The sequence below is a fragment of the Nocardia transvalensis NBRC 15921 genome (genome assembly GCF_000308875.1).
GTDB lineage: Bacteria > Actinomycetota > Actinomycetes > Mycobacteriales > Mycobacteriaceae > Nocardia > Nocardia transvalensis.
Window position 1 is genome coordinate 1 of sequence record NZ_BAGL01000076.1, and the last position, 56,143, is coordinate 56,143.

Below are 56,143 nucleotides of genomic sequence, written 5' to 3' on the forward strand. Positions count from 1 at the left end.
GTCCGCGACGTAGCCGACGATCAGGTCGCCCTCGCCCGAATCCGTCCACAGCTTCTTCTCGCGGCGGCCCTCGTTCTTGGAGATCAGCGAGTTGGCGGCGGAGAGGATGTGCTGGGTGGAGCGGTAGTTCTGTTCCAGCAGAATCGTTTCCGCGTCGGGGAAATCGCGCTCGAACTCCTCGATATTGCGGATGGTGGCGCCGCGGAAGGCGTAGATGGACTGGTCGGCGTCGCCCACCACGCACAGTTCGCTGGGCGGTACCGCGTCCTCGCGGCGGACCGGCGCGAATTCCGGATCGGCGGCCGAGGCGCCCGCGTCGGCATCGTCCAGATCGGCGGCGACGTGGTGGCCGACCAGCTCCCGGATCAGCACGTACTGCGCGTGGTTGGTGTCCTGGTACTCGTCCACCAGGACGTGCCGGAACCGGCGGCGGTAGTACTCGGCGACCTGCGGGTGATGTTGCAGCAGCGCCACCGTCTCGCCGATCAGATCGTCGAAGTCCATGGCGTTGGCGGCGCGCAGCCGGCGCTGGTACTCGGTGTACACCTGCGCGACGATGCCGGGCAGTTCGCTCTCGTCGGATTCCGCGTCGGCCGCGGCCGTTTCGGGGTCGGTGAGCTCGTTCTTGAGCGTGGAGATGGCGGTGGCCAGCAGGCGCGGGGAGTACTTCTTCGCGTCCAGGTCCATATCGCGGATGATCATCGCCAGCAGGCGGCGGGAATCGTCGGCGTCGTAGATGGAGAAGTTCGAGTTCAGGCCCGGCAGCAGCGCGGCCTGGGTGCGCAGGATGCGCACGCAGCTCGAGTGGAACGTCGACACCCACATACTGGCCGCGCGCGGGCCGATCAGCCCGGCAACGCGCTCGCGCATCTCGGCGGCGGCCTTGTTGGTGAAGGTGATGGCCAGCACCTGGCCCGGCGTGACGCCGCGGGCGTCCAGCAGGTAGGCGATGCGGCGGGTGAGCACGGCCGTCTTGCCCGATCCCGCGCCGGCGACGATGAGCAGCGGCGACCCGGTGTGCACCACAGCAGCCCGCTGCTGCGGATTCAACCCCTCGAGTAGGTGATCGGCCCGATTCTGCCTGTCCCCCCGGATCTGCTCGGGGAGTTGCGAACCTGCCGGTTCCGAAGCGGAACGTGTCGTGTCAGCCACCGTCGTCTCCATCGTCCATCCACGCTACCGGCGGGCACCGACAACCTGTAGTCCGGCGGCCGTGTCCGCGCCACTGGGAAGGATCGTTTGGCACACTTTCGGGCCCGTGGCAGACTGGCCACATGACCAGCGCTCCCGCCTGCTCTGCTACCCCGCGGATCACTGGCTATCGTGGTCACCGACCGTGCACCTGAGCGCGTATGTTCGACGGGGGGACAATGAAAGGCCCACCGGGCTTGTTTCACGGTGGAAGAACCGATTGGTAACGGGGTGGGGCCGCCAGCCGATCGAAGTTCTGACACGAGGAGAAGAAGTATGAGTACCTCTACTACCGAGACCGGGTCGGACGCCGCACTGCCCAGCAGCGAGGCGGAGATCGAGAAGCTCCGCAAGGAGATCGACCGGCTCGACGCCGAGATCCTTGCCGCCATCAAGCGCCGTACCGAGGTCTCGCGCATCATCGGCCGCACGCGGATGGCCAACGGCGGCCCGCGGCTCGTGCACTCCCGGGAGATGAAGGTGCTCGAGAGATTCAGCGAACTCGGCCAGGAGGGTCACACCCTCGCCATGCTGCTGCTGCGCCTGGGACGCGGCCGGCTCGGCCACTGAGACCACACGCGGCAGCTCGCCCGCCGCTTCCCTGAAACCGCCCCGGTGACGTTGTCCCGGGGCGGTTGTCTTTTCGGTCCCTTCGATTCTTACGGAAGGGCGATGTACTTCGTGGACAGGTACTCGTCGATGCCCTCGAAACCGCCCTCGCGGCCGAATCCGGAGGCCTTGACGCCGCCGAAGGGGGCGGCGGGGTCGGAGATGACGCCGCGGTTGATGCCGACCATGCCGGATTCCAGGCCCTCGGCGATGCGCAGGGCGCGATCGAGATCGCGGGTGTAGGCGTAGGCGACCAGGCCGAATTCGGTGTCGTTGGCGGCGGCCAGCCCCTCCTCCTCGGTATCGAAGCCGATGATCGGGGCGACCGGGCCGAACACCTCCTCGCGCAGGATGCGCGCGGCCTCGGGAACGTCGGACAGGATCGTCGCCGGGTAGTAGTACCCCTGCCCGCCGGGGGCCTTACCGCCGATGCGGACCTCGGCGCCCTTGGCCACCGCGTCGTCGACCAGCTCGGTGACGGTGTCGAGCTGGTCCTGGTTGATCAGCGGGCCCAGCGTGCTGGACGGATCGCTACCGGGACCGAGCTTGACCTCCTGCATGGCCGCGACGAATTTGTCGGTGAACTCCGCGCGCACGGAGTTGTGCACGTGGAACCGGTTGGCCGCGGTGCACGCCTCGCCGCCGTTGCGCAGCTTGGCCAGCATGGCGCCGGAGACCGCGGCATCGACGTCGGCGTCCTCGAACACCACGAAGGGCGCGTTGCCGCCCAGTTCCATCGAGGTGCGCAGCAGGCCGTGCGCGGACTTCTCCACCAGCGTCTTCCCGACCTCGGTGGAACCGGTGAAGGTCAGCTTGCGCAGCCGGGGGTCGGTGAGCAGGGGTTCGGTCACCGCGCCGGAGTGGCTGCTGGTGATGACCGACAGCACGCCCTCGGGCAGGCCCGCCTCGGCGCACAGCCGGGCCAGCAGCAGCATGGTCAGCGGGGTCGCGGAGGCCGGTTTCACGATCATGGTGCAGCCCGCCGCCAGCGCGGGGCCGATCTTGCGCGTACCCATGGCGAGCGGGAAGTTCCACGGCGTGATCGCCAGGCAGGGACCGACCGGCTGCTTGTGCACCACGATGCGGCCGGTCCCCGTGGGCGCGGTCTGGTAGCGGCCGTGGATGCGGGCGGCCTCCTCGCTGAACCAGCGGAAGAACTCCGCGCCGTAGCGGACCTCGTTGCGGCTCTCCTGCAGGGCCTTGCCCATCTCCAGGGTCATCAGCAGGGCGAAATCTTCGGTGCGTTCGACGATGCGGTCGTACACCGCCCGCAGGATCTCCGCGCGCTCGCGGGCGGCGGTGGCGGCCCACTCGTCCTGGACCGCGACCGCGGCGTCCAGGGCGCGCAGGGCGTCCGCCGGGGCGGCGTCGGCGACGTGGGTCAGCGGCTCGCCCGTGGCCGGATTCTCGACCGGGAACGTCGCGCCGCCGGTGGCATCCACCGGCCCGCCGATCCAGAGCTGTGTGGGTACGGACTCAAGGAGTTCACGTTCGGACACCATGGACCCAAGCCTATGCCTGCCCGCGCGGGGCTACCTGCGAGTCGGCGCGGCGGCAAGTAACCTCGGCGAGTGTGAGCAGCGACATCACCGCGACGGCGGCCTGGCGGAAACTGCGCGATCACCATTCGGCCGTCGCCGACCGGCATCTGCGTGACCTCTTCGCCGACGACCCGGAGCGCGGGCGGGAGCTGACCGTCGAGGTCGGCGATCTGCACATCGACTACAGCAAGCACCGCGTGACGCGCGAAACCCTCGACCTGCTGGTCGAATTGGCCGAGGCGGCCGGGGTGCCGCAGCGGCGCGACGCGATGTTCCGCGGCGACCACATCAACACCTCCGAGGACCGCGCGGTCGGGCATGTCGCGCTGCGGCTGCCGGAGGGCGCGTCGATGACCATCGACGGCGCGGACGCGGGCGCCGAGGTGCACGAGGTGCTGCGCCGGATGGGCGAGTTCAGCGACGCGCTGCGCTCCGGGCAGTGGCGCGGCGCCACCGGCGAGAGCATCGCGACGGTGGTGAACATCGGGATCGGCGGTTCCGATCTGGGGCCGGTCATGGTGCACCAGGCGCTGCGGCACTACGCCGACGCCGGGATCTCCGCCCGGTTCGTCTCCAATATCGATCCGGCCGACCTGACCGCGAAACTCGACGGCCTCGATCCGGCGACCACGCTGTTCATCGTGGCGTCCAAGACGTTCTCCACGCTGGAGACGCTGACCAACGCGACCGCCGCGCGCCGCTGGCTGGTCGCGGCCCTGGGCGAGGACGCGGTCGCCAAGCATTTCGTCGCGGTGTCCACCAATGCCGAGCGGGTCTCGGCGTTCGGTATCGACACCGCGAACATGTTCGGCTTCTGGGACTGGGTCGGCGGGCGTTATTCGGTCGATTCGGCGATCGGGCTGTCGGTGATGGCGACCGTCGGCAAGGAACGGTTCGCCGAATTTCTCGCCGGTATGCACAGCGTCGACGAGCACTTCCGGACCGCTCCCCTGGCGGCCAACGCGCCGGTGCTGCTCGGCCTGATCGGGGTCTGGTACTCGAACTTCTTCGGCGCGGAATCCCGTGCGGTGCTGCCGTATTCGAACGATCTGAGTCGCTTCCCCGCCTATCTGCAGCAGCTGACGATGGAGTCCAACGGGAAGTCGGTGCGCGCCGACGGCACCCCCGTCTCCACCTCCACCGGCGAGATCTTCTGGGGCGAGCCCGGCACCAACGGTCAGCACGCCTTCTATCAGCTGCTGCATCAGGGCACCCGGCTGATACCCGCCGATTTCATCGGATTCGCCCGGCCCACCGACGATCTGCCGACCCGCGACGGCACCGGCAGCATGCACGACATCCTGATGAGCAACCTGTTCGCGCAGACCAAGGTGCTCGCCTTCGGCAAATCCGCCGAGGAGATCGCCGCCGAGGGCACGGACCCGAATCTGGTGCCGCACAAGGTGATGCCGGGTAACCGGCCCACCACCGCCATCCTCGCGCCGCGGCTCACCCCCTCGGTGGTCGGGCAGCTCATCGCCCTGTACGAACACCAGGTCTTCGTCGAGGGCGCCGTCTGGGGCATCGACAGCTTCGACCAGTGGGGCGTGGAACTCGGCAAGCAGCAGGCTCTGGCGGTGGAGCCGCTGCTCACCGCCGCCGAAGACCCAGCGCCGCAGTCGGATTCGTCGACCGACGCCCTGATCAGGTGGTATCGAGCACAACGGTAGAAACGGCACCTGGTTCCCCGGCGTAGCACGAGGTTCCGGCAGGACACCCGGTCCCCGGCGTAGCACCGAGTTCCCCGGTGGGGGAATTAGGGGCATGCATGGTCCCTTCCCGCGGCGTAGACACGTACGCGGGAGGAATTCTCATCGGGAGGGACCATGTCCATCGTCTTTCGTGCCGCCGCGCCCGAATCCGCCTCGCTCACCGATCTGGGACCGTTGCAGAACCTGCCCGGGACCTGGATGGGAACCGGGTTCAGCCTCGCCGAACTGCCCGACCACGAGGGTGGCGCGCCGTTCCGGCTCCGGCTCGACGCCACCCACGAGACGCTGACGTTCACCGAGATCGGCGCACCCATCCTGAACCGCGGAAACGTCCAGGACGACATCGTCTTTCGCGGGGTGCGCTATCTACAGCAGATCTCCTCGGCCCAGACCGCGGAGTCGCTGCACGTGGAGAACGGCATGTGGCTGTTCGTGCCGCCGACCTCGGCGCCCCAGGCGGGCCCGACCGTCGTGCGCATGGGCACCATCCCGCACGGCGATTCGTTCCTGGCGCAGGGCGCACCCGTGGCCGATGTGCCGGGCGCGCCGGAGATTCCGCCGCTGGAATCCACGCCGCCCGGATTCCCGTTCGGCGAAGGGTATTTCCCGCCGCCCGGAACCGTGCTGCCGCCGGGCATTCCGGACGAGGCGCTGCGCAATCCGGCCGCCCTGCTCCGCCAGGTGCTCAAGGAGCAGACCGTCGTGCACACTACGACGCTGAGCGTGCGGACCGGCCCCGGCGACATCCGCAACATCGGCTTCGTCACGGCCAACGCGAACGCGACCACCCTGCGCGCCATCCTGTGGATCGAGACGATCCAGCGCCCGGACGGCACCGAAACCCTGCAATTGCAGTACAGCCAGCACTCGATCCTGCGCTTTCCGGCGGGACCGAACCCCGACCCGGCGGTGCCGATCGACTGGCCCCATATCCAGGTCGGGACGCTCGTCAAGCAATAGCGCGTCGTCAGACGTAGGCACGCTCCAGGATGGCGTCGGTGTCGACGCCGGTGGGCAGGGTACCGAAGGCGATACCCCAGTCGCCCCCGAACCTGGTGGCGCAGAAGGCATCCGCCACGGCGGCGTGGCCGTGGCGGACCAGTTGCGCGCCTTGCAGCACCAGCGCCATCAACTCGACGACGCGCCGGCCCCGGTACTCGATATCGGACAGGTCGGTGAGTTCCTTGCCGATGCGGTCGATCGCGTCGTCGAGGTGGTGGTTTCCACCGCGAGCGAGGGACACCTCGGTGAAGTAGGCCTCGACGGTCTCGGGCTGACGGCCCATGGCGCGCAACGCGTCCAGCGCCGCCACATTGCCGGAGCCCTCCCAGATCGACATCAGCGGGGCCTCGCGATACAGCCGGGGCATGCCCGACTCCTCGACATATCCGTTGCCGCCCAGGCATTCCAGCGCCTCGGCGGCGTGCACGGGCGCCCGCTTGCAGACCCAGTACTTGGTGACCGCCAGCGCGATGCGCCGCAGCGCCGCCTCCGCCGGATCGGACGTGGCGCGGTCGGTGGCCCCGGCCAGCCGCATCATCACGGTGGTCGCCGCGTCGGACTCGATGGTCAGGTCGGCGAGCACATTGCGCATGGCGGGCTGGTCGATCAGCTTGGCGCCGAACACCTCTCGATACCGGGCATGGTGCACGGCATGGACGAGACCGGCGCGCATACCGGTGGCCGAGCCGATCACGCAGTCCAAGCGGGTCATGTTCACCATCTCGATGATGGTCTTCACCCCGGCGCCCTCCGCGCCGACCAGCCAGCCCACCGCGTTCTCGTATTCGATCTCCGAGGAGGCGTTGGACTTGTTGCCGAGTTTGTCCTTGAGCCGCTGCAGCCGTAGCGGATTGCGGGTGCCGTCGGGCAGGACGCGCGGCAGCAGGAAGCAGGACAGCCCGCCGGGCGCCTGGGCGAGGGTGAGGAACATATCCGACATCGGCGCCGAGGTGAACCACTTGTGGCCGACGATGCGGTAGGTGCCGTCGGATTGCGGTGTGGCCGTGGTGGTATTGGCCCGCACATCGGAGCCGCCCTGCTTCTCGGTCATCGACATGCCGGCGATCAGGCCCGCCTTGGTGGATGGTTCGCGCAGGCCGAAATCGTAGGCGCGCGAACCGAGGAGCGGTTCGAACCGGGCGGCCAGCTCGCGGTTGTGGCGCAGCGCGGGGACCACCGCGTAGGTCATCGAGATCGGGCACATGTGGCCCGCGTCGGCCATGCCCCAGGTGTAGAACTTCGCCGCGCGGGCGGTGTGCGCGCCCGGCCGCTCGTCGAGCCAGGGCGCGCCGTGCAGGCCGTGCGCGACCGCGACCTTCATCAGCTCGTGCCAGTAGGGATGGAATTCGACCTCGTCGACGCGGTGGCCGTAGCGGTCGTGGGTGTGCAGCACCGGCGGGTTGTCGTTGGCGAGGCGGCCCCATTCCTGCGCCTCGGCGCCGCCCGCCAGCGCGCCCAGCTCCCGCACCTCGGCCTCCGCCCAGCCCGCGCCCTCGCGGTGCAGACCCTCGAGCAGGGCCGGATTGCGGGAGAAGTCGAACGGGACGATGTTCGGAACCTGGTTGAACACTTCGTGAGTGGGCATGCGGGACTCTCCTATTCGTGCAGACCCAGGGCGCGCAGGGCGAAGGTGACGAGTTCGGGTACCACCGACTCGCTCTGCAGCGCCTCGGCGAGCGGCCCGACCAGGACCTCACCGATGGCGCCGACCAGAGCGGCGGCGCTGATACGCGGATTCTGCGGCGGCAGTTGACCGTTGGCGACGCCCTCGGCGACCGCCGATTCGAAGGTGTCGGCGAAGGCGCGGCGGAATCGCAGCCGCTCGGTGTCCACGGCCGCGTCGACCGGTTCCGCGAGCAGCACGTAGGCCAGTTTCGGATTCTTCAGCGCGCGACCGGCGAAGGTCTCCACCGCGGCGGTCACGCGCTGCACGGCGCTGCCCTCGGCGCCTGCCGCGGCCACCGCCGCCACTTCCCGGGTGACGACATCCCGGAAGACGGCCGTGACCAGCTCGGCCTTACCGCTGAAGGTCTTGTAGACGGTGCCGGTGGCCACGCCCGCCTCGGCGGCGACCACCGCCATGGACAGGCCCGCGAAACCCCGCTCGGACAGCACCCGGGCGGCGGCGTGCACGATCGCGCCGGCCTGCGCGTCGAGGCGGGCCTGCACGGCCGGCGTTCTGCGGTAGGCCATGCAAGAAGTGAATCACGGATTCATTTCTTGACGCAAGGGGACCGCGCCTGCTCGAATCGGGGCAAGCGAACAGCGAAAGACGGAGGCCCGATCGTGACCGTGCGCATCGAACGCAGCGGCCAGGTATTCACCGTGATTCTGGACCGGCCGGAGGCCCGCAACGCGGTCGACGGGCCGACCGCCCAGGCCCTGGCGGAGGCGTTCCGGGAGTTCGACGCCGATCCGGATGCCGCCGCGGCCGTGCTGTGGGGTGCGGGCGGCACGTTCTGCGCCGGAGCGGACCTGAAATCGCTCGGGACCGAGCGCTCCAACCGCGTCGACACCGATGGCGACGGCCCGATGGGCCCGACCCGGATGCGGCTGTCCAAGCCGGTGATCGCGGCGGTCGCCGGGTACGCGGTGGCCGGCGGGCTGGAGCTGGCGCTGTGGGCCGACCTGCGAATCGCCGAGCAGGACAGCACCTTCGGGGTGTTCTGCCGCCGCTGGGGCGTTCCGCTCATCGACGGCGGCACGGTGCGGCTGCCGCGCATCGTCGGCGACGGGCGGGCGATGGACATGATCCTCACCGGCCGCGCGGTGGGCGCCACCGAGGCGTTGCAGATGGGGCTGGTGAACCGGGTCGTGCCGACCGGCGAATCCCGCCGCGCCGCGGAGCAGCTGGCCGCGGAGCTGGCGGCCCTGCCGCAGACCTGCCTGCGGTCGGACCGGATGTCGGCGCTGGAGCAGTGGGGCCTGGACGAGGAGGCCGCCGTCGCCAACGAGTTCCGCCATGGCCTGACCGCGCTGTCGGATGCCGAAGGAGCACTCGCGGGGGCGCAGCGATTCGCTTCGGGCGCGGGGCGGCACGGGAGCCCGGAGTAACGGCGCGATGAACCGGCTCAGCGTGGTCGACGAGATCTTCCTGCGCACCCACCGCGGCATGGGGACTCCCATTGCGCTGCAAGGGTTGTGGCGGACGGCCGATCGGGTGCGGCCGGAGCTGCTCGCGGAGGTGCACGCGGCGCTGCGGGACGGGCCGCTGGGGCGGCGGGTGGTCAGGTCGCGGGTCCCGGGGGCGCGGCCGTGCTGGCGGGCGACCAGGTCGGCGCATCCGCTGCGGATCGCCGAACGCCCGATCCCCGCCGCGGAGCTGCTGAACTGGGCGGACGGGCAGGGTTTCGACCTCGACCCGGAGTTCGGGCCGGGCTGGCGGCTGGCGGCCGCCCCGCTGGACGACGGCGGGTCGGTGATCTCCCTGACGTGCTCGCACGCCCTCGCCGACGGACGCGGGCTGACGATCGCGATCGACCACGCGCTGTCGGGCACCGCCGCCTCCGAAGACCCTGCGCCGCAATCGGATTGGGGTGATGCGCGCAAGCAGTGGGCGACGGTGCTGGGCGGGACCGCGCGCGCGTTGCGGCACGGCGTCCCCGCGCGCCCGGCGGTGCCCGATACGCGCGCTCCCGTCACCGCCGAGCGTGCGACCTGTGGTGCGGTGCTGCAGATTCCCGCGGCCGACTGGGACCTGGTCGGCGCCGGGCACGGCGGCACCGCCAACAGCCTGTTCGTCCATCTGACCGCGAAGATGCTGTGGGACAGTGGTTTCCCGGGCGAGACCCTCACTGCCAGCGTCCCCGTCGATACGCGCGCCGAACCGCGGGTGGACAACGATATGGCGATGACGGAGGTCGTCGTCACCCGCGCCGACACCCCCGCCACCCTGCGCGAGAAATGCCGCGCCGCCTACGAACACCGCATGTCCGCCCCGGCCGGAATGCCCGAGGAACTACTCCAGGTCCTTCCCACCCGCCTCGCCCACCGCCTCTCCCGAGGCGCGGGCGAACGAGACATCCTGTGCTCCAACATCGGGCCCCTCCCCCCATCCCTGGCCCACCTCGGCCCCCACACCTGCACCGGAGTCGCCGCCCGAGCCATCCACCCCGGCCTACTCCCCACCCACCTCCCCCGAACCCACCTCTCCGCCTACCTCTCCCGCACCCCCCACACCTACACCCTCGCCCTCATCTCCCTAACCCCCGACCACCTCCCCACCCGCCAATCCCTCACCGACCTCGCCTCCACCACCCTCAACACTTTGGACCTCCCCCACACCGCTTGGTAGTGGTCTAGGGAGTAGCGGGAACCGGGGCATCGACGCGAGAACTGACGTGGGCTGGGATGTCGATGCCGGGGGCGAGGTCGTGGGAGGGGATGGGGGCGTCGAAGATCTGGCGGACGGGGAGGACGCCCGCCCATGCCTGGCTGGTCATATCCTCGGCGTCGTCGGAGGGGTGGCCGGAGCGGGTCTTGACGGAGGCTTCGGTGAGGTCGAGGGCGAGGACCGTGGTGGCGGCCAGTTCCTTTTTCGTCGGGGGACGGACGTGGTCCCAGGAGCCGGGGGCGGCGTGTTCGACCACGGCACGCAGGCCGTGCAGGCGCTCCTCGTGGTCGGTGACCTCGACCGCACGGCCGTGGATCACCGCCGAGCGGTAGTTCATCGAGAAATGCATGGCCGACCGGGCGTAGACGATGCCGTCGAGGTGCGTGACGGCCACCGAGACGCCCGCCGCGAGCGCGGCCCGCAGATTGCCGGCGCCGGTGGATCCGTGCAGGTAGAGGGTGTCGCCGTCGCGGCCGTAGGTGGTGGGCAGGACCACCGGCGCGCCGTGCAGCAGCACGCCGAGGTGGCACACCAGACCGGCGTCGAGGATCGCGTCCAGGGCGGCGCGGTCGGTGGCGGCGCGGTCCCGGTAGCGGGTGAGGGCGCTGCGCGACGTCGGCGAGAGCGGGGTCCGGGCGGAGGCTGACTCGGTCATAGCACCAGCATGTCCCGGTCAATGGCATTATGAAATGGCCAATTCGCCGCAAGAACGGAATACCACTTTGATGACCGATCCGGACGAGCTGCCGCTCGCCATCGACCGCGACGCGCCCCGCCCGCTGGCCGTCCAGGTCGCCGACGAGCTGCGCGCCGCGGCCACCGACGGGCGGCTGCGCGGCGGTGACCGGCTGCCGTCCTCCCGCGCGCTCGCGATCCGCCTCGGGGTCAGCCGCACGGTCGTCACCGCCGCCTACGACCAGCTGCACGCCGAGGGCTGGCTGACCGGCAGGCACGGCTCGGGCACCTTCCTCACGGCCTCACCCGCCTCCGCGCCGGAACACTCCACCGCCATCGCGGACAGCGAAATAAGCTCTCCCCATTACGATCTCGCGCCCGGCGCACCCTGCACGGAGGCGATAGACCGGGCGGCGTGGCGGCGGGCGTGGCGGTCGGCCTCCGATCGAATTCCCCTGGTGCGCAAGGACAGGCGCGGCGACGCCGACTACCGGACCGTGGTCGCCGAGCATCTGCTGCGGCACCGCGGCCTCGCCGCCACGAGCGATACCGTGGTGCTCGCGACCTCGGGAACCAGCTCCGCCGTAGGCGAACTCGCCGCCGCGCTGCTGCGCCCCGGCGATGTGGTGGCGATGGAGGACCCCTGCTACCAGCGCGCGGTGGGCGCGTTCCGGGCGGCGGGCGTGCGGCTGCTGCCGGTGCCCGTCGATGCCCAGGGATTGCGGGTGGACCTGATACCGCCCGACGTCCGCGCGGTGTATTGCACTCCCGCACACCAGTTTCCGCTCGGCGCCCGGATGCCCGCGAGCAGGCGGGTGGAGCTGATCGAATTCGCCCGCCGCACCGGAACCCTCGTCCTGGAGGACGACTACGACGGCGAACTGCGGTACGACACGGCTCCCCTGCCCCTGCTGGCCGCCCTCGCCCCGGATGTCGTGGTGCATCTGGGCACCACGTCGAAGATCCTCACCCCGACGCTCGGCGCCGGCTGGCTGGTCGCGGTGCCCGAGATCGCGCACGCGGTGACGGCGGTGCGCGAGTCGACCGGCACCGGACCCGCCCCCGCCGGGCAGCAGGTCGTCGTCGAGCTGGCGCGGCACGGCGATCTGGCCCGCCACCTGCGCCGGCTGCGCCGCGAGATGGCGGATCGGCGGTCGCTGGTCGTCGCGGAGCTGTCCGGGCGGGGGCTCGAGGTGCGGGGCGACGACGCCGGATCCCATGTCCTGGTGCCCCTGCCGTCGGCGGCCGAGGAGGACGCGGTGATCGCCGAAGCCCACCGCCGCGGCGTCCTCCTCGACGCCCTGGGCCGCCACTACCTCGGCGAACGCCACCATTTCGGCATACCGCTCGGATATTCCGCGCCGCCCCGGGCCGATCTGGCGGATGCCGTCCGCATCGCCGGCGAATGCATGACGGGGAACGACCGGGCCCGGTGAGGATTGCGGGCGGGCTGCCGCCGGACCGTCGTAGCATGGGACCCATGACCGAACAGGACATCCTCGCGCGCATCAAGGACCTGGTGGATCGTGAGCATCAGCTGCGCTCGAAGGCCACGAGCGGGGCGCTCGATCCGGAGCACGAGCGCGCCCAGCTGGCCGATCTCGAGGTGATGCTGGACCAGTGCTGGGACCTGCTGCGGCAGCGGCGGGCCAGTGCCGACCGCGGTGACAATCCGGACGAGGCGCAGGCCAACTCCGCCAAGCAGGTCGAGGGTTACCTGCAGTAACGGCTACCATCCATGGATGGTGGCAACGATCGACATCACGACCGCCGACGGCATCGTCCGCGGTCGTCGTGGCCGCCGCGTTCTGCGCTGGCGGTCCATTCCCTACGCCGCTCCCCCGGTCGGGGACCTGCGATTCCGCGCACCACAACCGGTGCGACCCTGGCCCGGCGTGCGCGAAGCCACCGATTTCGGACTCGCCGCCATGCAGCATCGGGACGGAGCGCGCATCGGCCCCCGGCAGTCGCAGGCGACCGGCGAGGACTGCCTGACGCTGAACGTCACGGCCCCGGCCGCGCCGTCGTCGGCGCCGCGGCCGGTCATGGTGTTCATCCACGGCGGCGGGTACGTCCTGGGCACCTCCGCCCTCGGGCTGTACTCCGGGGCCCGGCTCGCGGTGCGTGGCGACGTGATCGTGGTGTCGATGAACTACCGGCTGGGCGCATTCGGGTACGTCGACTTCAGTGAATTCTCCACTCCGGAAAGACCTTTCGACTCCAACCTCGGTCTGCGTGATCAGGTCGCGGCGCTGGAGTGGGTGCGGCGCAATATCGGGGCGTTCGGCGGAGATCCCGGCAACGTCACCATTTTCGGCGAATCGGCGGGCGCGCACGCGGTGGTGAGCCTGCTGGCGACACCCGCCGCGGCGGGGCTGTTCCATCGAGGCATCGCGCAGAGCGCGCCCGCGGACTGGTCCATGACCACCGCGGAGGCGCGTTACTTCGCCCGCAGCTGCCTGGAGAAGCTCGATATCGCGCCGGAGGACGCCCCGGCCGCGCTGACCACATTGAGCGCCAACGATATTCGCAAGAGTGTCGACCGCACGATCGGCACGGTGCTGTGGGAGCAGCCGGGAAGCTTCCCGGCCGCCCCGGTCGTCGACGGCGACTACCTGCCGAAGGCGCCCATCGAGGCATTCGCGGACGGCAGCGCCCACGCGGTGCCGCTGATCATCGGCACCAATCGCGACGAGGGCACGCTGTTCCAGCGCTTCGACCGGACGCTGCCGACGACCCCGGACCAGTTGCACGCCGCGCTGGCCCGCTGCGGTGGCGAGGATCTCGAAAAGCGTGTCATCGCAGCCTATCCCGGCTATCCGGCGAAGAAGACGGCGGTGCGGATGGGCGGTGATTTCGTCTTCTGGCGGCCGACCGTCGCGGTGCTGGAGGGGCACAGCAGGCATGCGTCCTGCTACGCCTATCGCTACGACTTCGCCCCGCGCGCGGCGCAACTGGCCGGGTTCGGGGCGACGCACGCACTCGACCTGATCCCGGTGTTCGGCGGTGTGGACACGCCGGTGGGCAGGGTCATCACAGCGGCGGGCGGATATCGCGGATTCCGCGCGGTGCAGGACGAATTCCAGGAGAACTGGCTCGCCTTCGCCCGCACCGGACGACCGCTCGACTCCTGGCCGGAGTACACCGAGCAGCGGCGCAGCACCCGGATCATCGACAGCCCCGCGCGGGTGGAGGTGGATCCGGAGAAGGCGAAACGCCTTGCCTGGGAAGGGGTTCGGGTCCCCGCCCTGCAATGAGCGGCCGAAACTACTTCAGCAGGCGGGACATCCGGCGGTCGGCGAGGATCTTGCCGCCGGTCTGGCAGGTGGGGCAGTACTGGAAGGACTTGTCGGCGTAGGCGACCTCGCGCACGGTGTCGCCGCAGACGGGGCACGGGAGGCCGGTCCGCGCGTGCACCCGCATCCCCGAGCGCTTCTCGCCCTTGAGGCGGGCGGCGTCCTGGCCGACGGACCGCTGCACCGCGTCGGTGAGAACGGCGCGCAGGGCCTCGTAGAGCTGCGCGACCTTGTCCGGGGCGAGGGTGCCCGCGGTGGCGAACGGGGACAGCTTGGCCACGTGCAGGATCTCGTCGGAATAGGCGTTGCCGATACCGGCGAGCAGCGACTGGTCGGCGAGCGCCGTCTTCAGCCGCTGCGAGGTGCCGCCCAGAATGTCGGCGAACTGCTGCTCGGTGATCTCCAGGGCATCCGGCCCCAGCCGCGCGATACCCGGCACCGCGTTCGGATCTTCCACGACCCAGACCGCCAGCCGTTTCTTGGTCCCCGCCTCGGTGAGGTCGAAGGCCGGGGTGGCGCCCTCCGGGGTGAAGAAGTGCACGCGCAGGGCGAGCGGGCCCTTGCCCGGTTTGGGCGGGTTGGGGCTGGGTTCGTCGAGCCAGCGCAGCCAGCCGCCCCTCGACAGATGGGTGATCAGCCACAGGCCGTCGCAGTTCAGCCCCAGATGCTTACCCCAGTGCCCCGCCCCGGTGACGTCACGACCGGACAGCGCGGTCACCGGCGGGTCGAATGTCTTCAGCACGCTCAGCGCGGCGACATCCACCCGCCCGACAACCGCGCCCACCGCATGCTCGGCCAGGAACCGCTCGAGCGCCACGATCTCCGGTAACTCGGGCACTCCCGCAGCCTACCGTCCCCCACCGACATCCTCGCGGATCGAGAACTGCCGACGGCTGAACCGGTCGAGGGACGGTCAGGCGCGACGCAGCAGGTAGATGTCCATGATCCAGCCCTTTCGCGCGCGAAGGTCGTCGCGGCACCGGATGATTCGATCCTCCACCGCGCGCAGCGGGCCCTCGATCAGCGTCTCGTCCGGCATGCCCAGGTAGGCGCCCCACCAGATGTGCAGATCGTTGCCGGGGACCGTGCCGAACGATGCCTCGCCGTCCAGCATGACCAGCGTGGACTCCCCCGGGGCGACGCCTTCCTCCCGCAGGCGGCGGCCGGTGGTGATGTGGACGGGCTCGCCGATGTCGTGCAGGACGATGCGATGCCGCGCGGCCAGCGCCTGCGCGCTCGTGACCCCGGGGATCACGGTGTAGTCGAACCGCTGGGCGCCGCGCGCGATCACCCGCTCCACCATCCGCAGGGTGCTGTCGTACAGCGACGGATCGCCCCAGACCAGGATGCCGCCGACGCCCTCGGTCCCGGCGAACGCCTCCTCCAGCAGCGCGGCGCGGCGCTCGTGCCAGTCCTCGACGACGCCGCGATACGTCGCGTCGCCGACGACGCGGTCGCGGGGCGGGTCCGGGATCTCCACCGTCCGGTACGGCCGGTCCACGTGCGCGGCGAGGATGGCCGTACGCACCTCGACCAGCTCCTGTTTCGCGTCTCCCTTGCCGATGACGAAGAAGACGTCGACCCGGCGCATGGCCTCGATGGCCTGCACCGTCACCTGGGCCGGATCCCCCGCCCCGATTCCGATCACATAGAGCTGCCGCACGTCGCCCAGCTTGCCAGCAGCCCATGTCCCGCAGGGTGCCGGTCCGGGCGACCGGCCCGTCGGTAGACTCGATGGGCATGGACTCCCACCGGGCCGACACGCAGTACGAAGACCTGCTGCGGCAGGTACTGGACGCCGGAACGCCCAAGGCGGACCGCACGGGCACCGGTACCCGCAGCATCTTCGGCCACCAGCTGCGCTACGACCTGTCGGCCGGTTTTCCGCTGGTCACCACCAAACGAGTGCACCTGAAATCGATCGTCTACGAGTTGCTGTGGTTCCTGCGCGGCGACTCCAACGTCGAGTGGCTGCGCGAGAACGGCGTCACGATCTGGGACGAATGGGCCGGGCCGACCGGCGAACTCGGACCGGTGTACGGCGTGCAGTGGCGCTCCTGGCCGACGCCCGACGGCGCGCACATCGACCAGATCTCGCAGATCCTGTCCACGCTGCGCACCGATCCGGATTCGCGGCGGATGATCGTCTCGGCCTGGAACGTGGGCGAGCTGGACAAGATGGCGCTCGCGCCGTGCCACGCGCTGTTCCAGTTCTACGTCGCCGGCGGCCGCCTCTCGTGCCAGCTGTACCAGCGCAGCGCCGACCTGTTCCTGGGCGTGCCGTTCAATATCGCCAGCTACGCGCTGCTCACCCACATGGTCGCGCAGCAGGCCGGACTGGAACCCGGCGACTTCGTCTGGACCGGCGGCGACTGCCACATCTACGACAACCACCTCGACCAGGTCCGCGAGCAGCTGAGCCGGGAGCCCTACCCGTTCCCCGAACTGCGCCTGCGCCGGGCGTCGTCGCTGTTCGACTACGCCTTCGAGGATGTGGAAGTCGTCGGCTACCAACATCATCCGACCATCAAGGCGCCGGTCGCGGTATGAGCCCCACCAGCATCGGGCTCATCTGGGCACAGACGCCGGACGGTGTCATCGGCGCGGACAACGCGATCCCGTGGCGGGTGCCCGAGGATCTGGCGTACTTCAAGACGGTGACCGCGGGACATCCGGTGATCATGGGTCGCCGCACCTGGGACTCGCTGCCCGCCCGCTTCCGCCCGCTGCCGGAACGGCGCAATATCGTCGTCACCCGGCAGTTCGACTGGTCGGCCCCGGGCGCCGAACGCGCCGGATCGCTGGACGAGGCGCTGAAACTCACCGCCGCCGACACCGCCTGGGTGATGGGTGGCGGCGAAATCTACCGGGCCGCAATGGATCACGCGACCGAACTGGCCGTGACCGAGGTGGACACCAGGGTCGCGGGCGACGCCTACGCGCCGGCCGTCGGCCCCGAGTGGCGCGTCGACAGCGACAGCGGCTGGCGCGAATCGACCTCCGGATTGCGTTACCGCTGGCTGCGGTACGTGCGCTGAGCGGCCCACCGCATCCCACACCGAATCGCAACCGCGAAACACCCGAGCCCGCGATGCCCGTCCGGCATACTCACGGATATTCAGCCCGCGACCACAGCCCGCTCTCGGCTGACCCGTGAAGGAAGCCCATGGACAAGAAATCGCTGACCGCGGTGGCCCGCCAGCAACTGAAGCTGGCCGCGACCGCCACGAGCGGACGCAGTTCCCAGACCCTGTACGGCGGCCACACGCACTCCCTCCGCCAGACCGTGATCGCCCTGACCGCCGGCCAGAGCCTGGCCGAGCACGAGAACCCGGGCGAGGCCACCCTCCAGGTGCTGACCGGCACGCTGACCGTGATCAGCGGCGTGAACGAATGGAAGGGATCGCCCGGCGACCTGCTCGTCGTTCCCGCGGCCCGGCACAGTGTCAAAGCCATCGACGACGTGGTGTTCCTCCTGACCGTGGCGAAATAGCCGAGGCCCCGGAGTTGGTCACAGATCACCGCAGACCTCCGGCAATCCCGCGGCCGTACCCCGTAGTCTGTGATCATGGGTGAGCCGCAGCCGATCCTCGATCCGCTCACACGGGCCGCGATCTTTCTCGTCGCCACCATCGACGAGGGAGGCGAACCGGAGGTCAGGGACCTGCTCGCCGATCTGTCCGGATTGCGCCGCTCGGTCGGGTTCCGGGTGCCCGGCGGCGAACTCAGCTGCTGCGCGGGTATCGGCTCCGCGGCCTGGGACCGGTTGTTCTCCGGCCCGAGACCCGCTGAGCTGCACGAGTTTCCGGGCTACGCCGGCGACCGCCACCAAGCCCCCGCGACGCCCGGCGACCTGCTGTTCCACATTCGCGCCGAATCCCAGGACGCCTGCTTCGAACTGGCGATGACCATCGGCGACCGGCTGCGCGGCGCGGCCACCATCGTCGACGAGACCGTCGGATTCCGCTATTTCGAGCAGCGCGACCTGCTCGGATTCGTCGACGGCACCGAGAATCCGGAAGGCCGGCTGGCCGAGGCGACCGCCCTGGTCGGCGACGAGGATCCGGACTTCACCGGCGGCAGCTACGTGATCGTGCAGAAGTACACCCACGACCTGGAGTCCTGGAACGCGCTGCCGGTCGAGGAGCAGGAGCGCGTCATCGGCCGCACCAAACTCGCCGACTACGAACTCTCCGACGAGGAAAAGCCGCTGAACTCGCACGTCGCGGTCAACACCGTGTACGACCCGGACGGTACCCAGCGCCAGATCCTGCGCGCCAACATGCCGTTCGGCAGCGTGCGTACGGGCGAGTTCGGCACCTACTACATCGCCTACGCCGCCACCCCGGACGTCACCGAACGGATGCTGGAACGCATGTTCCTGGGCAGCGACGAGGCCGCGTACGACCGCATTCTCGACTTCTCCACCGCGGTCACCGGCACCCTGTTCTTCTCCCCGACCACGGACTTCCTGGACGATCCGCCGGAACTTCCGGGCGCGCGAGAACCGGCATCCGGCGACGACGTCGAACCGTCGACCGCGGGCGACGGTTCCCTCGGTATCGGCACGTTGAAAAGGAGTCGGGTATGAGTCTCCGCATCGGAAAGGACGCAGCATGAACAACCTGCACCGCGAGCTCGCGCCGATCACCTCCGAGGCCTGGTCGGCCATCGAGGAAGAGGCGACCCGCACGTTCAAGCGGCACATCGCCGGACGGCGAGTCGTCGATCTGTCCGGGCCGCACGGCACCGACTATTCGGCGGTCGGGCTCGGGCGCACCGCCACCATCGCCGCGCCCGACGAGGGTGTGCAGGCGCGGCGGCGGCTGGTGGCGCCGCTGGTCGAACTGCGGGTGCCGTTCACGCTGTCCCGCGAGGAACTCGACAATGTCGAGCGCGGCGCCCAGGACGCCGACCTCGACCCGGTCAAGGACGCGGCGCGCAAGATCGCGTTCGCCGAGGACCGCGCCATCTTCGAGGGGTATCCGGCCGCGGATATCACCGGTATCCGGTCCGCGGCGTCCAACGACCCGATCACGCTGCCCGCCGATCCGCGGCTGGTGCCGGAGGCGGTGGCGCAGGCGCTGAGCGAACTGCGCCTGGCCGGTGTCGACGGCCCGTATTCTGTGCTACTGAGCGCCGACCTGTACACCCAGGTCAGCGAGACCTCCGACCACGGTCACCCGATCCGCACCCACATCGAGCGCCTGATCCCCGAGGGCCAGATCATCTGGGCCCCCGCCATCGACGGCGCCTTCGTCCTCACCACCCGCGGCGGCGACTTCGACCTCCAGCTGGGCCAGGACCTGTCGATCGGCTACGAATTCCACGACACCGACTCGGTCCGCCTGTACTTCCAGCAGAGCCTGACCTTCCTCGTCTACACCGCGGAAGCCGCCGTCGCCCTGCGCTCTTGAGCCCGGAAGATTTCTCCTGTACCGGTGAGCCCGGTGGCCGGTACGGTGGGCTCGCGTAGGTAGGAGGTCCATGGCGATGGTGCGTGCGGGCGTGGTTTCGGGGCGGCGGGCGCTCGTGTACAGCGTGCTGGGGGTGCTCACCACCGTGGTGGTGTGTGCCGGGGTCGTCGGCGTATTCGGGGTGAACCGGGTGTTCACCGGGCTGCTGGCGGGTGCGGTGCTCGCGATCGCGGTGCTGGTGCGGCTGTTCGGGCGGGACGTGGTGGTGCTCGCGGACCAGGCGATCTATCTGCGGACGCCGCTGCACGAGTCGAGCGTCGACTGGGACCGGGTGGTCGCGGGGCGGTTCGCGCTCGACGAGCGGGAGCGCTGGTCGCTGGCCCTGGACCTCACGGGCGGCGACGAACTCCACGGCGAACTGGTTCTGCTGAGCATCCCGCCGGTGGTGCGCCCGGTCTCCAACGCCTACGAGCACCGCAAGCGCGAGCAGGTCGCGGAGATCCGGAAGATGCTGCGCCACAAGCGAGTACCGGTCACGGTGTTGCCGGAGATCGCGGAGGCGCTGCACGAGCACTGGAAGCTCGCGCCGGCGCGAGGGTGATCCCGGCCAAAAGCGTGCCGGGAAAAATAGTGGTGCGGGCCGGGAAAATTGGTGGTGCGGGCCGGGAAAATTGGTGGTGCGTGCCGGGGGGATCAGCGGTGCGTGCCGGGAACATCGTGGTGGGCTGGATGGTGAGCGGTCGACATGCGTGGCCGGTGGCCGGCGTGGAAAGGTGACGGGCGTGACTCATGCGGTGGTGACTATTCGTACGGCGGCGATTGCTCACGTCCGGGATCGCCGGATGTTGCAGGCGCGGTCGGTGGGCAAGGACGTCTTCTATATGGCGGGCGGGAAGATCGATCCGGGTGAGACGGCGGTGCAGGCGCTGCATCGCGAGGTGCGCGAGGAACTCGGTGTCGGCGTGGCCGCCTACAGCGAGCTGGGTGTCTTCGAATGCCAGGCGTACGGGCACGCCCCCGGCACCGCGCTGCACATGACGTGTTTCACCGCGGACCTGACCGGCGACCCGAGCCCGACGAGCGAGATCGCCGAACTGCGCTACTTCACCCTCGGCGAATACGCCGCCATGCCGCATGTCGCCCCCGGCTCCATGATGGTGTTCCGACGCCTCCGCGAACTCGATCTCATCGACTGATCCCGGCGTCCTCTGCCGGGGCGGTATCCCGCGGGATCCGGGTCGCGGCCAGGAATCCGACCAGCAGGAACAGCGCGGCGACGACCATGGTGACGCGCGTGGCGTCGGCGAAACCGCGCGACAACGCGTCGACCACCCCCTGCGTGCCGTCGTGGTCGCGCAGCACCGTGATCGCGCCACCGGCCGAATCCCGCGTGGCCGCGGCGACCTCGTCGACGGCGCGGTCCGGCAGTCCCGGCACCTCCCCCAGCCGATCGGGCAGGTTGCGGCCGAGCGACAGCGACAGCACCCCGCCCACCAGCGCGGCGCCGAGCGCCGCGCCGACCTGCCGCACCGTGGACTGGGTCGCCGCACCCTGACCGGACGCGGCGGGCGGCACATCGGCGAGCACGGTCCCCGTGAGCTGCGCGGAGGCGAGCCCCAGCCCGACGCCGTAGCAGGCCAGCAGGACCGCCAGCAGCCACGGCGAGACGTGCGGCGTCACGAACAACGCCGTCACCGCCACGGCCACCACCTCGATCGCCAGCCCGATCCGCACGATCAGCGACGGCGCCAGCGACCGCCCCAGCGCCTCGGTGGCGATACCGGCCGCCAGCGCCCCCACCGCCATCGCGGCGAGAACGAAACCGGCTGCCAGCGTGGACAATCCGAGCACATTCACCAGGAACAGCGGCAGCACGAACAGCAGGCCGAATTCGCCCAGCGCCACGGCGCCGGCCGTCACGTTCCCCCAGCGGAACGCCGGACTCGAGAACAGCGAGAGGTCCAGCAGCGCGGAACGTTCCACCTCCGCCCGGTGCCGCTCCCAGAGCACGAACAGCACCAGCAGCGCGACCGCGAGCAACAGCAGCAGGGGAATCGGCGAACTCGCCGCCCTGGTCGACCAGGTCAGCCCGAAGAAACCGAACTCCCGCAACGGTTTCCACCAGCCGTAGGTCTGCCCCTCGATCAGCGCGAACACCAGCAGCGCGAAACCCGCTGTGCTGAGCAGGAATCCGTCGACGTCCAGCCCGCGCGAATGGTCACGCACCCGCGTCTCCGGCACGAACAGCACGATCCCGGCGAGAACCACCACTCCGACGGGCAGGTTGATCAGGAAGATCCACGGCCAGGTGAAGCTGCTGGTCAGCCAGCCACCGAGCAGCGGGCCGACCGCGGCCGCCGCGGACATCACCGAACCCCACACCGCGAAGGCGACGACGCGGTCGCGGCCTCGGAACAGCGCGTTGACCGTCGACAACGTGCCCGGTAGCACGCCCGCCGCGCCGATGCCCTGCACGATGCGGCCCCAGATCAAGGTCGAGGGATCGTCCGCCGCGGCCGCCAGCAGGCTGCCGAGAACGAATACGACCACGCCCGCGGCGAGGATCCGGCGGCGGCCGAGCCGGTCGCCGAGCCGCCCGGCGGTGATCAGCAATGCCGCGAGTACCACCGCGTAGACGCTGGTCACCCACTGCGCCTGGGTGAAGCCCAGGCCCAGATCGCGGATGATCACCGGCAGGGAGACGCCCACGATGGTGCCGTCGAGGACCACCATGGCCAGACCGAGCGCCGGCACCGCGAGCGCGAGCCATCGCCTGCCGCCCTGCTGGAGGGGCGAATCGAGCTCCACGTCCGTCATGCGCAACTCCCGCCGTCGAGTGGGAACGCCATCGAAGAAACTCGTGCGCCACCCAGTCTACGAGCGATTTGCCCAAAATTCGCCAGCTCGGGTCGAGACGGTCGGGAGTTCCCCAACAGGGGCAGCACTCCGGGCTGTCAGGAACTCCCCAGCCTCCGCAGCACTGCTCCGGCGGCGGACCGCGCGTCGTCTAGGTCACCCGACCAGCCGAGCATGTGCAGGACGGCGTCGGGGATCAGTCGCTCGGCGTACTCCGGCGCGGCCCCCTCGTCGGAGCGGATGTTGATCACGCTCTCCACGAGCCGGAAGGGCAGGACGTGCGCACCGGTCACCCCCGCCTCCGGGGATTCGGCGGCCACCTCTTCCGCCAGCTGTTCGTAGTGGCGGCGCAGTTCCTCGCGCCGCAGCCGGAATGCCTCGAAACGCTCCGACCGCAGTTCCGGCAGCAGATACAGCGCACCGAGATTCCAACGGGCGGCGCACAACTGCCGCACGTCGAACAGGGCGAGCGCATACAGCCGGATCACCGCCGGTTCGGGGGCGTCGCGCAGCCGGGACGCCAATTCCAATGGGCCGGTGACGGTTTCGTCGAGCAGCGCGTCGAGGATGTCGTCCTTGGCGGAGAAATGATGATAGAGGGAGGCCTGCCGGATGCCCACGGCATCGGCGATGCCGCGGGTGGAAGTGCTGCCATACCCCTTGGTGGTGAACAATTCCGCCGCGGCGTCGAGGATTTCGGCGCGCGGCGTGTGCCCCTGGCGACGCCGCGGCTCGAGGCGCGGTCGGCCGGGTCCGAGTTGCGTCACATCTCCCATTCTCGCCTATCGCCGGTCCCTGCCCTTCCCCGGATCGGCGGCCGTGAGATTTCTGTCATCCGATAGAAACGGCGGCAACGCAGAAGTTACCCGGCAGCCCGCGCTCGATACATCGGCGTCACCACCAGGGCGGCCCGGCTTGGAAAACTTTCAGGCGATAGATATTGGCCACGACGCCGAAGGAATCCCGCCCATGGCCACCACACTCACCGCCCCCGACCGATCCGCGAGCGCCGACGACGGCGCCGACCTGGAACGGTTCGGCTACCAGCCGGTCCTGCACCGCAAGCTCGGACGTTACGCGTCGTTCGCGGCAGGCTTCTCCTTCGTCTCCATTCTCACCACCATCTTCCAGTTCTTCGGATTCGGCTACGGGTTCGGCGGCGGCGCCTTCTTCTGGACCTGGCCGGTCGTCTTCGCCGGTCAGTTCCTGGTGGCGCTGAACTTCGCCGAACTGGCGGCCCGCTATCCGATCTCCGGCTGCATCTACCAGTGGTCGCGGCGGCTGGCGGGCGAGGTCGTGGGCTGGTTCGCCGGGTGGATGATGATCCTCGCCCAGATCGTCACCGCGGCCGCCGCGGCCATCGCCCTGCAGGTCGTCCTGCCGTCGATCTGGAGCGGATTCCAGATCATCGGCAGCGATACCGCGCTGACCTCGCGATCCGGGGCGACGAACGCCGTCCTGCTGGGCAGCGTGCTGCTCGTGCTGACGACCGTCGTGAACGTGATCGGCATCGGGCTGATGGCACGGATCAACACCATCGGGGTCACCGTGGAGATCGTCGGCGTCCTCGCGACCATCGCCCTGTTCTTCACGCATGCCGAGCGCGGACCCGGCGTCGTCTTCGACACCACGGCCGCCGCGCCGGGGCCGTACTGGGCGGCGTTCCTGGTGTCGGGACTGATGGCCGCCTATGTGATGGTCGGATTCGATTCCGCCGGTGAGCTTTCCGAGGAGACGCGCAATCCGCGCCGGGTCGCGCCGCGGACCATTCTCACCGCGCTGGCGGTCTCGGCGCTCGGCGGCGGGCTGATGCTGATCGGCGCACTGATGGCCGCGCCCAGCCTCACCGACGGCGCGCTGGCGTCCGACGGCCTGGCGTACGTGATCTCGGCGAAGCTGGCGACGCCGGCGGGCAAGGTGCTGCTGTGCTGTGTCGCGGTGGCGATCACCGTGTGCACCTTGGCGATTCAGACGGCCGGGTCGCGGTTGATGTTCTCGATGGCCCGCGACGGGAAGCTCCCGTTCGCCCGCCGACTGGCCGCCGTTCATCCCCGCTTCGGCACGCCCGCCCTCCCCGCCGTGGTGATCGGCGCGCTCGGTATCGCGCTGCTGGTGGTCAATCTCGGCAACGCGGCGATCTTCGCGACGCTGGCCAGCGTGTGCATCGTGACCCTCTACCTGGCGTATCTGCTGGTGACGGTGCCGCTGCTGGTACGGCGGTTCCGGGGCTGGACCGACACCGCATCGGTCCCCGAGGGCCTGTTCACGCTGGGCCGCTTCGGAATTCCGGTGAATCTGGTGGCGGTGATATGGGGCCTCGCCATGGTGGTGAACCTCGCCTGGCCCCGCGCGGAGGTCTACACCCCCGACGGCGGTAGCTGGTGGATGCTCTGGGCCGCACCGCTTTTCGTCGCCCTGGCCGCGGTCGTGGGCGCGCTGGTCCACCAGATCGTGGTAGCCGCACCGGCCCGCCGCGCCGCCCCGGCCCCCCAACCCGCCTGACCGATGTCCCCACCGTCGGCCGCGCTGGGACGGCCCGCCCTCGCCCTCCTCCTGGCCTCCGCGATCAAACGCCACCACCGTTTTCCGGCACGCTTGTGGCCGGAATCCACTGGCAGTGGTGGGGCTCCCGGCCACAAGCATGCCGGGAAACGAGGAGGGCGGGAGCACAGCACAACGATGAGGTCGGGAGCACAGCACAACGATGAGGGCCGGAGCACAGCACAACGACATCTCGAGGAAGGAAGCAGTGATGACTGGTACGGCATCGACCACCGGGGCGCGGGAGCACGCCCGCGCTCAGGCGGCGGGGGTGGCGGACAGCGGGCCCGAATTGCCGGAGGGCATCGCGGATTCGCGCATCACCTTTGCTACGCGGGTGCCCTCGGGTGGGTACGCGACTGTCGTTCTGGGGCGGGGGTCGCGGGTTCGGCTCGGGGATCCGGGTGGGGCGGCGTGTGCGCACGTGCACCTGTCGCGGGCCGAATCACCGTGGGAGCGGCTCAATGTCGCCGATACGGTCAAGGTGCCGTGGCAGGCATATCTCGGGGCGGGGCATCCGCTGCTGTCGGATCAGGGGCGTGTGCTGGCGACGATCGTCGCCGATACGTCCGGGCATCACGACGCGCTGTGCGGGCCGGACGACGGTGGGCGGCGGGCGCTGCGGCTGGCCGGGGCGAAACATGGTCTGACGCCGCGGGATATCGGTCCTTCCGTGTCGTTCTTCCGGGGTGTCCGAGTCGAATCCGACGGTTCCCTGGCGGCGGCCGGTGGGGCGGGCGCGGGCGCTGCGGTGGACCTTCTCGTGCACCTGCCGGTGACCCTGCTCGTCGCCAACGCCGCGCATCCGCTGGATGCCGCGCCGCCCTCGGATCTCGATGTCGTCGCCTGGCAGGCGCCCGAAGACATGCTGCGGCAGCACAACTCGGATCCCGAGTATCTGCGCGCCGTCGAGAACACCGAACAGGCATGGACCGCCGCACGCACGCTGGAGGCACTGGTATGACGCACGCACTCGGCGCGAATACGCTCGCGCGCACCGTCGTTCGGGACGAGACGGTGGCCGCTCGCGCACCGTGGTCCGCGATCGTGCGGGCCGGGGAGGTCCTGGAGATCGTGGACCTGCGCGGCAATCAGGCCGTCGACTGCCTGCTGTACTCGGCCGCCGACCACGCCGACCGCTACAGCGCACAGGCCACCATCGCCGCCCAGCGCAATATCTTCCTCACCACGGGCAGCGTCCTGCGCACCGATGCGGGAACGGCCCTGATGACGGTGATCGCCGACGACGTCGGCAACCACGACACCGTCGCCGGCGCCTGCTCCCAGGAATCGAATACGCTGCGCTACGGCCACCACACCCGCCACCAGCACGCCTGCGTGGAGAACTTCCTCGCCGAAGCGCTGACGTGGGGCCTCGGCAAGCGCGACCTGGTGTCGAACATCAACTGGTTCATGAACGTCCCCGTGGAGGCCGACGGCACCCTCGGCATCGTGGACGGCCGCTCGGCCCCCGGCAAACGAGTCACCCTCCGCGCCGACATCGACACCCTCGTCCTGGTATCGAACTGCCCCCAGATCAACAACCCGTGCAACGGATTCGACCCCACCCCCGTCCGCATGATCATCACCCGCTGACGCGCCTGCCGACCCAGAAAGGGACCGAGAATGGACGACAGCCCCACCACCGCCCCGACGCGTTCACACACCAGCACAGCCTCTTCCCGTAACACCGTCACGGCTCCCTCACGCGACACCGCCACGACGTCTCCTACCGACACCACCACGGCCCCTTCGTTTTTCCGGCACGCTTTTGGCCGGAATCCAGAGGTGTCGACCACGAGCCGTGAGGGGAAGACCACAGGGCGGGTGGAGGTTGTCCGGCCGGGGATGTTGACGACGGTGCAGGATTGGCCGGGGCGGGTGGGGTATTGGCATGTGGGGGTGCCGCCTTCGGGGCCTATGGATGACCTGTCTTTCCGGCTCGGGAATCGGGCGGTGGGGAATGACGAGGGGGCGGCGGGGCTGGAATGCACGCTGGGCGGGCCCGCCTTGCGCTTCGACCGGGCGGTTCGGGTGTGCGTGACGGGTGCGCCGGCCGTGGTGACCGTCGACGGCGCGGCGGTGCCGCAGTGGCGGACCGTCGAGGTTCCGGCCGGGCGGGTCCTGGATGTCGGGGCAGTGCGCGGTCCGGGGATGCGGTGCTACATCCTGATCGCCGGGGGTATCGATGTTCCCGAATACCTCGGTAGCGCAGCGACATTCACCCTCGGCAAGTTCGGCGGCGCGACCGGGCGGGCGTTGCGGGCCGAGGATGCGCTCCCGCTCGGCGACCATCAGGGACGCGGCGCCACCGCGGTGCCCACCGACGAGCAGCCCGTCTTCACCCGGCGCTGGGAACTCGCCGTCACGGAGGGTCCGCACGGTGCGCCGGAGTTCTTCACCCGCGGCGATATCGACACCATCCTCGGCACCGACTACGAGGTGCATTTCAACTCCGACCGGACCGGCGTGCGGCTGATCGGCCCGAAACCGCACTGGGCGCGCGCCGACGGCGGCGAGGCCGGTCTGCACCCGTCGAATATCCACGACACCGCGTACTCCGTCGGCGCCCTCGATTTCACCGGTGACACCCCGATCCTGCTGGGACCCGACGGCCCGAGCCTGGGCGGATTCGTCTGCCCGGTGACCGTGGTCGCGGCCGACCGGTGGAAGCTCGGGCAGCTGACGCCGGGTGACACCGTGCGCTTCGTGCCGGTCCGCGCCGACCGTGCCGCGGCACTCAGCTCGCTGGGACCCGCGCGGCGGGCGGGCTGGCCGTTCGTCCTGTCCGCCGGTGGTGACGGCGACGACGGCGTCCTGGCCCGCGGCGAGGCCGACGCCACCGCTATCACCTACCGGCGGGCCGGCGACGACGGCGTCCTCGTCGAATACGGCGATATGACCCTGGACCTCGGCCTGCGGGCGCGAGTCCACGCTCTGCACCAGCACCTGCTCGAGCGCCGTGAACCGGGCGTCACCGAACTCACCCCGGGAATTCGCTCGCTCCAGGTGCGCACCGACCCCGACCGGCTGCCGACGCCGACACTGCTGCGGATGCTGTCCGAGGCCGAGGCGGCGTTGCCCGCCTCCGAGGATCTGGTGGTGCCGAGCCGGACCGTGCGGCTGCCCCTGTCGTGGGACGATCCGGCCACCCGCGAGGCGATCACCCGCTATATGCACGGCGTGCGCGCCGATGCGCCGTGGTGCCCGTGGAATATCGAGTTCATCCGGCGAATGAACGGATTAGACACCGTGGCAGACGTTTTCGACACCGTCTTCGCCGCCGAATACCTGGTGCTCGGCCTGGGAGACGTGTATCTCGGCGCACCCGTGGCCACGCCCACCGACCCCCGGCACCGCCTCGTCACCACCAAATACAACCCGGCCCGCACCTGGACGCCCGAGAACGCGGTCGGCATCGGCGGTGCGTACCTGTGCATCTACGGCATGGAGGGTCCCGGCGGATACCAGTTCGTCGGCCGGACGACGCAGGTGTGGGACCACCGATCCTTCCACCAGCCCGGAAGCGACGAAAACCCGTGGTTGCTACGCTATTTCGATCGCATCAGCTGGTACCCCGTATCGGCCGAGGAACTGCTCGACCTGCGCGCGGACGTGGCCGCCGGGCGCGGCGAACCGCAGGCCGAGGACGGCGAATTCCGGCTCGCCGACCACCGCCGCTTCCTCGCGGACAACGCCGGATCCATCGCCGAATTCCGTGACCGGCAGTCCGGCGCGTTCGCCGCGGAGCGCGAATCCTGGCGCACCGCGGGCGAACTGACCGAATCCCGAGCGTAAGCCGAACGGGGTCACCGCAGGTCGCGGAAGAACTCCCGCACATCGGCGACCAGCAATTCCGGCTCCTCCAGGGCCGCGAAATGGCCGCCGCGGTCGACGTCGACCCAGTGCGTGATGGTGTTCTCGACCTCGTTGTACCGCCGGATGGCCACATCGTGCGCGAAGACGATGACACCCGTCGGCACACCGGAATTCGTTCGCGCGGTCCCCCAATCCGCGGCCTCGGCATACCCCACGTACGCCGCCGATCCGGCGGTGCCGGTGAGCCAGTAGATCATGACATTGGTCAGCAGACGGTCTCGGTCGATAATCTTGTCCGGCACCGTATTTCGCGGATGGGTCCACTCGCGGAACTTGTCCATGATCCAGGCCAGCTGACCGACCGGCGAGTCGGCGAGCCCGTAGGCCAGCGTCTGCGGCCGGGTGGACTGGATCGCGATATACCCGAACTCCTCCCGCATGAACGCCTCGATCCGGCGCACCCGGTCGCGTTCCAGTTCCGTCAGTTCCGCCAGCTCGTGCTCCGGAAGCGGTACCGGCGCAAAGGATCCCGGCACGCCGTTGGTGTGCACGCCGATCACGCGCGCCGGCGCGATCCGGCCCACCTGCGGGCTCACCCCGGCCCCGATATCGCCGCCCTGAACCCCGAAGCGCTCGTATCCGAGACGGTCCATCAGTTCCACCCAGGCGCGGGCGATGCGGTCCTTGGTCCATCCGGACTCTTTTGTGGGACCGGAGAATCCGAATCCGGGCAGCGACGGGATCACCAGATGGAACGCGTCCTCGGCCCGCCCGCCGTGCGCCGCGGGATCGGTCAGGGGGCCGATGAGATCGAGGAACTCGACGATCGATCCGGGCCAGCCGTGCGTCAGGATCAGCGGTGTCGCGCCCGGTTCGGCGGAACGCACGTGCAGGAAGTGGATGCGCTGGCCGTCGATCTCGGTGACGAACTGCGGGTACGCGTTGAGCTGCGCCTCCGCCGCCCGCCAGTCGTAACCGCTCCGCCAGTAGTCGACCATGTCGCGCAGCCAGTGCGTGGGGACGCCGGTATCCCAGTCGTCGCCGGGCAGCGCGTCGGGCCAGCGCACGTTGTCGAGACGCGCCCGCAGGTCGTCGAGCTGCTGCTGCGGGATGTCGATCCGGAAGGGAGTGATCTGAGAGGTCATGAGAACGACAGTAGGAACCACCTAGGGCAGTTTCGGTCCTAGGTTTCCGGCAGAATCGGAGCATGCTCGAAACCTCGGCTCGACTGCTGCGACTGCTGTCGCTGCTGCAGACTCCCCGCGACTGGACCGGCGCGGATCTCGCGCAACGCCTGGATGTCGACATCCGCACCGTGCGCCGCGATATCGACAAGCTGCGCACCCTCGGATATCCCGTGCACGCGGCGCCCGGCGTGGCGGGGTACCGGCTGGGCGCGGGGGCGAACCTGCCGCCGCTACTGCTGGACGACGACGAGGCGGTGGCCGTCGCGCTCGGCCTGCGCACGGCGGCGGGCGGCACCATCGCGGGGATCGAGGAGAGTTCGCTGCGCGCCCTGGCCAAGGTGGAGCAGGTGCTGCCGGCGCGGCTGCGGCATCGGGTCGCGGCCCTGCAGGCGGCGACGGTGGCCGTACCCGCGGGCACGACGCCCGTCGATCCGGACGTGCTCACCGCCATCGCCGCGGCGATCCGCGATCACGAGGTCCTGCGCTTCGACTACCGCACCCACGACGGCAGCACCGCCCGTCGCGCCGCCCAGCCGCACCGGCTGGTCCATACCGGGCGGCACTGGTACCTCGTCGCCTGGGATACCGAGCGCGACGACTGGCGCACCTACCGCGTCGACCGCCTCCACCTGCGCATCCCCAACGGCCCCCGCTTCACCCCGCGCGAGACGCCCGACCTCGACGTCGCGGATTTCGTCTCCCGCGGCGTGAGCACCGCCCCCTACCGCTTCCGCGCCCGCATCACCCTCGAGGTCCCCGTCACCGAGGCGGCAGAGCGCATCCCACCCACCATCGGCGTCCTCGAGCCGATCGACGCCCACACCTGCCTCCTCCACACCGGCTCCAACTCCCTCGACGAATTAGCCGTCTACACCGCCCTTTTCGGCTTCCCGTTCCGCGTACACGAACCGGTGGAGCTGACCGACCACCTACGGGCGCTGGCCGAGCGAGTGAGTGCCGCCCTCCGGTAGTAGGCGCCGCCACTTCCCTTATTCCGGCATGCTTTTGGCCGGAATCCACTGCGGCCGAGATGTGGATCCCGGCCAAAAGCGCGCCGGGATAAAGAGATTGGGGCATGTGGGTAAAGGGGCAGGTGCTCAGGGCAATCGGGGCCCCACCGCCTGTGCGGATTTCAACCCGTGGGACCAGAGGTCCTCGGCGACGGCGAGGCCCAGGCGGGTGCCGCCCGAGGCGGCGAAGCGCCAGTTCACGCCGAGGTAGACGCGGCCGCGGCCGTTCTCCTCGATCATCTGCCACAGGCCGCCGGGGAACACGCGCGCGATCCGGGGGCGCTGGACGCCGTGCTGGTCGAGGGCCGCGCCGTCGAGTTCGTCGGAGACGAAGATCAGGCCGTCCGCGAGCGAGTCCGGCCCGTCGTCGCCGACGCCGCAGCATCGGCGCGTGATCTGCAGCGCCGCGGCGCCCAGGGCGGCGTGCCCGGAGGGGTAGGCCGGGGACGGCGGCGTGCCGGGCACCGAACCCGGCGCGTTGGTCCGATTCGATCCGAGCGGCAGCCAGAACGGATCGCAGTCCGCGTCGAGCCCTTGTGCCGCAACGACCTTCGAGCCCTCCGAGGTTCCGTATTCGCGGATGCCGCGCACCGGGCGCCAGAGGTTGTGCCGGTACTTGTCGTCCCACGCGAGAATGCCCGCGTCGGCCATGGCCGCATTGACCAGGGCGAACAGCCGCGCGTTCTGCGCCGGTGAGAACAGCCGGGCGGCCGCGACGGCGCGCACGATCATGTTGTACAGGCGTGGCGGTGAACCGATATTCGGCGCGGCGTCGTAGCCCCAGAACGTGCCCGTCAGCGTCTCCTCCGGACAGCGCGGGGACAACGCGCGCGGCAGCGTCCCGGCCAGTTCGGTGGCGATGCCCTTACCTCGCACTTCCCGCAGTGCCCTCCGGTAGGCCGGATCACCCGGCCGGGGCGGGGCGTCGGCCGCGTGCCTGGTGGTTGCCGCGAAGCAGCGGGACCGAGCGCCGTAGTGCGGCGCGTAGTACCCCTGCCCCGGATGCGCCGGATCCGTGCGGTGATTCGGCGCGTCGGTATCCGGGCGGAAGCCGGTGTCGTCCAGGCCCGGATCGGCGTCGCGGATCGACAGCACGGCCTGACCGACGGCCAGGCCGTACGCGCTTCCGGGCCCGGTGCCGGGTCCGCGCAATCCGGCCCGCTGCAGAGCCGTGTCGAGGTGCGCGGTCCGCGCCGGGTACAGCGCCGTGAGGGTGGTGTGCGCGGCGACGGCGACGGCCGCGTCGGCGGACGCGCCGGGTGGCGCGGGCGGTGGAGTGGTCAGATACGTTCCGTGTGGTGCGGGCGCGATGCCGAAGTACGCGTCGTGCATCGCGAGATGGGTGATGGCCAGGGCGCGGGAACTGCCGGCCGGTCCGCGCACGTCACGTTCGCTGTCGCGAATGTCGGTGTGCGCCAACCGGTCCGATTCCGAGGCCACGGTATTCCAATACAGGATCTGATCCACTTGTCTTCCTACTCGGGGGTCTGGTCCCGGCACCGGCCCGCGGGAGCATCTGCGACGCGACGAACTGCCCTAGATGTCCGAGCATGCTCCGGACGAGCGCGGAATTCGGCAGTAGTGGACTACTCGAATCGGGGATGGCACGAAGACGCCACCCGAGTACGCGGGGTGTTCCCCCTCAGCGCGGCTTGATCTCGGCGAGTAGTTCGGGCCCGCGGCTATCGAGACGGCGCTCGGCGACGCGCGCCGCCAGCACCGCGGCCCCGTATCCGAGCACGAGACCGACCGGCAGCGCGCACCACTGCACCGGCAGGCTGTCCAGGTAGGCGCCGGCCCCCAGGATCGCGATCACCGGCAGGTTCACCAGCAACTGCCCGAAACCGACCGCGACCTGGACCAATGCCCGCGCGCAGCCCGGATTTCCGCCGCCTCCGGCAAAGGGGTTGCCGCTCTGCGGCGGCATCGGGTAGGCCGCGTACACCGACAGGAATATGGCCGTGCTGATGCCGACGCCCACGAAGACGGGCAGGGTCGACACCGCCCACGGATAGAACTCGGCATGCCCCAGCGCACCGGGCAGGATCAGGGTGACCACGAGGGCGAGCGGCGCGACCATCAGCACCCAGGCGATCATGCGCCCGCGCACATCGGCCCGGTTCGCGCCGGGGACGACCAGGGTGTGCCACAGCGCGGTGCCGTCGAAGGCGTACATATTGGCGCTGGCCATCGCCGCCATCCACACGACGAACGTGCCCACGAACGGCACCGGCGTGCCCGCACCCTGCAGGGACAGCGCCACCGGCAGCACGATGCCGATCAGCAGCAGCGGCAGCAACATCGCCCGCCGCCGGCTGTCGCGGCCCCAGGTGCGCAGTTCCTTGACGACCACGGCCCCGACCGGGCCCGGGGGTATCGCGCGATCGAGCAGGCCGCCGCCCGCCTGCGCCCGGACCGGGCCGGCGGGTGCGGCGGTCGTGGTGAGCCGGCGACGCAACAGCACCGCCCAGGCCTGCCACAACAGCACCGACAACAGGGCCAGGCCCAGCAGGCACACCGCGGACAGCCACCATTGGCCGCGCGTCGCCGCCTCGACCGCGTAGGGCGCCCACCCGGACGGCGGAATCCGCAGGGCCAGCTCGATCGGCCGCGACGCGTGCTCCAGTTTCGGGCCGACCGAGGTGACCAGCAGTTGCAGTGGGTAGTAGGACATACCCGCGAGCCCGGCCAGCAGCACACCGAGATCGCGACCGCGCCGCGACCGCATGGCCGCGCCGATCCACGCCAGCAGAACTCGGGACAGCAGAACGACGAAAACCAGTTGCAGAACAGCGCCGAGGACGGCGAAAACCGTTGCGGCGATGCCCAATTGGGCAGCCAGCAGGACCAGGCCGCCGAAGGCGATCAGATTCACCACCGCCGCCGGCCCGGCGAAGGCCACCGCCAGCAGGCCGATCGCCAGCTGGTGATAGCTCAGCGGCAGCAGGCGCAGGTGTTCGGGCTGCAACGTCTCGTCGCTGCTTCCGGCGAGGATCGGGCCGCACACCCAGCCCAGCGTCCACACCGCGTAGAGGGCCGCGGCGGCATTGATCGCCGAGCGGGTGTCCCAGCCGTGCCCGGCCGTCGCCATCAGCAGGGCGGTGGCCACGGCGGCGAGGACACCGAGGACCAGCCCGATCCAGAATCCGACGGCGGCCTTACCGCTGCCGAGCGTGCGGGCGGTGATGCGCCACCGCATCCGGATCAGGACGCCAACCACGACAGCCCCTCGTCGCCGCCGACCCGGCCGCCGACCAGCCGCACGAACGCCTCTTCCAGGGTGCCGTCCCCGCGGACCTCGGCGACCGTGCCCGCGCTCACCACGCGCCCGTGGTTGATCACCGCGAGGTGGTCGCACATGTTCTCCACCAGCGCCATCACGTGACTGGACAGCACCACCGAGCCGCCCGCGGCGACGAACCGCCGCAGGATGGTGCGGATCGTGCCCGCCGACACCGGATCGACGGCCTCGAACGGCTCGTCCAGCACCAGCAGTTTCGGCGCGTGCAGCAGGGCCGTCGCCAGCCCGATCTTCTTGCGCATACCGGCCGAATAGTCCACGACCAGAGTGTTTTCGGCGCCGACGAGTTCGAGCACGGTGAGCAGCTCCTGCGCCCGCTCGGCCACGGTCTCCGGGGGCATCCCCCGCAGCAACCCGGTATAGGTGAGCAGTTCCCGCCCGGTCAGCCGCTCCGGCAACGCCAGCCCGTCCGGCAGCACCCCCACGATCGCCTTGGCCCGCACCGGATCTCCCCACACATCGAACCCGAAGATGTGCGAAGCCCCCGCATCCGGCCGCACCAACCCCACCGCCATCGACAACGTGGTCGTCTTCCCCGCCCCGTTCGGCCCCACCAGCCCATAGAACGACCCCGGCGGCACAGTAAGCCCGACCCCCTCCACCACCCAGGGCCCCTCGAACCTCTTGTACAACCCGCTCAACACAAGCGCTGGTCGATCCGGCTGCATCGATCCCCTCCTCCATGGGCGCCATCGCGCCCCTCACGATAGGGATCGCAACCGACAACCGCCGCGCAACGCCCATCGTGTCCGGAAGACACTTCCAGCAGAATCGAATCCGGCCGAGTGCGGAGCGTTACCGCAGGAGCGTGGCCGGGTCGATCGTCAATTCGAACGGTGAGTGCAGGGTCGCGGGCTCACCGGCGGCAACGCGGTGCGTCAACTCGTACTCGCCGTTGTCGCCGAGAGCGTGGGCGAACAGGACCGGGACGGTCTCGCCGGGGAGACGCCCCTTGAACGAGTTGGCCTCGATCCGCCAGTAGTTCGGGATGCCGGCCTCGGCATAGACAGCGGGTTTCACCATCCGATCCTGCAGGGTGGTCGAGGCCGAGACGATCTCCACCGCCAACAGGACCTGATCGGGACGCACACCCCTGTCGTCCTTCTCTACCGGTCCCTTCCCTGCGATGAGATCCGGAATCGGCTCGTCGTCGCCGATCAGCACGCCGACACCGGGTAGCACCCAGTGCCCCGGCGGCATGGCCGACGTCAGCGCGATCAGCAGCCAGGTAAGAACCTCCTGGTGCCGCGGCTTCGGGGCAGCGTTCACGATGAGCTGGCCATTCAGCACCTCGTACCGGATTCCGTTATCTGGCAGGTTGTCGAGGTCGGCCGCGGTCCAACGATCCCCCGCAGGCAGCAGTGCGGACGACCGATCGGGAACCGGCATCGCCACGAGAGCCACCTCCTACTCGCTGACCTGGGACGGCGCCCATTCGCCATCTCACATCGAAGTTTACCCAGGTAACCCGACATCCGGCCGGTGCAGGACGACATTCGCGTCCGCACCGGCCTTGTTGCAACATATCGGTTGCGATAGATTTATCGCAACTCACTGGTTGCTATACCCCGGAGGTTGCGGTGCCGCTACTTGATCGCATCGAGCGTGATCTCGAATTTCATCACCCACCCGAGAAGGTGTGGGAGGCCTTGACCACACCGAAAGGTCTCGGAAGTTGGTTCGGTTCCCGAGCCGAGATCGATGACCTGCGCCCGGGCGGAACAGTGCGGGCGTGGTGGGATACGGACGGACCGCACATTCTGCGGATCCAGATCGTCGAGCCGCCTCGCCGGTTCGCATTCACCTGGGCGATCGAAGGGCTGCCGGACGGTGATCCACGCCGGACGCGCGTGGAGTTCTCGCTGATCCCGACGCCGAGCGGCACCCGGCTCCGGGTTGTCGAGAGCGGCTTCGCGCAACTGCCCGACCATGTGGGCGGCGCGTACGAGGGCAATGTCAAAGGGTGGGCGACGGAGCTCGCCGAGCTGGCCGAGTACCTCGATGTCGCGGCCTGACGATCTCGATACCGAGCTGATCGCCGAGCAGGTATTCACCGCGCTGGCGGATCCGACACGCCGCGCACTCCTCGCCGAACTCGCCGCGCACGGCCCGGCGACCGCGACCGATCTGGCTGTCCGGCTACCCATCTCGCGACAGGCGATCGCCAAACACCTCGGCCTCCTGGCCGATGCCGAACTCGTCGGCGCCGAACCCGGAGAACGGCGCCGGATTCGCTATCGCCTGCGGACCCAACCGGTGGCCGTGGCCCAGTCGTTCCTCGCGGCGCTCGCGCACACCTGGGACAGCCGCCTGAGCGCCCTCCAGGACCACCTCGATCAGACGGAGGAGAACTGACCCATGACCCCCACATTCACCGGCGGACACAACATAGCCATGAAACTCCCTCGGGCACAGTTCGACCGGACGGTCGCCTTCTACCGTGACGTCATGGGTATGGAAGTCACCGAGGACACCGGCGAATCCGTCACCGAAGGAGTGATCCAGAGCGCCGCCGTCCGGTTCGGGCCCGTAACACTGTGGCTCGACCGCATCGACAACTACGCACGCGCCGACCTCTGGCTGGAACTGTTCACCGACGACGTCGACCGCGCAACCGAACACCTTGCCGCCCACGGCATCCCCGTACAGGATGAACTGGAACCACTCCCCGCAAGCATGAACGCCCACTGGATCAGCAATCCGGCTGGCATCCCCCACATCGTCCGTCTTCCCGACAACGATTGAATCGACGCTCGAGCCCTCGAGGGCATGGAACTGCTCTGGGACATCTACGCTGGTGGTGCGGGTAATCGGCGCGGAGGGGCAGGTACGCGGGCTGTGATCGTTGTGACGAAGTGGACGGGCGTCGAGGTGCGGGCGCTTCGGCTCGAAGCGCTGCGGTGGGAAGCCCGGCGCGCGACTATCACACTCCGAGGTCAGTACGCGGAAGCCATGGATACGCTTCTGCGGGGCCTGAATCCAGAGCAGCGCAACCGATTCGAGGCCGCGATTCCGGTCGATGCGTCGGCGGATCCGACTCCGATTGATGCAGAAATCGTTGACACCGAACGGCTGGCGTACATCGCCGCACATCCGAGGCGTGCCGATCGGAAGGCCCTCGATGAGCTGGCCGTCGTGTTGGCGGATTGGCGGAAACTCGATGATTCGATGGGTTCGGAGGCGGTGCTTCCGGCCGTGAATGAGACTGTGCGCGTTGTCGAGCGGCTTGTTCGGGAAGCGCAGGGCTCGATTCGGCCTGCTGTGCTGAATGCCGGGGCGCAATGGCTGCAATTGGCGGGCTGGTTGAATACGACCACCAAGCGGCACGCTGTGGCCCGGATCATGCACGATCGGATGCTGGAGTGGTCGGTGGAGCTGGATGACCCGGACCTGATCTCTACGACGCTCGGTGCCAAAGGGCATCGGGCGTGGACCGAGGACGAATTCGGTCCGATGATCGGGCTCTCGGAGGCCGCCGGGCGGTATGAGCGAGCATCCCCCGCCGTGCTCGCCGTCGCCGCTCAGCAGGAGGCGCGTGGTCATGCTCTCGTCGGCGAGGCCGAGGAAGCCGAGCGGATGCTGGATGACGCCGACGACTACGCGGTGCGCGCCGCCGAGGACTCGGACCGCATTCCGCCGTGGTTGTACTTCCACAGCACGGATCTGCTTGTGCTGCAACGCGGACTGGCTTACAAGTACCTCGCGGAATCCGGCCGGGCACGGTATCGGCGCAAGGCCGTCGACGTACTGACCACGGGGCTGGCCGGGCTGGACCGGGAGACCCGCGACTCGGAGTGGATGCGCTGGTACGTCGATCAGCTCGACGAGTGCCGAGCGACGGCCACGACGAGTCGGCCGTCGAGGATCTCCTAGCAACTCGGCGGGGATTTCCTGGGCCACACCGTATCCGGGCCGGTGCGGGATTATGCACATCCCGCACCGGCCGGAACGGTCACTCCGTGGTGATGGTGCGGACCTCGTCGTCGGCGGGGTCGGTTGATTCGCCGGGGGTGACGAACCAGTGGGTTACCTCGCCGTCGGCGATGTCCGTGGGGGTGTCGCCGGTGGGGACCACCGAGAGGGCGCCCGCGGTGGCGGAGGCCAGGAACTCGGAGACGGCGGGGAGGCCGCCGGTGGCGGTGGTGAACGTGGTCGACTCGTAGTCGATCTCGTTCTCCTCGCGGAGGGCGTCGGCGCGGTCGAGGGCCTCGTCCTGGGTGAGGGTGGTCCAGGCGTCGCCGGCCCGGAGCACGAAGGCCGGGTGGTCCTCGTGCAGCGGGCGGACGCGGTCGGCGTAGGAGACCGGGTGGGTCGCCGCCGCCGCGAGTTCCGCGCGCACCTTCGGATCCGAGGGCACCAGCCAGCGCAGCGAGCTGGCCGCCGGTTCCATCGTGATGCCGAATCCGGCTCCGGCGGAGACGATCTCACCGAAGGACAGGCCGTCGGCGAACAACGATGCGGCGCCGGCCTTCTGGACCGCCCACACCGCGACCACCGCGTCGACCGAGCGCGGCAGGGCGACGGCGACGATATCGCCGGGGCCCACCCCGCGGTCGATCAGCACCCGCGCCAGCTGCGAGGACCGCGAATCCACCACGTGGTACGGAATCTCGTCCTCGCCGGACAGCAACGCCGGCGCCTCCGGATCCTCCTCCACGACCTCGCCCAGCGCCTTGGCCACCGTGCGCGCGCCGACCCGGGACGGCTGCGCCGAATCCGCGCCCGCCACACCGGATTCCGCCAGAATCCGGGCCCGCTCGGACTCGTCGAGGATCTCGATGTCCCCGACCGGCGCCTGCGGATCGTGCACCAGCGACTCCAGGACCCACCGCAGGCGGTTGGACATCGTCTGCATCTCGTCCTGGGTGAACCGGTTGGTGAGGTACTCCAGGCTCAGCCCGATCGTGGCCTCGTCGGTCACCGTCAGCGTCAGCGGGTAGTGGGTACCGCCCTCGAAGCCGACACCGGTCACCGAGACGCCGTCGATGGAACTCGCCGCCGCGATCGCCTCCCGATCCACCGGATAGGACTCGAACACCACCAGCGAATCGAATCCGGCCGCGGCACCCGCAACCCGCTGGATATCGGGCAGACCGACGTAGTGGTGATCGAGCAGCGAAGCCTGCTCACTCTGCAATCCGGTCAGCAGGTCGGCGACCGAACGGCGGCCGTCGGCCCGCACCCGCACCGGCAGCGTGTTGATGAACAGACCCACCATCGACTCGATACCGGGCAGTTCCGGCGGACGACCGGACACGGTCGCGCCGAACACCACATCGTCACGTCCGGTGAGGCGGCCGAGCAGCACGCCCCACGCGGCCTGGATCAAAGTATTCACAGTGATCCCCAGGCCCGCGCAGAACTTCGTCAGCTGCAACGTCCGCTCGGCGTCGAGTTCGGTGTGCACCTTGGCGATCTGGTAGCTCTCCACCGACTTCGGCTGCGGCGCGATCTGCGTCGGCTCGTCGACCCCGGCGAGGGCCTCGGCCCAGGCCGCCAGCGACGCCTCCTTGTCCCGGGTCGTCAACCAGGCCAGGAAGTCCCGGTAGGACACGGGCTCGGGGAGCACCGTCCGGTCGCCACGCACCGCGTACAGCACCAGCAGATCCCGCATCAGCAGCGGCATCGACCAGCCGTCGAACAGGATGTGGTGCGCGGTGACGGCCAGCCGCCAGGTATCCGCACCGGTCCGGAACACCACGAACCGCAGTTGCGGCGCGGTGGCCATATCGAAGCGGGCGGCCCGCTCCTCGACCATCTGCCGCTCCAGCTCGGCGTCGCGCTCGGCCTCGGCGATCTCGGTGAGATCGACTGTGCGCCACGGCACCTCGACGCTGTCGAGCACGATCTGCACCGGCTGACCCGCCGAATCGGTGGTGAACGCGACCCGCAGGTTCGGGTAGCGGTCGATCATGGCCTGCGCCGCGGTCCGCAGCCGCTCCACATCCAGGTCGCCGGTGAAGTCGATGGCGGCCTGCTGGCTGTAGATGTCGACGGTGGACTGGGTCATCATCGCGTGGAACAGCAGACCCGACTGCAGCGGCGACAGCGGCCACACCTCGGTCATGCTCGGATAGGTCCGCTCCCACGCCTGGGCATCGGCCGGCTCGACCTCCACCAGCGGACCGGTCGGCAGTTCCGGCTCGTCGCCGCCGAGCCGTGCGACCGCCGCCAGACCGGCGATGGTCCTGCGCTCGAACACATCCCGCGCGCCGAACCGCACACCGCGCGCCTTCGCCCGCGACACCAGCTGGATCGACAGGATGCTGTTGCCGCCGACGCCGAAGAAGTCGTCGTCGACGCCGATCTCCTCGCGGCCCAGCACATCGGCGAACACCTCGGCGAGCGTGTGCTCCACCGGCGTCGACGGAGCGCGGTAGGCCGTGGTCTCGAACTCGGGTTCCGGCAGCGCCTTGCGGTCGAGCTTGCCGTTCACGTTGAGCGGCAACGCCTCCAGCACCACGAACGCCGCAGGCACCATGTACGACGGCAGTGCGGCCGCGAGTGCGGTGCGAACCCGCTCGACGTCCAGTGCGGCGAGTCCGGCGGTGTCCTGGGTAGCTGAGGACACGGAGCGCGTCGGCACAAGGTAACCCACCAGGCGATCACCAAGCCGCGCATCGGATTTGGCCAGCACCGCGGTCTGCGCCACCTCGGGCAGCGCCAGAATCGCGGCCTCGATCTCGCCCAGTTCGATGCGGAAGCCGCGGATCTTCACCTGGAAGTCGGTGCGGCCCCGGTAGTCCAGCTCGCCGTCCGCCCGCCAGGCGACGAGGTCGCCCGTGCGGTACATCCGGGTGCCCGGCTCGAACGGATTGGCCACGAACCGTTCCGCACTCAGATCCGCGCGGCCGAAGTAGCCTCGCGCAAGCTGCGCACCGGCGAGGTACAGCTCGCCCGGCACACCGGCCGGCACTGGCCGCAGCCGCGAATCCAGCACGTAGACCCGGCTGTTCCAGTCCGGCGCACCGATCGGCACCGACGCCGTATCGGCCGCGGTGACCTCGTGGCTGGTGATCGACACCGCCGCCTCGGTCGGGCCGTACAGGTTGAACAGGCCCGCCTTCGGGTTGCCGCGCCGGAACCGCTGCGCGGTCGCACCCGGCAGCGCCTCACCGATGGCCAGCACCCGGAGTAGCGAATCACCCAGCGCCCCACCGGATTCGGTGAGCAGCGCGTCCAGCATCGAGGGCACCACGTGCAGTGTGGTCACCGACTCGCGGCGCATCAGGTCGTTCAGGTACTCCGGATCCTGATGCCCGTCGGCGGTGGCGATCACCAGGCGGCCACCGCAGACGGCGGCGGTCCAGAACTCCCACACCGAGAGGTCGAAGGTCGCCGCGGTCTTCAGCAACACCGCGTCGTCGGCGCCGAGCCCGAATTCCGCGGTCTCCCAGAGCAACTGGTTGACGATCGCGGCGTGCGGCACCGCTACACCCTTCGGGCGGCCCGTCGAACCCGACGTGAAGATCACGTACGCCGTGTTCTCCGGGCGCAGCGGGGCAACGCGCTCCGCATCGGTCACCGGCTCGCCCGGCAGCGCCGAGAGATCCAGCTCGTCGATCCGCAGCACCTTGTCCGCGATCGCGGCGGGAGCCTCGAATCCGGCCGCGGCCGAGGTGAGGACACGCACCGGCTCGGCGGTCTCGAGGATGTAGCCCACGCGCTCGCCGGGCTGATCCGGATCCACCGGCACGTACGCGCCACCGGCGACCGACACCGCGTACATCGCGACCACCAGGTCCACCGAGCGCCGGAAGGCCAGCGCCACCCGCGATTCCGGTCCGACACCCTCCGAGATCAGGTGCCGCGCCAGGCGGTTCACCCGCTCGCCGAGTTCGGCGTAGGTGATCGCGGTACCGTCCGGCCCGACCAGCGCCACGGCCTCCGGCGTCGCCGCGACCGTGCGGTCCAGCAGCGAGACCAGTGTCAGCGACCGATCCACCTCGTGCCCGGTCGCGTTGTGGCCCATGATCAGGGCGGCCCGCTCACCGTCGGCCAGCAGTTCGATATCGCCCACCGCGTCGGTCGGCGCGGCCACGATCTTGCGCAGCAGCCGCACGAAGCGCTCGGCGAACCGCTCCACGGTGGCGGCGTCGAACAGGTCGGTGGCGTAGGTGAGCACACCGCCCATCCCGATCGGCGCGCCCGCGTCGTCGTAGCCGTCCGACACGATGAGGTGCAGGTCGAACTGCGACACCTGGGTGTCGTAGTCCACGCCCGACAGGCTCAGTCCCGGCAGCTCCAGGCTGGTGCGGCCCAGGTTCTGGAACGACAGGCCGACCTGGAACAGCGGGTGGTGCGCCGTGGACCGGACGGGGTTGAGCACCTCGACCAGCCGCTCGAACGGCACATCCGCGTGCGCGAACGCCTGCAGATCCGAATCCCGTTGCCGCGCCAGCAGTTCCGCGAACGACTCGTCGCCGTCCACCCGCGTGCGGAACACCAGGGTGTTGACGAACATGCCGATCAGATCGTCCAGCTCGCGCTCGCCGCGGCCCGCCATCGGCGTACCGATCGCGATATCGCCGGTGCCCGAGAGCCTGGACAGCAGCACCGCGAAGGCGGTGTGCACGACCATGAACAGCGTCGCGCTCTCGCCGCGCGCCAGATCCATCAGCGCGCCGTGCAGTTCGCCGTCGATCTCGATCGCGACCTTGGCGCCGGCGAACGACTGCACCGCCGGGCGCGGCCGGTCCGCGGGCAGATCCAGCTGATCCGGCAGGTCCGCCAGCGCGGACTTCCAGTAGTCGATCTGCTTGGCGGCCAGCGATTCCGGATCGTCCTCGCTGCCCAGCAGCTCGCGCTGCCAGACCGCGTAGTCCGCGTACTGGACGGCCAGCGGCGCCCAGCTCGGCGGCTCGCCCGCGGCACGGGCCGCGTAGGCCGTCATGACGTCGCGGGTCAGCGGGGCCATCGACGAACCGTCACCGGAGATGTGGTGGACGACCATCGCCAGCACGTACTCGCGAGCGCCCTCGGGGGCGTCGGTGATCTCGAAGACCGCGACCCGCAGCGGCACCGTGCTGGTGACGTCGAAGGAGGTCGACACCACGCCGAGCACCGCGGACTCGATCTCCGCGGCGGCGACCGTGCCGAACTCCACCTCCGGAACCGCCTGTGCCACCGGCAGGATCACCTGCACCGGGCCCGACTCCGTCTCCGGGTACACCGTGCGCAGCACCTCGTGCCGGGCCACCACGTCGGCGACCGCCGACCGCAGCGCGGCCAGGTTCAGATCACCGGTCAGGCGCACCGCCATGGGCACGTTGTAGGCCGAGGACCCCTGATCGAACTGGTTGAGGAACCACATCCGCTGCTGCGCCAGCGACAGCGGTATGTTCTCCGGCCGCTCGATCTCGCCCAGTACCGGCGCACCCGTATCGCGGGTGTGCGATTCGATCGCCGCCGCGAACGCGGTGACCGTGGACCGCTCGAACAGCGTCCGCACCGGCACCCGGCTGCCCACCGCCGTGCCCACGCGGGCGATGACCTGCGTGGCGATCAGCGAGTTGCCGCCGAGCGCGAAGAAGTCGTCGTCCGCACCGATCCGCTCGACACCGAGCACCTCGGCGAACACGCCCGCCACGATCTCCTCGATCGGGGTGGACGGCGCCCGGAACTCGCGGCGGGTGAACGTCGGCGCGGGCAGCGCCTTGCGGTCCAGCTTGCCGCTCGGGTTGAGCGGGAACGCGTCCAGCGCGATGACCTGCGACGGCACCATGTAGGCGGGCAGGTTGCGCGCCGCCACCGCCAGCAGCGAATCCTGATCGATCCGCTCGCCGGGCGCGGGCACCGCGTAGACCACCAGCTGATCGCCCAGCTCCGAGGACACCACCAGCGCGACGGCCTGGCTGACCGACGGCTCCGCCAGCAGCACCGACTCGATCTCGCCCAGCTCGATGCGCTGACCACGGAACTTCACCTGGAAGTCGGCGCGTCCGATGTACTCGAGCACCCCCTCGCCGTCGACCTCACGCCACACGACCAGGTCACCGGTGCGGTACATCCGCTCGCCGTTCGCCCCGAAGGGATTGGCCACGAAGCGATCCGAGGTGAGGTCGGGCCGCCGCAGGTAACCGCGGGCCAGCTGGTCACCGGCCAGGTACAACTCGCCCACAACACCCGCAGGCACCGGCCGCAGCCGCGAATCCAGCACGTACAGCTGGGAATTGGCCTCCGGCCGGCCGATCGGCACGCTCGGGCTCTCGGTGCCCGTGGCGGTCCAGTGGGCGACGGTGATCGCCGCCTCGGTCGGCCCGTACAGGTTGTGCACCGCGGCGTCGGAGATCTCGTGCACCGCGGTGACGGTCTCCGGCGGCAGCGCCTCACCGGCCGCGAACACCGTCCGCAGCGTCGGCAGCGCGCCGGCCGCGGTGTGGGTCGCGAGCACCGTCAGCATGGACGGCACGAAGTCGGTGAACGTGACGCCCTGCGCGGCAATGGTTTCCGCGAGGTACAGCGGATCCCGGTGGCCGTCGGGGGTGGCGACGACCAGGGTCGCCCCGACGCGCAGGGTCATGAAGTAGCCCCACAGCGAGACGTCGAACGTCGTCGGCGTCTTCTGCAGGTACACGTCCTCCGCGGTCATCGGGTAGGCCGTCAGCATGACGGTGATCTGGTTGTTGATCGCCGCGTGCGAGACCGCCACACCCTTCGGGCGGCCGGTCGAGCCCGAGGTGAACAGCACGTACGCCGGGTTGTCCGGGCGCACCGGAGCCAGCAGCTCGTCGTCCTCGAGCGGCGAGACCTCGAAGCCGTCGAGATCGACGGTGTCCAGGTTCATCACCTCGATGCCCTCGGGCACCGGCACCTCGTCCACGGTCCGGGTCAGCACGCAGACCGGCTGCGCGGTCTCCAGCACGTGCGCGATGCGCTCGGCCGGATGATCCGGATCCAGCGGCACGTACGCGCCACCGGCGGTGAGGATCGCGTACATGCCGACCACCAGGTCCAGCGACCGCCGGATCGACAGGCCCACCAGCGATTCCGGTCCGACGCCCTGGTAGATCAACCGGCGCGCCAGCAGATTCACCCGCTCGTCGAACTCGCGGTAGGTCAGCGTATCGCCCTCGTAGGACACGGCGATCCGATCCGGATGCGCCGCGACCGCACGGCGATAGCCGTCCAGCAGCAGTTCCGGCGCGACCTCCTCGCGAGTGTCGTTCCACTCCACCAGGATTCGTTCGCGCTCGGCCGGCTCGAGGATATCGAGGTCGCGGACGTCGCCGCCGGCCAGCAGGCCGTCGATGATCGTCGTCAGGCGGGAGGCCAGCACGTCGGCCTCCTCGGCGGAGAACCGGCTCAGCAGGTGCTCGAGCACGATCTCGATCGTCTGCTCGGCCTTGACCAGCAGCGTCATCGGGTAGTGGGTGCCGCCGATCATGCCGGCGCCGACCACCGACACACCGTCGATCGCGCTCGCGGCCGTGATCGCGTCCTTGTCCACCGGATAGGACTCGAACACCACCAGCGAGTCGAACTGCGCGCCGATCCCCGCGGCCCGCTGGATATCGGGCAGGCCCACGTAGTGGTGGTCCAGCAGGTCCGCCTGCTCGCCCTGCAACCCGGTCAGCAGCTGGGCGACGGTCGCGGAATCGTCCATCCGCACCCGCACCGGGAGCGTGTTGATGAACAGGCCCACCATGGATTCGACGCCCGGCAGGTCGGCCGGGCGGCCGGACACCGTCGCGCCGAACACCACGTCGTCGCGGCCGGTGATCCGGCCGACCAGCACCGCCCAGGCCGCCTGCACCAGCGTGTTCACGGTGATGCCGAGGTCGGCGCAGTAGGCGGTCAGGCGGCGGGTGTACTCCGCGTCCAGCGTGACGACGCGGTGACCGGTCGCGTAGGTCTCCTCCGACTTCGGTGGCGGCGCAAGCTGAGTCGGCTCGTCGACACCGGCGAGCGCCCGGGTCCAGGCCCGCAGCGACTCGTCGCGGTCGCGACCGGACAGCCAGGCCAGGAACGTGCGGTAGGACGGCACCCGCGGCAGCGCCGCGGTCTCGCCGTGCACCGCGTACAGCACCAGCAGGTCCTGCATGAGCAGCGGCATCGACCAGCCGTCGAACAGGATGTGGTGCGCGGTGATCGACAGGTGCCACGCGGTCTCGCCGGTGCGGTACACCGCGAACCGCAGTAGCGGCGCGGTCCCCATGTCGAAGTGCGTGAGCCGGTCGGCCTCGAGCCGCCGCTGCACTTCGGCGGCGCGATCGGCCTCGGGCAGATCGGTGAGATCGGCCTCCTGCCAGGGCACCTCGACCCGATCCAGCACGATCTGCACCGGCTCGCCCTGCGAATCGGCGACGAAGACCACCCGCAGGTTCGGGTAGCGCTCCAGGATGCCCTGCGCGGCGCGGCGCAACCGCTCCACGTCCAGCGCGCCCTCGAAGTCCACGACCGCCTGCTGGGTGTAGACGTCGACCGTCGCCGCGCTCAGCATCGCGTGGAACAGCAGACCGGATTGCAGCGACGACAGCGGCCACACATCGGCCACGGCCGGGTACTGCCGCTCCCACACCTCGATATCGGACTGCGTGGTGCGCACCAGCGGCAGATCCGACGGGGTCAGGCCGCCGACGTCGGTTCCGCGCGCGTGGTCGGCGAGCGCCGTGAGCGCCTCGACCCACAGGTCCGCGACCTGCTGTGCCTGCTCGCGGGTGAGCAGGCCCGCCGGGAACGCGAAGGATGCGTTCAGCTGCGGGCCGTCCTCGCCGTCCGTGACGATCGCGTTGATGTCGAGCACGCCGTTGGCCGGCATCTCGGCATCCTGCACCGCCGACAGCTCGCCCAGGTCGTCCACCGGCACCCAGCCGATCTCGGCGAACTGCGCGGGCACGTCGGCCGCCGAGACGCGGCCCAGGTAGTTGAAGCTGATCTGGCCCACGGCGCCCAGCGCGGACGCGGTCTCCGGGTTCAGATAGCGCAGCAGGCCGTAGCCGAGGCCCTTGTCGGGCACCGACAGCACCTGCTCCTTGACCGACTTGACGATCCGCCCGGCGGCCGCGCCGCCCGCGAAGGCCTCGGTGAGGTTCGCGCCCGCCAGATCGAGCCGGACGGGGTACACGCTGGTGAACCAGCCCACCGTGCGCGACAGATCGGCGCCGGGGACCACGTCCTCCTCGCGGCCGTGCCCTTCCAGCCGGACGAGCACCGCGTCGCCCGCCTGCACGCCGCGCCAGCGGGTGACGGCCATGGCCAGCGCGGACAGCAGTCCGTCGTTGGCGCCGCCGTGGTACAGGCCGGGCAGTGCGGTGAGCACCGCGTCGGTCACCGCGGCGGGCACGCTCACGCGCACCGAGTCCACGGTCGCGTTGGTGTCGACGGCCGGATCGAAGGCCCGCGCGCCGAGCAGCGGATCCGGCGTGGCCGAAATCTGCTGCCAGAACGGCAGTTCCGCGGTCCGCTCGGCCGCCGCGTCGACGAGGGCGTGCGCCCAGCGCCGCACGGAGGTCCCGTTCTCGGGCAGCGCCACCGGCTGCCCCGCGACCAGCTGCGACCAGGCGGTCGCCAGGTCCGGGATCACGATGCGCCAGGACACGCCGTCGACCACGAAGTGGTGCGCCACGATCAGCAGAATGCCCGGACGGTCGCCCTCGAAGGCGAACCAGACGAATTGCGCCATAGCCGCATTCGCCGTGTCCAGACGATCCAGCGCCGCGTCGTATTCCGCGTTCGCGATCCGCGTCAGCTCCGCGTCGGCGATATCGCCCGCGAGATCCACGCGCCGGAGCAGTGCGTCGACGTCGACCGCTCCCCGATCGAGAGCCTCGAACCGCCAACCGCTTTCGGCGTCGCCGCGCAGTCGCGTGCGCAGCACGTCGTGGTGATCGAAGACCGCGCCGATGGTCGCGACCAGCGTCGCGCGATCGATACCGTCGGGCAGCCGCAGCGTCATCGACTGCGAGAACCGCTCGTACGAGCCGCCTTCCGCGTTCGACAGCACCGAGGCCATGAACGGCAGCACCGGGATGTCGCCGATGCCGCCGCCCGGCAGTTCGGCGAGCCGCTGCCGCTCGGCGTCGGCCGCGCTCGTGGCGACCTCGGCCAGCCCGGCGACGGTGCGCCGCTCGAACACGTCGCGCGGCGAGAACACCACGCCCCGCGCCTTCGCCCGCGACACCAGCTGGATGGACAGGATGCTGTCGCCGCCCAGCGAGAAGAACGAGTCGTCGACGCCGACCCGCTCCAGGCCCAGCACCTCCGCGACCACCTCGGCGATGACCGCCTCGGTATCGCTGGTGGGCGCGCGGTATTCGTGCAGCGTCAGCTCCGGATCGGGCAGCGCCCGCCGGTCCAGCTTGCCGACCGAGCTGACCGGGATCTCGTCGATCACCATGATCACCGTCGGCACCATGTACTCCGGCACCCGCCCGGCGACGAACTCCGACACCCGGTTCACGTCGACGGCGCGCTCCGGGGCCGCCTTTACGTACGCCACCAGGATGTCCGCGCCGGCCTCGGTCTTGCGGCCCACGGTGACGGCGAAGTCGACATCCGGATGCGCGGTGAGCGCCGCGTCGATCTCGCCGAGTTCGATGCGGAAACCGCGCACCTTGACCTGGAAGTCGGTGCGGCCGATGTAGTCCAGGAAGCCGGGCTCGTGCCACATCACCAGGTCACCGGTGCGGTACATGCGCTCGCCGGTGCCGAACGGGTTGGCCACGAAGCGATCCGAGGTCAGATCCGGACGCGCCACATAGCCGCGCGCCAGCTGATCGCCCGCGAGATACAGCTCACCCGCGACACCCACCGGCACCGGCCGCAGCCGCGAATCCAGCACGTACGCACGCGAATTCCATTCCGGGCGGCCGATCGGGACGCTCAGCCGCTCCTCGCCCGTCGCGGGCCAGTAGGTGATCGTCACCGCGGCCTCGGTCGGGCCGTACAGGTTGAACACCGCCGCGTCCGATACCGCGCGGATCGCGGCGACGGTCTCCGGCTGAAGCGCCTCACCGACCACGAACATGGTGCGCAGCGTCGGGATCGACCCCGGCGCGGTCTGCGCGGCGAAGACGTTCAGCATCGACGGAATGAAGTCCGTCATCGTCACGCCCTGCGCCGCGATGGTTTCCGCGAGATAGATCGGATCGCGGTGGCCGTCGTGCGTGGCGACGACGAGCTTCGCACCCGCCCGCAGGGGCATGAAGTAGCCCCACAGCGACACGTCGAAGGTCGTCGCGGTCTTCTGGAAGTAGACGTCGTCCACGCCCAGCGGGTACTCCGCCAGCATGAAGGTCGTCTGGTTGTGAATCGCGGAGTGCGACACCGCGACACCCTTCGGGCGGCCCGTCGACCCCGACGTGAAGATCACGTACGCCGCGTGCTCCGGGAGCACCGGACGCAGCAGTTCCTCGGCGCGCACCGGGCTCGCGTCGTGGCCCGAGAGATCCAGCGACTCCAGCAGCACGACCGGCGCATCCTCGGGCAGCGGCACCTCGTCCTCGGCCCGGGTGAGCACGCACACCGGATCGGCGGTCTCCAGCACGTACGCGGTGCGGTCGGCCGGGTGGTCCGGATCCAGCGGCACGTACGCGCCGCCCGCGGTGATCACCGCGTACATGGCGACCACCAGGTCCAGCGATCGCCGGATACCCAGGGCGACAAAGGATTCCGCACCCACGCCACGCGAGATCAGCTCGCGGGCAAGGCGGTTGACCCGCTCGTCGAATTCGCGATAGGTCAGCTCGTCGCCCTCGTAGACCACCGCGACCCGATCCGGATGCGCGGCGACCGTGCGGCGGTAGCCGTCGAGCAACAGCTCGGAGGCGATCTCGTGGCGAGTGTCGTTCCACTCCACCAGGATTCGATCGCGCTCGGCATTGCCGAGGACGTCGATGTCGGCGACCCGGCCACGCGGGTCGGCCAGCAGCTCGTCCACGATCCGCACCAGCCGCGTCGCCAGCGTCTCCATCTCCGCGGCGGTGAAGCGGCTCAGCAGGTGCTTGAGGGTCAGCACGATGGTCGACTCGGCGGTGACCATCACGGTGATCGGATAGTGGGTGTCGTCGTTGATGCCCGCGTCGAGCACCGACATGCCGTCGATGGAGCTGGTCTCGGCGATCGCCGCCTTGTCCACCGGGTAGGACTCGAACACGATCAGCGAGTCGAACTGCGCGCCGACCCCCGCGACCCGCTGGATCTCGGGCAGGCCCACGTAGTGGTGATCGAGCAGATCCGCCTGCTCACCCTGCAATCCGGTCAGCAACTGAGCGACCGTCGCCTGGTTGTCGACCCGCACCCGCACCGGGAGCGTGTTGATGAACAGGCCGACCATCGTCTCGATGCCGGGCAGTTCCGCCGGGCGGCCGGACACCGTGGCACCGAACACCACGTCGTCGCGACCGGTCATGCGGGACACCAGCACGCCCCACGCGGCCTGGACCAGCGTGTTCACGGTGATGCCGAGTTCGGCGCACAGGCGCTTGACGCGCTCGGTGCGGTCGGCGTCGATCTCGACGACCCGCTTGCCGATCTCGAAGGTCTCGTCCAGCGAGGTCTGCGGCGCCAGCTGCGTGGGTTCGTCCACGCCGTCCAGTGCCTGCCGCCAGGTGTCCAGCGACTGCTGCTTGTCCCGGGCGGCGAGCCAGCCGAGGTAGTTGCGGTAGGACGCCGGGCGGCCGAGCGCGGCGGCGTCGCCGCGCACCGCGTACAGCACCAGCAGATCCCGCATGAGCAGCGGCATCGACCAGCCGTCGAGCAGGATGTGGTGGGTCGTGATGACCAGCTGCCACTCGTCCGCCGCGGTCCGGTAGACGGTGTAGCGCAGCAGCGGCGGCGCGGACAGGTCGAAGTGCGTCGCCCGGTCCTCGGCGACGAGCCGATCGAGTTCCGCGGTCCGGCGGTCCGCCGGGACGCCGGTGAGATCCACCTCGCGCCACGGCACCTCGATGCGATCGAGCACCACCTGCACGGAGCTGCCGTCGTCGGAGGCGACGAAGGCGGTCCGCAGGTTCGGGTAGCGCTCGAGCACCGCCTGCGCGGCATCACGCAGGCGCGCGGTGTCGAGGGTTCCGCCGAGGCGCACCACCGCCTGGATGGTGTAGACGTCGAACGTCGCCTGGGTGAGCAGCGCGTGGAACAGCAGACCCGACTGCAGCGTGGACAGCGGCCACACCTCGGTCAGGTTCGGGTAGCGCCGCTCCCAGCCCTCGATATCGGACTGCGTGGCGCGCACCAGCGCCAGATCCGACGGGGTGAACCCGCCGACGTCGGGTCGCCGGGCGTGGGTGGCCAGCGCGGTCAGCGCCGCGACCCACAGATCGGCGAATTCCTGTGCGCGATCACGGGTCAGGAGTCCGGACGGGTAGGCGAAGGTGGCGCCCAGCTGCGGGCCCGCCTCGCCGTCGGTGACGATCGCGTTGATGTCGACGGTCGCGTTGGCCGGCATATCCGCGTCCATCAGCGCGTCCAGCTCGCCCAGGTCGTCCACCGGCACCCAGCCCAGCTCGCCGAACTGTTCCGAGGCGTCGCCGGTCGAGACGCGGCCCAGGTAGTTGAAGCTGATCTGGCCCACGGTGCCCAGCGCCGGGCCGGTCTCCGGGTTCAGATAGCGCAGCAGACCGTGGCCGAGGCCCTTGTCGGGCACCGACAGCAGCTGCTCCTTGACCGATTTGACGATGCGCCCCACCGCGTCTCCGCCCGCGAAGGCCTCGCCGAGGTCCGCGCCCGCCAGGTCCAGCCGGACCGGGTAGACGGTCGTGAACCAGCCCACCGTGCGCGACAGGTCGGCGCCGGGGACCACGTCCTCCTCGCGGCCGTGGCCCTCGAGGCGGATGAGCGTCGCCTCGGCCCGGTCGCCGCGCCAGCGCGCGGCGGCCATGGCCAGCGCCGACAGCAGGCCGTCGTTGACGCCGCCGTGGTAGAGGCCCGGGATCGCGGTCAGCACCGCGTCGGTGACCTCGGGCGGCAGGGTGACCTGCACCCGCTCCACGGTCGCGTTGGTGTCGACCGCCGGATCGAACGGCCGCGCGCCGAGCAGCGGATCCGGCGTGGCCGAAACCTGCTGCCAGAACGGCAGTTCCGCGACACGGCTCGGTGCGGTGGCCTCGTCGGCCAAGGCGTGTGCCCAGCGCCGCATCGACGTTCCGTTCGCGGGCAGGGCGACCGGCTGGTCCGCCACCAGCTGCGACCAGGCCGTGGCGAGGTCCGGGATCAGGATGCGCCAGGAGACGCCGTCGACCACGAAGTGGTGGCCCGCGATGAGCAGGACGTCACGGCGATCGGGGAAGGCGAACCAGACGAACTGCACCATCGCGGCGTTCGCCGGATCCAGACGGCCCAGCGCCGCGTCGTATTCCGCGCTGGACAGCGTGGCCAGCTCGTCGTCGGTGATCCCGGCGGGCACCTCGACGCGGTGCACGAGGGCGTCGACATCGACCGCGCCGCGGTCGAGAGCCTCGAACTGCCAACCGTTTTCGAGGTCGCCGAGCAACCGTGTGCGCAGGACGTCGTGGTGATCGAAGACCGCGCCGATGGTCGCGACCAGCGTCTCGCGATCGATACCGTCGGGCAGCCGCAGCGTCATCGACTGCGAGAACCGCTGGTACGACGAGCCGCTCGACAGGAACTGGGTCATGACCGGGAGCAGCGGGATCTCGCCCACGCCGCCGCCGGGCAGTTCGGCCAGCACCACTCGCTCGGCGGCCACGCCCGAGGCCGCGACCTCGGCCAGGCCCGCCACCGACCGCTGCTCGAACACGTCGCGCGGCGAGAACACCACGCCCCGCGCCTTGGCCCGCGACACCAGCTGGATGGACAGGATGCTGTCGCCGCCGAGCGAGAAGAACGAATCGTCCAGGCCGACCCGGTCGACGCCGAGCACATCGGCGAACACCTCGGCGATGATCGATTCGGTTTCGCTTGCGGGAGCGCGGTATTCGCGCGTTCCGAGCACCGGTTCCGGCAGGGCGCGGCGATCCAGCTTGCCGACCGGGGTCAGCGGGATCTCGTCGAGCACCATGATCGACGTCGGCACCATGTACTCCGGCAGCGACGCGGCCACGTGGTCGGTCAGCTCCGCCACGTCGACCGTGCGACCGGCGGCGGCGCGCACGTAGGCGACCAGGATGGTGGTCCCCGCCTCGGTCTTGTGCCCGACGGTCACCGCGAAGTCGACCGTCTCGTGCGCCACCAGCGCGGCGTCGATCTCGCCCAGTTCGATCCGGAAACCGCGCACCTTCACCTGGAAGTCGGAGCGGCCCACATACTCGACCTCGCCCGACTCGGTCCAGCGCACGACGTCACCGGTCCGGTACATCCGCTCGCCCAGCGCCGCACCGTTACCCCCGACGCCCTCCGCACCACTACCCCGAGCGCCAGCGAAGGGGTTGGCCACGAACCGATCCGCCGTCAGCCCCGCGCGGGCGTGATATCCCCGCGTCAGCTGGATGCCCGACAGGTACAGCTCACCCGCGACACCCACTGGGACCGGTCGCAGTCGCGAATCCAGGATCAGTGACTGCATGCCGCGGATCGGGCCGCCGATGGTGACCGTGTCGCCCGGCACCAGCGCATCGCTGATGTTGGTCATGATGGTGGTCTCGGTCGGCCCGTACCCGTTGTGCACGGAGCGAATCGGGCCACCCTCACCCAGCGGAACCGCCCAGCGCGCGATCAGATCCGCCGGTACGGCCTCGCCACCGGCGACCAGGACCCGCAGGCTGTCGAGGCCCGCCGGGTCGATGGTCGCCAGCGCCGACGGCGTGATGAAGGCGTGCGTGACGCCCTCGCCGCGGATCAGTTCGGACAGCTCCTCGCCGCCGTACACGCCCGTGGGCACGACCACCAGCGCACCGCCCGCACCGATCGCGAGCAGGAACTCGAGGATCGAGGCGTCGAAGCTCGGCGACGCGAAATGCAGTGCGCGCGAATCGGAGTCGAGGTCGTAACGCTCGGCCTGTTCGGCGCAGAAGTTGGCCAGGCCGGCATGGGTGACCACGACGCCCTTCGGCAGGCCGGTCGACCCGGAGGTGTAGATGACGTAGGCCGGATGCGCCGGGCGCAGCGGCCGCACGCGGTCGGCCGCGGTGACGGCCGCGGCGTCGAACCCGTCGAGGTCGAGGTCGTCGAGAACCAGCCACTCCACCGACTCGGGCAGGTCGCCGCGGACCGCCTCGGTGGTCAGGCCGATCGGCGAACCGGAGTCGGTGACCATGTGCGCGATGCGGTCGGCCGGGTAGGCCGGATCGATCGGCACGAAGGCCGCGCCGCTCTTGGACACCGCCCATTCGGCGAAGTACGAATCCGCCGAGCGCGGCACGGCGATCGCCACCAGGTCCTCGGCGCCGATACCGCGCTCGATCAGCAAGCGCGCCAGGCGGTTCGACCGCTCGTCCAGCTCGCGGTAGCTGAGCCGGGTGTCGCGATAGACGACCGCCAGGGCCTCCGGATCGCGCGCGACGGCCTCCGCCAGCAGTTCCGGCAGGGTCCGCGCGGGCACGGCGGGCGCGCCGGTTCGCGCGACCAGATCGTCGCGCTCCTCGGCCGCCAGGATCTCCAGATCGCCGACCGGCGTCTGCGGGCGGGCGATGATCTCCCGCAGCAGCCGCGTGAAGCGATCCGCGAAGCCCTCGACCGTGTCCTCGTCGAAAAGGTCACGCGCGAAGGAGAATTCGGCGAGCATGCGCGAACCGTCGGCCGCCTCGCGGACGGTCAGCGACAGGTCGAACTTCTCGATACCGGCCTCGAATTCGACCGCCCCGACCCGCAGGCCGGGCAGTTCGAACGCCGTCTCGGGCAGGTTCTCGAACGACAGCGCCACCTGGAACAGCGGGTTGCGCGCGGTCGACCGCTCCGGCTGGAGCAGTTCGACCAGCCGCTCGAACGGGATGTCGGCGTGCGCGAACGCCTGCAGATCCGTATCGCGGGTGCGCGAGAGCAGTTCGCCGAAGCTCAGCTGCCCGGTCACCTCGGTGCGCAGCACGACCGTGTTGACGAACATGCCGATCATGTCGTCGAGTTCGGCCTCGCCGCGGCCCGCGATCGGGCTGCCTACGGCGATGTCCTCGGTCCCCGACAGCCGGGCCAGGAAGACCGCGAGGGCGGTGTGCACGACCATGAACAGCGTCGTGTTCCGCTCGCGCGCGATCTGTCCCAGCGCGGTCCGCAGTTCGGTGTCGATCGGGAAGACCACGCGCCCACCGCGATACGACGGCACGGTCGGCCGCGGCCGGTCGGCGGGCAGGTTCAGCTCGTCGGGCACGCCGTCCAGCGCGGTGCGCCAGTAATCCGCCTGCGCGGAGATCAGGCTCTCCGGATCGTCCTCCGCGCCCAGCACGCGGCGCTGCCACACGCTGAAGTCGGCGTACTGCACCGGCAGCGGCGACCAGTCGGGCGCCTCGCCGGCGGTGCGGGCGGTGTAGGCGATCATCACGTCGCGGGTCAGCGGGGCCATCGACCAGCCGTCCGCGGTGATGTGGTGGGCCACGAACACCAGCACGTGCTCGACCGCGTCCGTGTCGACGCGCAGCAGCCGGGCCCGCAGCGGGACCTCCGCCGTCACGTCGAATCCGGTGGTGATCAGCTCGGCGATGGTGTCCCGCAACGCCTCCGGGCGCACCGCGACCGGGGTGAGGTCCGGGAGGGCCTGCGCGGCGGGCAGCACCACCTGGTGCGCCGCGCCCTCGGCCTCGGGGTAGACCGTGCGCAGGATC

39 protein-coding genes are annotated in these 56,143 nt (G+C 70.0%); 24 read left to right on the forward strand and 15 right to left on the reverse strand.

Annotation, left to right across the window (positions count from 1 at the left end; genetic code table 11):
• Positions 1 to 1,164, reverse strand: a 1,164-nt coding sequence (locus tag ON41_RS27165; protein ID WP_157185639.1) for an ATP-dependent helicase, incomplete at its 3' end; no start/stop codon positions are given.
• Positions 1,165 to 1,467: 303 nt separating this feature from the next.
• Between ON41_RS27165 and ON41_RS27170 the strand changes: the two genes are divergently transcribed.
• The gene (locus ON41_RS27170) at positions 1,468 to 1,761 is read left to right on the forward strand and encodes a chorismate mutase (RefSeq protein ID WP_040750686.1); all 294 of its coding nucleotides are present in this window, start codon (positions 1,468 to 1,470) and stop codon (positions 1,759 to 1,761) included.
• 89 nt (positions 1,762 to 1,850) lie between these two features.
• On the opposite strand, the gene ON41_RS27175 is transcribed toward ON41_RS27170, so the two are convergent.
• On the reverse strand, positions 1,851 to 3,302 hold the full coding sequence (locus tag ON41_RS27175; RefSeq protein ID WP_040750687.1) for an NAD-dependent succinate-semialdehyde dehydrogenase: 1,452 nt from the start codon (positions 3,300 to 3,302) through the stop codon (positions 1,851 to 1,853).
• 71 nt (positions 3,303 to 3,373) lie between these two features.
• Between ON41_RS27175 and pgi the strand changes: the two genes are divergently transcribed.
• Positions 3,374 to 5,011 carry a glucose-6-phosphate isomerase gene (pgi, locus tag ON41_RS27180; protein ID WP_040750688.1) on the forward strand — a complete coding sequence of 546 codons (1,638 nt, stop codon included), beginning with the start codon at positions 3,374 to 3,376 and terminating at the stop codon, positions 5,009 to 5,011.
• 156 nt (positions 5,012 to 5,167) lie between these two features.
• Positions 5,168 to 6,013: a heme-binding protein gene (locus tag ON41_RS27185; protein WP_040750689.1), complete on the forward strand. Its 846-nt coding sequence runs from the start codon at positions 5,168 to 5,170 to the stop codon at positions 6,011 to 6,013.
• A gap of 7 nt (positions 6,014 to 6,020) precedes the next feature.
• Here the strand turns inward: ON41_RS27185 and ON41_RS27190 are convergent, their stop codons facing one another.
• Positions 6,021 to 7,640, reverse strand: a complete 1,620-nt coding sequence (locus ON41_RS27190; protein ID WP_040750690.1) for an acyl-CoA dehydrogenase family protein — start codon at positions 7,638 to 7,640, stop codon at positions 6,021 to 6,023.
• A gap of 11 nt (positions 7,641 to 7,651) precedes the next feature.
• Positions 7,652 to 8,248 carry a TetR/AcrR family transcriptional regulator gene (locus ON41_RS27195; RefSeq protein ID WP_040750691.1) on the reverse strand — a complete coding sequence of 199 codons (597 nt, stop codon included), beginning with the start codon at positions 8,246 to 8,248 and terminating at the stop codon, positions 7,652 to 7,654.
• 93 nt (positions 8,249 to 8,341) lie between these two features.
• Between ON41_RS27195 and ON41_RS27200 the strand changes: the two genes are divergently transcribed.
• Both ON41_RS27200 and ON41_RS27205 read left to right on the forward strand, forming a co-directional pair.
• Complete coding sequence (locus tag ON41_RS27200; protein ID WP_174411366.1) at positions 8,342 to 9,109, forward strand: crotonase/enoyl-CoA hydratase family protein; 768 nt, start codon at positions 8,342 to 8,344, stop codon at positions 9,107 to 9,109.
• Positions 9,110 to 9,116: 7 nt separating this feature from the next.
• Positions 9,117 to 10,349 (forward strand): hypothetical protein, encoded by a 1,233-nt coding sequence (locus ON41_RS27205; protein ID WP_040750692.1) that lies wholly within the window; start codon positions 9,117 to 9,119, stop codon positions 10,347 to 10,349.
• Between the two features lie 4 nt (positions 10,350 to 10,353).
• On the opposite strand, the gene ON41_RS27210 is transcribed toward ON41_RS27205, so the two are convergent.
• Positions 10,354 to 11,043 (reverse strand): pyridoxamine 5'-phosphate oxidase family protein, encoded by a 690-nt coding sequence (locus ON41_RS27210; protein WP_040750693.1) that lies wholly within the window; start codon positions 11,041 to 11,043, stop codon positions 10,354 to 10,356.
• 70 nt (positions 11,044 to 11,113) lie between these two features.
• On the opposite strand from ON41_RS27210, the gene pdxR reads away from it, so the two are divergent.
• From pdxR to ON41_RS27225, 3 genes are read left to right on the forward strand one after another with little or no spacing between them, the layout of a single operon-like run.
• The gene (gene pdxR / locus ON41_RS27215; protein WP_040750694.1) at positions 11,114 to 12,499 is read left to right on the forward strand and encodes a MocR-like pyridoxine biosynthesis transcription factor PdxR; all 1,386 of its coding nucleotides are present in this window, start codon (positions 11,114 to 11,116) and stop codon (positions 12,497 to 12,499) included.
• A gap of 44 nt (positions 12,500 to 12,543) precedes the next feature.
• On the forward strand, positions 12,544 to 12,789 hold the full coding sequence (locus ON41_RS27220) for a DUF2630 family protein (protein WP_040750695.1): 246 nt from the start codon (positions 12,544 to 12,546) through the stop codon (positions 12,787 to 12,789).
• 16 nt (positions 12,790 to 12,805) lie between these two features.
• The gene (locus ON41_RS27225) at positions 12,806 to 14,320 is read left to right on the forward strand and encodes a carboxylesterase/lipase family protein (protein ID WP_040750696.1); all 1,515 of its coding nucleotides are present in this window, start codon (positions 12,806 to 12,808) and stop codon (positions 14,318 to 14,320) included.
• A 10-nt stretch (positions 14,321 to 14,330) separates the two neighbouring features.
• On the opposite strand, the gene ON41_RS27230 is transcribed toward ON41_RS27225, so the two are convergent.
• Positions 14,331 to 15,197 (reverse strand): Fpg/Nei family DNA glycosylase, encoded by an 867-nt coding sequence (locus ON41_RS27230; protein ID WP_040750697.1) that lies wholly within the window; start codon positions 15,195 to 15,197, stop codon positions 14,331 to 14,333.
• A 75-nt stretch (positions 15,198 to 15,272) separates the two neighbouring features.
• Positions 15,273 to 16,022 carry a precorrin-6A synthase (deacetylating) gene (cobF, locus tag ON41_RS27235; protein WP_040750698.1) on the reverse strand — a complete coding sequence of 250 codons (750 nt, stop codon included), beginning with the start codon at positions 16,020 to 16,022 and terminating at the stop codon, positions 15,273 to 15,275.
• A gap of 77 nt (positions 16,023 to 16,099) precedes the next feature.
• On the opposite strand from cobF, the gene ON41_RS27240 reads away from it, so the two are divergent.
• The 7 genes from ON41_RS27240 (at position 16,100) to ON41_RS27270 (ending at position 20,972) form a co-directional block, all read left to right on the forward strand.
• The gene (locus tag ON41_RS27240) at positions 16,100 to 16,909 is read left to right on the forward strand and encodes a thymidylate synthase (protein WP_040750699.1); all 810 of its coding nucleotides are present in this window, start codon (positions 16,100 to 16,102) and stop codon (positions 16,907 to 16,909) included.
• On the forward strand, positions 16,906 to 17,397 hold the full coding sequence (locus tag ON41_RS27245; RefSeq protein WP_040750701.1) for a dihydrofolate reductase: 492 nt from the start codon (positions 16,906 to 16,908) through the stop codon (positions 17,395 to 17,397). The genes ON41_RS27240 and ON41_RS27245 overlap by 4 nt, the downstream gene beginning before the upstream one ends.
• 128 nt (positions 17,398 to 17,525) lie before the next feature.
• A complete protein-coding gene (locus ON41_RS27250) occupies positions 17,526 to 17,852 on the forward strand; it encodes a cupin domain-containing protein (protein WP_040750702.1) in 327 nt (108 codons plus the stop codon).
• Positions 17,853 to 17,927: 75 nt separating this feature from the next.
• Complete coding sequence (locus tag ON41_RS27255) at positions 17,928 to 18,950, forward strand: Dyp-type peroxidase (RefSeq protein ID WP_040750722.1); 1,023 nt, start codon at positions 17,928 to 17,930, stop codon at positions 18,948 to 18,950.
• Positions 18,951 to 18,975: 25 nt separating this feature from the next.
• Positions 18,976 to 19,776, forward strand: coding sequence for a family 1 encapsulin nanocompartment shell protein (locus ON41_RS27260; RefSeq protein ID WP_040750703.1), 801 nt, complete (start codon positions 18,976 to 18,978; stop codon positions 19,774 to 19,776).
• Between the two features lie 70 nt (positions 19,777 to 19,846).
• Positions 19,847 to 20,377: a hypothetical protein gene (locus ON41_RS27265; protein ID WP_040750704.1), complete on the forward strand. Its 531-nt coding sequence runs from the start codon at positions 19,847 to 19,849 to the stop codon at positions 20,375 to 20,377.
• A gap of 181 nt (positions 20,378 to 20,558) precedes the next feature.
• Positions 20,559 to 20,972, forward strand: a complete 414-nt coding sequence (locus ON41_RS27270; protein WP_040750723.1) for an NUDIX hydrolase — start codon at positions 20,559 to 20,561, stop codon at positions 20,970 to 20,972.
• Here the strand turns inward: ON41_RS27270 and ON41_RS27275 are convergent.
• Both ON41_RS27275 and ON41_RS43500 read right to left on the reverse strand, forming a co-directional pair.
• The gene (locus ON41_RS27275; RefSeq protein ID WP_040750705.1) at positions 20,962 to 22,593 is read right to left on the reverse strand and encodes an MFS transporter; all 1,632 of its coding nucleotides are present in this window, start codon (positions 22,591 to 22,593) and stop codon (positions 20,962 to 20,964) included. The two genes, ON41_RS27270 and ON41_RS27275, sit on opposite strands and share 11 nt — an antisense overlap.
• Before the next feature lie 137 nt (positions 22,594 to 22,730).
• The gene (locus ON41_RS43500) at positions 22,731 to 23,399 is read right to left on the reverse strand and encodes a TetR/AcrR family transcriptional regulator (RefSeq protein ID WP_085995827.1); all 669 of its coding nucleotides are present in this window, start codon (positions 23,397 to 23,399) and stop codon (positions 22,731 to 22,733) included.
• A 202-nt stretch (positions 23,400 to 23,601) separates the two neighbouring features.
• Here ON41_RS43500 and ON41_RS27285 point away from each other — a divergent pair, with 202 nt between their 5' ends.
• From ON41_RS27285 to ON41_RS27300, 4 genes are all read left to right on the forward strand, one after another.
• The gene (locus ON41_RS27285) at positions 23,602 to 25,134 is read left to right on the forward strand and encodes an amino acid permease (protein WP_040750707.1); all 1,533 of its coding nucleotides are present in this window, start codon (positions 23,602 to 23,604) and stop codon (positions 25,132 to 25,134) included.
• Positions 25,135 to 25,384: 250 nt separating this feature from the next.
• Entirely contained in the window at positions 25,385 to 26,137 is a 753-nt protein-coding gene (locus ON41_RS27290; protein WP_040750708.1) for a DUF1989 domain-containing protein, read from the forward strand.
• Positions 26,134 to 26,769 (forward strand): urea amidolyase associated protein UAAP2, encoded by a 636-nt coding sequence (locus tag ON41_RS27295; RefSeq protein WP_040750709.1) that lies wholly within the window; start codon positions 26,134 to 26,136, stop codon positions 26,767 to 26,769. The genes ON41_RS27290 and ON41_RS27295 overlap by 4 nt, the downstream gene beginning before the upstream one ends.
• Before the next feature lie 252 nt (positions 26,770 to 27,021).
• Positions 27,022 to 28,971: a 5-oxoprolinase/urea amidolyase family protein gene (locus ON41_RS27300; RefSeq protein ID WP_040750724.1), complete on the forward strand. Its 1,950-nt coding sequence runs from the start codon at positions 27,022 to 27,024 to the stop codon at positions 28,969 to 28,971.
• An 11-nt stretch (positions 28,972 to 28,982) separates the two neighbouring features.
• On the opposite strand, the gene ON41_RS27305 is transcribed toward ON41_RS27300, so the two are convergent.
• Positions 28,983 to 30,137, reverse strand: a complete 1,155-nt coding sequence (locus ON41_RS27305) for an epoxide hydrolase family protein (RefSeq protein ID WP_040750710.1) — start codon at positions 30,135 to 30,137, stop codon at positions 28,983 to 28,985.
• 62 nt (positions 30,138 to 30,199) lie between these two features.
• Here ON41_RS27305 and ON41_RS27310 point away from each other — a divergent pair, with 62 nt between their 5' ends.
• Complete coding sequence (locus ON41_RS27310; protein ID WP_040750711.1) at positions 30,200 to 31,150, forward strand: helix-turn-helix transcriptional regulator; 951 nt, start codon at positions 30,200 to 30,202, stop codon at positions 31,148 to 31,150.
• 126 nt (positions 31,151 to 31,276) lie between these two features.
• Here the strand turns inward: ON41_RS27310 and ON41_RS27315 are convergent, their stop codons facing one another.
• From ON41_RS27315 to ON41_RS27330, 4 genes are all read right to left on the reverse strand, one after another.
• Complete coding sequence (locus ON41_RS27315; protein ID WP_051162605.1) at positions 31,277 to 32,656, reverse strand: vanadium-dependent haloperoxidase; 1,380 nt, start codon at positions 32,654 to 32,656, stop codon at positions 31,277 to 31,279.
• Positions 32,657 to 32,831: 175 nt separating this feature from the next.
• A complete protein-coding gene (locus tag ON41_RS27320; RefSeq protein WP_040750713.1) occupies positions 32,832 to 34,409 on the reverse strand; it encodes a hypothetical protein in 1,578 nt (525 codons plus the stop codon).
• Positions 34,394 to 35,158, reverse strand: coding sequence for an ABC transporter ATP-binding protein (locus ON41_RS27325; protein ID WP_040750714.1), 765 nt, complete (start codon positions 35,156 to 35,158; stop codon positions 34,394 to 34,396). The genes ON41_RS27320 and ON41_RS27325 overlap by 16 nt, the downstream gene beginning before the upstream one ends.
• A gap of 127 nt (positions 35,159 to 35,285) precedes the next feature.
• Positions 35,286 to 35,879 (reverse strand): Uma2 family endonuclease, encoded by a 594-nt coding sequence (locus tag ON41_RS27330; protein WP_051162611.1) that lies wholly within the window; start codon positions 35,877 to 35,879, stop codon positions 35,286 to 35,288.
• A 191-nt stretch (positions 35,880 to 36,070) separates the two neighbouring features.
• Here ON41_RS27330 and ON41_RS27335 point away from each other — a divergent pair, with 191 nt between their 5' ends.
• The 4 genes from ON41_RS27335 (at position 36,071) to ON41_RS39345 (ending at position 38,363) form a co-directional block, all read left to right on the forward strand.
• Positions 36,071 to 36,505, forward strand: a complete 435-nt coding sequence (locus ON41_RS27335; RefSeq protein WP_040750715.1) for an SRPBCC domain-containing protein — start codon at positions 36,071 to 36,073, stop codon at positions 36,503 to 36,505.
• A complete protein-coding gene (locus tag ON41_RS27340) occupies positions 36,492 to 36,845 on the forward strand; it encodes an ArsR/SmtB family transcription factor (RefSeq protein WP_040750717.1) in 354 nt (117 codons plus the stop codon). Before ON41_RS27335 ends, ON41_RS27340 begins: the two co-directional genes overlap by 14 nt.
• Before the next feature lie 3 nt (positions 36,846 to 36,848).
• Positions 36,849 to 37,235, forward strand: a complete 387-nt coding sequence (locus ON41_RS27345) for a VOC family protein (RefSeq protein ID WP_040750718.1) — start codon at positions 36,849 to 36,851, stop codon at positions 37,233 to 37,235.
• A 93-nt stretch (positions 37,236 to 37,328) separates the two neighbouring features.
• Positions 37,329 to 38,363 (forward strand): NsdA family TPR-like regulatory protein, encoded by a 1,035-nt coding sequence (locus ON41_RS39345; protein ID WP_051162607.1) that lies wholly within the window; start codon positions 37,329 to 37,331, stop codon positions 38,361 to 38,363.
• A 79-nt stretch (positions 38,364 to 38,442) separates the two neighbouring features.
• Here the strand turns inward: ON41_RS39345 and ON41_RS27355 are convergent.
• A partial coding sequence (locus tag ON41_RS27355) for a non-ribosomal peptide synthetase (protein ID WP_051162609.1) occupies positions 38,443 to 56,143 on the reverse strand: 17,701 nt, incomplete at its 5' end.

Excerpts from the sequence above, each read along its gene's own strand:
- ON41_RS27250 (WP_040750702.1), top strand. The coding sequence starts at position 17,526 with ATGGACAAGAAATCGCTGACCGCGGTGGCCCGCCAGCAACTGAAGCTG.
- ON41_RS27255 (WP_040750722.1), top strand. The coding sequence starts at position 17,928 with ATGGGTGAGCCGCAGCCGATCCTCGATCCGCTCACACGGGCCGCGATC.
- ON41_RS27275 (WP_040750705.1), bottom strand. The coding sequence starts at position 22,593 with ATGACGGACGTGGAGCTCGATTCGCCCCTCCAGCAGGGCGGCAGGCGA.
- ON41_RS27240 (WP_040750699.1), top strand. The coding sequence starts at position 16,100 with ATGGACTCCCACCGGGCCGACACGCAGTACGAAGACCTGCTGCGGCAG.
- ON41_RS27195 (WP_040750691.1), bottom strand. The coding sequence starts at position 8,248 with ATGGCCTACCGCAGAACGCCGGCCGTGCAGGCCCGCCTCGACGCGCAG.
- ON41_RS27205 (WP_040750692.1), top strand. The coding sequence starts at position 9,117 with ATGAACCGGCTCAGCGTGGTCGACGAGATCTTCCTGCGCACCCACCGC.
- pdxR (WP_040750694.1), top strand. The coding sequence starts at position 11,114 with ATGACCGATCCGGACGAGCTGCCGCTCGCCATCGACCGCGACGCGCCC.
- ON41_RS27210 (WP_040750693.1), bottom strand. The coding sequence starts at position 11,043 with ATGACCGAGTCAGCCTCCGCCCGGACCCCGCTCTCGCCGACGTCGCGC.
- ON41_RS27300 (WP_040750724.1), top strand. The coding sequence starts at position 27,022 with ATGTTGACGACGGTGCAGGATTGGCCGGGGCGGGTGGGGTATTGGCAT.
- ON41_RS27170 (WP_040750686.1), top strand. The coding sequence starts at position 1,468 with ATGAGTACCTCTACTACCGAGACCGGGTCGGACGCCGCACTGCCCAGC.
- ON41_RS27305 (WP_040750710.1), bottom strand. The coding sequence starts at position 30,137 with ATGACCTCTCAGATCACTCCCTTCCGGATCGACATCCCGCAGCAGCAG.
- ON41_RS27220 (WP_040750695.1), top strand. The coding sequence starts at position 12,544 with ATGACCGAACAGGACATCCTCGCGCGCATCAAGGACCTGGTGGATCGT.
- ON41_RS27175 (WP_040750687.1), bottom strand. The coding sequence starts at position 3,302 with ATGGTGTCCGAACGTGAACTCCTTGAGTCCGTACCCACACAGCTCTGG.
- ON41_RS27265 (WP_040750704.1), top strand. The coding sequence starts at position 19,847 with ATGGCGATGGTGCGTGCGGGCGTGGTTTCGGGGCGGCGGGCGCTCGTG.
- ON41_RS27340 (WP_040750717.1), top strand. The coding sequence starts at position 36,492 with ATGTCGCGGCCTGACGATCTCGATACCGAGCTGATCGCCGAGCAGGTA.
- ON41_RS27295 (WP_040750709.1), top strand. The coding sequence starts at position 26,134 with ATGACGCACGCACTCGGCGCGAATACGCTCGCGCGCACCGTCGTTCGG.
- ON41_RS27345 (WP_040750718.1), top strand. The coding sequence starts at position 36,849 with ATGACCCCCACATTCACCGGCGGACACAACATAGCCATGAAACTCCCT.
- ON41_RS27190 (WP_040750690.1), bottom strand. The coding sequence starts at position 7,640 with ATGCCCACTCACGAAGTGTTCAACCAGGTTCCGAACATCGTCCCGTTC.
- ON41_RS27225 (WP_040750696.1), top strand. The coding sequence starts at position 12,806 with ATGGTGGCAACGATCGACATCACGACCGCCGACGGCATCGTCCGCGGT.
- ON41_RS27185 (WP_040750689.1), top strand. The coding sequence starts at position 5,168 with ATGTCCATCGTCTTTCGTGCCGCCGCGCCCGAATCCGCCTCGCTCACC.
- ON41_RS27330 (WP_051162611.1), bottom strand. The coding sequence starts at position 35,879 with ATGCCGGTTCCCGATCGGTCGTCCGCACTGCTGCCTGCGGGGGATCGT.
- ON41_RS27325 (WP_040750714.1), bottom strand. The coding sequence starts at position 35,158 with ATGCAGCCGGATCGACCAGCGCTTGTGTTGAGCGGGTTGTACAAGAGG.
- ON41_RS27310 (WP_040750711.1), top strand. The coding sequence starts at position 30,200 with ATGCTCGAAACCTCGGCTCGACTGCTGCGACTGCTGTCGCTGCTGCAG.
- ON41_RS27285 (WP_040750707.1), top strand. The coding sequence starts at position 23,602 with ATGGCCACCACACTCACCGCCCCCGACCGATCCGCGAGCGCCGACGAC.
- ON41_RS27245 (WP_040750701.1), top strand. The coding sequence starts at position 16,906 with ATGAGCCCCACCAGCATCGGGCTCATCTGGGCACAGACGCCGGACGGT.
- ON41_RS27290 (WP_040750708.1), top strand. The coding sequence starts at position 25,385 with ATGACTGGTACGGCATCGACCACCGGGGCGCGGGAGCACGCCCGCGCT.
- ON41_RS27260 (WP_040750703.1), top strand. The coding sequence starts at position 18,976 with ATGAACAACCTGCACCGCGAGCTCGCGCCGATCACCTCCGAGGCCTGG.